The sequence below is a fragment of the Microbispora sp. NPDC049125 genome (genome assembly GCF_040802045.1).
Taxonomy (GTDB): domain Bacteria; phylum Actinomycetota; class Actinomycetes; order Streptosporangiales; family Streptosporangiaceae; genus Microbispora.
The window spans coordinates 1-57,206 of sequence record NZ_JBEZDW010000035.1; the positions used below are offsets into that span (position 1 = coordinate 1).

Annotated in this window: 52 protein-coding genes, 1 tRNA gene and 1 riboswitch (1 of these 54 running past the window's edge); of the genes, 21 read left to right on the plus strand and 32 right to left on the minus strand. The window is 72.0% G+C overall.

The features are described from left to right. The 18 genes from AB0B72_RS31000 to AB0B72_RS31085 form a co-directional block, all read right to left on the minus strand. Positions 1-217 (minus strand): ATP/GTP-binding protein (locus AB0B72_RS31000; RefSeq protein ID WP_367742893.1); only part of this gene is annotated, 217 nt, incomplete at its 3' end. A gap of 7 nt (positions 218-224) precedes the next feature. Next, positions 225-665 (minus strand): DUF742 domain-containing protein, encoded by a 441-nt coding sequence (locus AB0B72_RS31005; RefSeq protein ID WP_367742792.1) that lies wholly within the window; start codon positions 663-665, stop codon positions 225-227. A 102-nt stretch (positions 666-767) separates the two neighbouring features. Beyond that, positions 768-1,181: a roadblock/LC7 domain-containing protein gene (locus AB0B72_RS31010; protein WP_367742894.1), complete on the minus strand. Its 414-nt coding sequence runs from the start codon at positions 1,179-1,181 to the stop codon at positions 768-770. Positions 1,182-1,186: 5 nt separating this feature from the next. Next, the gene (locus AB0B72_RS31015; protein WP_367742794.1) at positions 1,187-4,504 is read right to left on the minus strand and encodes a nitrate- and nitrite sensing domain-containing protein; all 3,318 of its coding nucleotides are present in this window, start codon (positions 4,502-4,504) and stop codon (positions 1,187-1,189) included. A 299-nt stretch (positions 4,505-4,803) separates the two neighbouring features. Further along, complete coding sequence (locus AB0B72_RS31020; protein ID WP_367742895.1) at positions 4,804-5,361, minus strand: ATP/GTP-binding protein; 558 nt, start codon at positions 5,359-5,361, stop codon at positions 4,804-4,806. Positions 5,362-5,368: 7 nt separating this feature from the next. Further along, complete coding sequence (locus AB0B72_RS31025) at positions 5,369-5,728, minus strand: DUF742 domain-containing protein (protein ID WP_367742795.1); 360 nt, start codon at positions 5,726-5,728, stop codon at positions 5,369-5,371. 18 nt (positions 5,729-5,746) lie between these two features. Further along, on the minus strand, positions 5,747-6,157 hold the full coding sequence (locus AB0B72_RS31030) for a roadblock/LC7 domain-containing protein (RefSeq protein WP_367742896.1): 411 nt from the start codon (positions 6,155-6,157) through the stop codon (positions 5,747-5,749). Between the two features lie 5 nt (positions 6,158-6,162). Beyond that, positions 6,163-9,264, minus strand: coding sequence for a nitrate- and nitrite sensing domain-containing protein (locus AB0B72_RS31035; protein ID WP_367742796.1), 3,102 nt, complete (start codon positions 9,262-9,264; stop codon positions 6,163-6,165). 259 nt (positions 9,265-9,523) lie between these two features. Then, positions 9,524-11,836 carry a [protein-PII] uridylyltransferase gene (locus AB0B72_RS31040; protein ID WP_367742797.1) on the minus strand — a complete coding sequence of 771 codons (2,313 nt, stop codon included), beginning with the start codon at positions 11,834-11,836 and terminating at the stop codon, positions 9,524-9,526. A 4-nt stretch (positions 11,837-11,840) separates the two neighbouring features. Further along, positions 11,841-12,179: a P-II family nitrogen regulator gene (locus AB0B72_RS31045; protein WP_367742798.1), complete on the minus strand. Its 339-nt coding sequence runs from the start codon at positions 12,177-12,179 to the stop codon at positions 11,841-11,843. Continuing rightward, the gene (locus tag AB0B72_RS31050) at positions 12,176-13,519 is read right to left on the minus strand and encodes an ammonium transporter (protein ID WP_367742897.1); all 1,344 of its coding nucleotides are present in this window, start codon (positions 13,517-13,519) and stop codon (positions 12,176-12,178) included. Before AB0B72_RS31050 ends, AB0B72_RS31045 begins: the two co-directional genes overlap by 4 nt. Before the next feature lie 274 nt (positions 13,520-13,793). Next, positions 13,794-14,726: an RNA polymerase sigma factor RpoD/SigA gene (locus AB0B72_RS31055; protein ID WP_367742799.1), complete on the minus strand. Its 933-nt coding sequence runs from the start codon at positions 14,724-14,726 to the stop codon at positions 13,794-13,796. 209 nt (positions 14,727-14,935) lie between these two features. Continuing rightward, positions 14,936-16,099: an imidazolonepropionase gene (hutI, locus tag AB0B72_RS31060; RefSeq protein WP_367742800.1), complete on the minus strand. Its 1,164-nt coding sequence runs from the start codon at positions 16,097-16,099 to the stop codon at positions 14,936-14,938. A gap of 58 nt (positions 16,100-16,157) precedes the next feature. Further along, a complete protein-coding gene (locus AB0B72_RS31065; protein WP_367742801.1) occupies positions 16,158-17,501 on the minus strand; it encodes a formimidoylglutamate deiminase in 1,344 nt (447 codons plus the stop codon). Positions 17,502-17,583: 82 nt separating this feature from the next. Then, a complete protein-coding gene (locus AB0B72_RS31070; protein ID WP_367742802.1) occupies positions 17,584-18,300 on the minus strand; it encodes an SDR family oxidoreductase in 717 nt (238 codons plus the stop codon). A gap of 302 nt (positions 18,301-18,602) precedes the next feature. After that, positions 18,603-20,432, minus strand: coding sequence for an ABC transporter ATP-binding protein (locus AB0B72_RS31075; protein ID WP_367742804.1), 1,830 nt, complete (start codon positions 20,430-20,432; stop codon positions 18,603-18,605). A gap of 178 nt (positions 20,433-20,610) precedes the next feature. Beyond that, the gene (locus tag AB0B72_RS31080; protein WP_367742805.1) at positions 20,611-21,351 is read right to left on the minus strand and encodes a hypothetical protein; all 741 of its coding nucleotides are present in this window, start codon (positions 21,349-21,351) and stop codon (positions 20,611-20,613) included. After that, positions 21,348-21,542 (minus strand): hypothetical protein, encoded by a 195-nt coding sequence (locus AB0B72_RS31085; protein ID WP_367742806.1) that lies wholly within the window; start codon positions 21,540-21,542, stop codon positions 21,348-21,350. The genes AB0B72_RS31080 and AB0B72_RS31085 overlap by 4 nt, the downstream gene beginning before the upstream one ends. Before the next feature lie 247 nt (positions 21,543-21,789). On the opposite strand from AB0B72_RS31085, the gene AB0B72_RS31090 reads away from it, so the two are divergent. Further along, complete coding sequence (locus AB0B72_RS31090) at positions 21,790-22,659, plus strand: TIGR03619 family F420-dependent LLM class oxidoreductase (RefSeq protein WP_367742807.1); 870 nt, start codon at positions 21,790-21,792, stop codon at positions 22,657-22,659. Positions 22,660-22,738: 79 nt separating this feature from the next. On the opposite strand, the gene AB0B72_RS31095 is transcribed toward AB0B72_RS31090, so the two are convergent. Next, a complete protein-coding gene (locus tag AB0B72_RS31095; RefSeq protein WP_367742808.1) occupies positions 22,739-23,521 on the minus strand; it encodes a hypothetical protein in 783 nt (260 codons plus the stop codon). Between the two features lie 106 nt (positions 23,522-23,627). Continuing rightward, entirely contained in the window at positions 23,628-24,362 is a 735-nt protein-coding gene (locus AB0B72_RS31100; protein WP_367742809.1) for a FadR/GntR family transcriptional regulator, read from the minus strand. 62 nt (positions 24,363-24,424) lie between these two features. Between AB0B72_RS31100 and AB0B72_RS31105 the strand changes: the two genes are divergently transcribed. The 4 genes from AB0B72_RS31105 to AB0B72_RS31120 all read left to right on the plus strand — a co-directional run bounded on the left by AB0B72_RS31105 (position 24,425) and on the right by AB0B72_RS31120 (position 28,820). Further along, positions 24,425-25,816 (plus strand): glutamine synthetase family protein, encoded by a 1,392-nt coding sequence (locus AB0B72_RS31105; protein WP_367742810.1) that lies wholly within the window; start codon positions 24,425-24,427, stop codon positions 25,814-25,816. A gap of 44 nt (positions 25,817-25,860) precedes the next feature. Then, positions 25,861-27,210, plus strand: coding sequence for an aldehyde dehydrogenase (locus tag AB0B72_RS31110; RefSeq protein ID WP_367742898.1), 1,350 nt, complete (start codon positions 25,861-25,863; stop codon positions 27,208-27,210). Between the two features lie 15 nt (positions 27,211-27,225). Further along, the gene (locus tag AB0B72_RS31115) at positions 27,226-27,990 is read left to right on the plus strand and encodes a 3-oxoacyl-ACP reductase (RefSeq protein WP_367742811.1); all 765 of its coding nucleotides are present in this window, start codon (positions 27,226-27,228) and stop codon (positions 27,988-27,990) included. Positions 27,991-28,124: 134 nt separating this feature from the next. Continuing rightward, a complete protein-coding gene (locus AB0B72_RS31120) occupies positions 28,125-28,820 on the plus strand; it encodes a gamma-glutamyl-gamma-aminobutyrate hydrolase family protein (protein ID WP_367742812.1) in 696 nt (231 codons plus the stop codon). A 552-nt stretch (positions 28,821-29,372) separates the two neighbouring features. Here AB0B72_RS31120 and AB0B72_RS31125 read toward each other — a convergent pair. After that, positions 29,373-30,251 (minus strand): hypothetical protein, encoded by an 879-nt coding sequence (locus AB0B72_RS31125; protein ID WP_367742813.1) that lies wholly within the window; start codon positions 30,249-30,251, stop codon positions 29,373-29,375. Positions 30,252-30,424: 173 nt separating this feature from the next. Continuing rightward, positions 30,425-30,522, plus strand: a riboswitch (glycine riboswitch). A gap of 140 nt (positions 30,523-30,662) precedes the next feature. Between AB0B72_RS31125 and gcvT the strand changes: the two genes are divergently transcribed. Genes gcvT through AB0B72_RS31145 form a run of 4 tightly spaced genes read left to right on the plus strand, consistent with a single transcriptional unit; the run spans position 30,663 to position 35,022 of the window. Further along, complete coding sequence (gene gcvT / locus AB0B72_RS31130) at positions 30,663-31,772, plus strand: glycine cleavage system aminomethyltransferase GcvT (protein ID WP_367742814.1); 1,110 nt, start codon at positions 30,663-30,665, stop codon at positions 31,770-31,772. Beyond that, positions 31,769-32,158, plus strand: coding sequence for a glycine cleavage system protein GcvH (gene gcvH, locus AB0B72_RS31135; protein ID WP_367742815.1), 390 nt, complete (start codon positions 31,769-31,771; stop codon positions 32,156-32,158). Before gcvT ends, gcvH begins: the two co-directional genes overlap by 4 nt. Positions 32,159-32,180: 22 nt before the next feature. Next, the gene (locus AB0B72_RS31140; protein WP_367742816.1) at positions 32,181-33,551 is read left to right on the plus strand and encodes an L-serine ammonia-lyase; all 1,371 of its coding nucleotides are present in this window, start codon (positions 32,181-32,183) and stop codon (positions 33,549-33,551) included. Between the two features lie 46 nt (positions 33,552-33,597). Further along, entirely contained in the window at positions 33,598-35,022 is a 1,425-nt protein-coding gene (locus tag AB0B72_RS31145) for a hypothetical protein (protein ID WP_367742817.1), read from the plus strand. Here the strand turns inward: AB0B72_RS31145 and AB0B72_RS31150 are convergent. Together AB0B72_RS31150 and AB0B72_RS31155 are read right to left on the minus strand one after the other, a co-directional pair. Further along, complete coding sequence (locus AB0B72_RS31150) at positions 34,951-35,427, minus strand: hypothetical protein (RefSeq protein ID WP_367742819.1); 477 nt, start codon at positions 35,425-35,427, stop codon at positions 34,951-34,953. The genes AB0B72_RS31145 and AB0B72_RS31150 overlap by 72 nt on opposite strands. A 2-nt stretch (positions 35,428-35,429) precedes the next feature. Then, a complete protein-coding gene (locus AB0B72_RS31155) occupies positions 35,430-36,029 on the minus strand; it encodes a DUF6286 domain-containing protein (RefSeq protein ID WP_367742821.1) in 600 nt (199 codons plus the stop codon). Positions 36,030-36,226: 197 nt separating this feature from the next. Here AB0B72_RS31155 and AB0B72_RS31160 point away from each other — a divergent pair, with 197 nt between their 5' ends. Further along, the gene (locus AB0B72_RS31160; protein ID WP_367742822.1) at positions 36,227-37,402 is read left to right on the plus strand and encodes an amino acid deaminase/aldolase; all 1,176 of its coding nucleotides are present in this window, start codon (positions 36,227-36,229) and stop codon (positions 37,400-37,402) included. Between the two features lie 44 nt (positions 37,403-37,446). Here the strand turns inward: AB0B72_RS31160 and AB0B72_RS31165 are convergent, their stop codons facing one another. Next, a complete protein-coding gene (locus AB0B72_RS31165; protein ID WP_367742823.1) occupies positions 37,447-37,779 on the minus strand; it encodes a DUF3618 domain-containing protein in 333 nt (110 codons plus the stop codon). A 130-nt stretch (positions 37,780-37,909) separates the two neighbouring features. Between AB0B72_RS31165 and bcp the strand changes: the two genes are divergently transcribed. The 7 genes from bcp (at position 37,910) to AB0B72_RS31200 (ending at position 45,451) form a co-directional block, all read left to right on the plus strand. Beyond that, the gene (bcp, locus tag AB0B72_RS31170; RefSeq protein WP_367742824.1) at positions 37,910-38,377 is read left to right on the plus strand and encodes a thioredoxin-dependent thiol peroxidase; all 468 of its coding nucleotides are present in this window, start codon (positions 37,910-37,912) and stop codon (positions 38,375-38,377) included. Between the two features lie 537 nt (positions 38,378-38,914). After that, positions 38,915-38,988 (plus strand) — tRNA-Leu (locus AB0B72_RS31175). A 106-nt stretch (positions 38,989-39,094) separates the two neighbouring features. Next, positions 39,095-39,232, plus strand: coding sequence for a hypothetical protein (locus AB0B72_RS31180; RefSeq protein ID WP_367742825.1), 138 nt, complete (start codon positions 39,095-39,097; stop codon positions 39,230-39,232). A 983-nt stretch (positions 39,233-40,215) separates the two neighbouring features. Continuing rightward, entirely contained in the window at positions 40,216-41,397 is a 1,182-nt protein-coding gene (locus AB0B72_RS31185) for a sensor histidine kinase (protein ID WP_367742827.1), read from the plus strand. A gap of 49 nt (positions 41,398-41,446) precedes the next feature. Next, complete coding sequence (locus AB0B72_RS31190; protein WP_367742828.1) at positions 41,447-42,112, plus strand: response regulator; 666 nt, start codon at positions 41,447-41,449, stop codon at positions 42,110-42,112. 114 nt (positions 42,113-42,226) lie between these two features. Further along, positions 42,227-42,970: an ABC transporter ATP-binding protein gene (locus AB0B72_RS31195; protein ID WP_367742830.1), complete on the plus strand. Its 744-nt coding sequence runs from the start codon at positions 42,227-42,229 to the stop codon at positions 42,968-42,970. Positions 42,971-42,973: 3 nt separating this feature from the next. Continuing rightward, on the plus strand, positions 42,974-45,451 hold the full coding sequence (locus AB0B72_RS31200; RefSeq protein WP_367742831.1) for an ABC transporter permease: 2,478 nt from the start codon (positions 42,974-42,976) through the stop codon (positions 45,449-45,451). 169 nt (positions 45,452-45,620) lie between these two features. On the opposite strand, the gene AB0B72_RS31205 is transcribed toward AB0B72_RS31200, so the two are convergent. After that, the gene (locus AB0B72_RS31205; RefSeq protein WP_367742832.1) at positions 45,621-46,865 is read right to left on the minus strand and encodes a toxin glutamine deamidase domain-containing protein; all 1,245 of its coding nucleotides are present in this window, start codon (positions 46,863-46,865) and stop codon (positions 45,621-45,623) included. 135 nt (positions 46,866-47,000) lie between these two features. On the opposite strand from AB0B72_RS31205, the gene AB0B72_RS31210 reads away from it, so the two are divergent. After that, a complete protein-coding gene (locus AB0B72_RS31210; protein ID WP_367742833.1) occupies positions 47,001-47,450 on the plus strand; it encodes a hypothetical protein in 450 nt (149 codons plus the stop codon). 277 nt (positions 47,451-47,727) lie between these two features. Then, entirely contained in the window at positions 47,728-47,889 is a 162-nt protein-coding gene (locus AB0B72_RS31215; RefSeq protein ID WP_367742834.1) for a hypothetical protein, read from the plus strand. Positions 47,890-48,122: 233 nt separating this feature from the next. On the opposite strand, the gene AB0B72_RS31220 is transcribed toward AB0B72_RS31215, so the two are convergent. From AB0B72_RS31220 to murI, 5 genes are read right to left on the minus strand one after another with little or no spacing between them, the layout of a single operon-like run. After that, positions 48,123-49,874, minus strand: a complete 1,752-nt coding sequence (locus AB0B72_RS31220) for a molybdopterin-dependent oxidoreductase (RefSeq protein ID WP_367742835.1) — start codon at positions 49,872-49,874, stop codon at positions 48,123-48,125. Positions 49,875-49,921: 47 nt separating this feature from the next. Beyond that, positions 49,922-50,524, minus strand: coding sequence for an RdgB/HAM1 family non-canonical purine NTP pyrophosphatase (gene rdgB / locus AB0B72_RS31225; protein ID WP_367742836.1), 603 nt, complete (start codon positions 50,522-50,524; stop codon positions 49,922-49,924). A 14-nt stretch (positions 50,525-50,538) separates the two neighbouring features. Next, positions 50,539-51,255: a ribonuclease PH gene (rph, locus tag AB0B72_RS31230; RefSeq protein ID WP_367742837.1), complete on the minus strand. Its 717-nt coding sequence runs from the start codon at positions 51,253-51,255 to the stop codon at positions 50,539-50,541. Between the two features lie 5 nt (positions 51,256-51,260). Then, a complete protein-coding gene (locus tag AB0B72_RS31235; RefSeq protein WP_367742838.1) occupies positions 51,261-52,013 on the minus strand; it encodes an MBL fold metallo-hydrolase in 753 nt (250 codons plus the stop codon). Then, positions 52,010-52,909: a glutamate racemase gene (gene murI / locus AB0B72_RS31240; RefSeq protein ID WP_367742839.1), complete on the minus strand. Its 900-nt coding sequence runs from the start codon at positions 52,907-52,909 to the stop codon at positions 52,010-52,012. The genes AB0B72_RS31235 and murI overlap by 4 nt, the downstream gene beginning before the upstream one ends. Before the next feature lie 148 nt (positions 52,910-53,057). Here murI and AB0B72_RS31245 point away from each other — a divergent pair, with 148 nt between their 5' ends. Further along, positions 53,058-53,600 (plus strand): helix-turn-helix transcriptional regulator, encoded by a 543-nt coding sequence (locus AB0B72_RS31245; protein WP_367742841.1) that lies wholly within the window; start codon positions 53,058-53,060, stop codon positions 53,598-53,600. Here the strand turns inward: AB0B72_RS31245 and AB0B72_RS31250 are convergent. Then, positions 53,597-54,391: a thioesterase family protein gene (locus AB0B72_RS31250; protein WP_367742842.1), complete on the minus strand. Its 795-nt coding sequence runs from the start codon at positions 54,389-54,391 to the stop codon at positions 53,597-53,599. The genes AB0B72_RS31245 and AB0B72_RS31250 overlap by 4 nt on opposite strands. A 183-nt stretch (positions 54,392-54,574) precedes the next feature. Between AB0B72_RS31250 and AB0B72_RS31255 the strand changes: the two genes are divergently transcribed. Then, positions 54,575-56,260: a DUF3352 domain-containing protein gene (locus AB0B72_RS31255; RefSeq protein WP_367742843.1), complete on the plus strand. Its 1,686-nt coding sequence runs from the start codon at positions 54,575-54,577 to the stop codon at positions 56,258-56,260. A 228-nt stretch (positions 56,261-56,488) separates the two neighbouring features. Here AB0B72_RS31255 and AB0B72_RS31260 read toward each other — a convergent pair whose 3' ends face one another. Continuing rightward, positions 56,489-57,206, minus strand: partial view of a PLP-dependent cysteine synthase family protein gene (locus AB0B72_RS31260; RefSeq protein WP_367742844.1) — the 3' portion only. Its footprint extends 230 nt past the window's final position; the window shows 718 of its 948 coding nt (coding positions 231-948); its start codon lies beyond the right edge, outside the window — the gene reads right to left on this strand; its stop codon occupies positions 56,489-56,491.

Below are 57,206 nucleotides of genomic sequence, written 5' to 3' on the forward strand. Positions count from 1 at the left end.
GATACAAAATCAGATCCTGATCCAGCGACACCCGGCCGAAGTCCATCGCCACCGTCGTCGTCGTCTTGTTCGGCGTCAACCCCAGATCGTCGATCCCCGCCGAGGCGTCGGTCATCACCGCCTCCGTCGTCAACGGGACGATCTCCGACACCGCCCCCACGAAGGTGGTCTTCCCGACACCGAAACCCCCCGCGACCACGATCTTCGTCGAGGTCAGGCCACGACTAGAGCCTGCGAAGTCCACTGAGCACCCTTTCCAGCAAGTCCCGATCCGGCTTGCCCGCATCCAGCTGAGGCTGATGCACGTGCACCAGCCCCTCGGCCGCCATGTCGGAGATGACCACCCGCACCACACCCAGCGGGATCCGCAGCAGCGCCGACACCTCGGCCACCGACCGCACCTGACGGCACAGCGAGCAGATCGCCTGACGCTCCGGGGTGAGAAGGGACAGGTCCTGGTGGATCGAGGTGGCGGAGGAGACGAGCGCCTCCATGGCCAGATGCAGGCGCGCAGCCGTGCGCCCCCCGGTCACCGCGTAGGGCCGCACCAGGGAGCTTTGCTCAGGCGCCGCCGCGGCATGGGCGACCGGGCCCGTACCGCCGTGCTGCCGGTGGGCGTCGTCCACCGGCGGATAGGGCTCACCGTTCCAGCCGCCGCCTGCCACGACGTCCTCCTGACCTGCTCGTGCTCGCTCCGGATGTCAGCGGCCCGCCGGCCGCCTCGCCGTCTCCCCCGGTCTGTGGCCCGCCGGTCCGGCGGAGCCGTGTCACCGGGGGTTTGCCGCCTGCAGTTCGGCGCGGACCGCCGGGGTCAGCACCTGCCCGGCGCGCTCCACCAGCAACGTCATCTGGTAGGCCACCAAGCCCATGTCCGAGTCGGCCGAGGCCAGCACCGTGAGACACGAGCCGTCGCTGATCGACATGATCAGCAGCAGTCCCCGCTGCATCTCCACCACGGTCTGGGTCACCGGGCCGCCCTCGAACACCCGGGAGGCGCCCTGCGTCAAACTGATCAAACCGGCAGACACGGCCGCCAGCTGATCAGCCCGATCCTTGGGAAAACCGTCCGAATAGGCGAGCGGCAGACCGTCCGACGACACCACCACCGTGTGCGCCACGCCGGGCACGTTGTTCACGAAATCGGTGATCAACCAGTTGATGCCGCGCGCGGCCTGGCTCATTTCCCTCATGAGTTCTCCTTATCGGTGTCCTGGGCGTGAGGATCGCCCAGCGGCGCCGCCCCGGGGTATCCCTGGTCCTCGCCGGCCTCTCCACGGGCGACCGCCCGCCCCTGCCGGATGCCCTGCTGGAAACTGGAGAGCCTGCTGCGCACGCGCTCGGGTGAGAGCGTGGGCGGCGGAGTCGCCGGCGCCGCCGGGGCGGCGACCGAATCGGGGGAGGCCGGGGCGGCCGTCGCGGAGCCCGGCACCAGGTTGGCCTTGGGGACCCGCTTCGGCAGGCCGGAGGAGGTGACTCCGCCGAGCGCCGGCTCGCTGGCCGCCTTCGCCGCCTGCCACCCGGCGTCCGCGGGCGACGACCACGTCCGGGCCTGCGGCGCCTCCCCGTCGGAGTCGCCCTGCTCCCCCGGTCCGTCGACCTTCCTGAACCAGTCCGACTCGACCGCGGCGAAGATCGGCAAGAACTCCTCCTCCGCCTCCAGGGGCGAGGTCCGCACGACGGGAAGGGGGCCGGTGTTGTCGTCGCCGTCGAAGGGGCCGCGTCCCGGCGTTCCGGGCCAGCCGCCGCCGTCCTGGGACGGGCCCGGCCAGGAGCTGCTTCCCGGCGCGGGCAGGTGCCCGGGCCACGGCGTGTCGACCGGGGCCTCCCCGAGGCGCCCGCGGTCGAACGGGTTGGTGTCGAACGGGCTCACGTCGAAGGACGTGGTCTCGAACGGATCCCGCTCGGGCAGCGGCTTTTCGAACGGGTCCTGCTGGAAGGGCGGCCTGCCGAACGGCTTGGCCTCGGACGGGGCATCGAAGGAGCCGCGGTCGAATCCGCCGGAGTCGAACGGGTTACGCGCGAACGGATCCGGCTGCGCGGGCGGCGGCGTACCGAAGCCCTGATCGAAACCACCCGAATCGAACGCGTTGCGCGCGAACGGATCCGGCTGCGCGGGCGGCGGCGTACCGAAGCCCTGATCGAAACCACCCGAATCGAACGCGTTGCGCGCGAACGGATCCGGCTGCGCGGGCGGCGGCGTACCGAAGCCCTGATCGAAACCACCCGAATCGAACGCGTTGCGCGCGAACGGATCGGGCTGCAGACCCGTGTTCTCTCTCGGGAACGTCTCGAACGGGCCGCGCTCGAAGGGGTCGGCGTTGGGGGTGCCCACACCCGGGGCGTCGGCGCCGAACACCGGCTTGCGCGGCGCGGTCGCGAACGGCGTCGGGCTGGCCAGCGCCGGCGTGCCGAACGCCGGGGCGCCGAACTGCGGCCCGGCGCCCACGGCGGGCATGGGCCCGGTCAGCTCGGGCTGCGGCATGCCGGGCACGCTCGGGAAGGCCGTGCCGCCCGCGGCCAGCAGGCCCTCGGGCAGCAGCACCATGGCCGTCAGGCCGCCGGTGTCCTGCTGGCGCAACTGCACGCGGATGCCGTGGCGCAGGGCCAGGCGGCCGACCACGAACAGGCCCATCCGGCGGGACACCGAGACGTCCACGACCGGGGGGTTGGCGAGGCGGTAGTTGGCCTGGGCCAGCTCCTCGGCGGTCATCCCGATGCCCTGGTCGCTCACCGAGATGATCAGGCCGCCGCCGTCGATGCGGTTGCTCGACACGATGACCTTGGTCTCCCGCGGGGAGAACGAGATGGCGTTCTCCACCAGCTCGGCCACCAGGTGGACGACGTCGTTGACCGACTGGCCGGCGACCGCCACCCCCGGCTGCACCTGGAGCTGGACGCGCTCGTAGCTCTCGACCTCCGACAGCGAGGCGCGGACCACGTCGACGATCGGTACCGGCTGGCCCCAGCGGCGCGCGGCCTCCTGGCCGGCGAGGACCAGCAGGTTCTCACTGTTGCGGCGCATGCGGGTGGCCAGGTGGTCGAGCTTGAACAGGTTGCCGAGCCGCTGCTCGTCCTGCTCGCCCTGCTCCAGGCCGTCGATGAGCGACAGCTGCCGCTCCACCAGCGTCTGGGTCCGGCGCGACAGGTTCACGAACATGGCGTTGACGTTGCTGCGCAGCCGCGCCTCGTCGCCCGCCAGCCGTACGGCCTCGCGGTGGACCTCGTCGAAGGCCCGTGCCACTTCCCCGATCTCGTCCCGCGCGACCACGCCGATCGGGGCGATCACGGGCGTCTCTCCGGTGTCGCCGGCCTCACGCAGCCGCTGGACCGTGTCGGGCAGCCGGTGCCCGGCGATCTCCAGCGCCTCGCTGCGCAGGCGGCGCAGCGGCCGCACCAGCGACCGGGCCACGCCTGTGGTGATGAGGAGGACGGCGATCAGCAGGATGGCGACGGCCGCCGCGACGATGACGGCGCGGCGCTGCTCGTCGTCCTTGAGCGTCTGGCTGCGGCTCACGATGGCGGTGGTGAGCTTCGCCTCGACCGAGCGCATCCGGTTGATGGGCTGCGTCATCGTGTCGAACCACTGGCGGGTGTCGTCCCGGACCGTCTGGTCGAGGCCCTTCAGGCTGAAGCCGGCGTTGGCCCGGTCGAGCACGAGTGTGCGGAGGAACTCGGCCTGGTCCACCTTGCCGCCGGAGACGGTGGTGTCGTAGTCGGCCCGCTCGTCCCTGGTCGCGTTCTTGCGGAAGGCGCGCAGCTCGCGGTCCTCGGCCGAGACGGCGCCGAGGAAGTCCTGCAGCTGGGCCTGCTCGAAGCGGCCCACCGGCAGCACCGTGGTGAGCAGCCCGCGCTGGACCGAGGCCGCCTCCTTCGACTTGGCGAGGGCGGACAGCGTCACCGCCATGCCGGCGAGCTGGTCGTCCTGGGTGCCCTTGGCCAGTTCGTCCTGGAGCGCGAGGAGGTCCTCGATGACGAGGGAGTACTGCTCCAGCACCGCGCTCGGCAGGAGCTCGCCCCGCACGGCCTGCGCGCGCAGCGGCTCAAGGCTGTCGAGCTTGCCCTTGATGTGATCGACCTCGTCGCCGGCCTTGGTGCCGATCTTGGACCGCAGGTCGGTGGCGAGGTCCTTGACCTGGGCGGCGGCCTTGTCCACCAGCCCGATCTGGGTGGTCACTGTGGCGGTGGCCTTCGCCGGCCTGCCGATGGTGGCGTTCCACGCCGCGCGGTCGCGCTCGGCCTGTAACTCCTGGGTGAGCCCCGCCACGCGGTCGACCAGACGGGCGAGGTCGTTGATCTGCTGATAGCCGGCGGCGGTGCTGATCGAGGTGGACACCCTCAGCCCGCCGAGCAGCAGGGCCGCCACCGTGGGTATGAGGATCAGCGCCACGAGCCGGGAGCGCACGCGCCAGTTGCGCAGGAGGAAGCGGCTTCCCTCGTCGGGTTCCTGCTCAGCCGGAACCCCGGTCCCGGGGCTCGCTTCAGTCCGGGGGTCTTGTGTCCTCACAGGCTTCGCAACCTCTCGCCGTATGTGCGCACAGGTGGAGTGTCTCATCACAGCTGTGGCGGGCGTGACAGTAGAGACTTCCTGCAGGCGAGGGTATTGCAGCACACCCACACCAGGGAGGCCAACCGAACACCGCAGGACAAACGAGACATATAGGCACAGCGATGGCGGTAATTGCGTAAATATCGGGTCGCCATCATTACCAAATTGTGCCTGCCTGGCAAGGGCGGGGCCGAGGCGCTCCCACGACGAAGCGAGGACGACACCTGACGGTGCCGCCCTCGCGGGGGGTTGGTGTCCTAGAAGCTACGGCCGTAGGCGGCGCGCACGGTCAGGACGTACTCCACCAAACTGATGAGCGTCGTCTTCACGGCGTCCCTGGACCGGGCGCCGGTACGGACGACCGGCACCTGCGGCGCCAGGGAGAGCGCCTCCCTGACCTCCTCCTCCGAGTGGAGGAACTGCCCGTCCCAGCCGTTCATCGCGACCAGGAAGGGCAGCTGGGCCTCTTCGAAGTAGTCGATGGCCGGGAAGCAGTCCGCCAGCCGGCGGCTGTCCACGAGCACCACGGCGCCGATGGCGCCGCGGACGAGGTCGTCCCACATGAACCAGAACCGATGCTGACCCGGCGTACCGAACAGGTACAGGATCAGGTCCTGGTCCAGCGAGAGCCTGCCGAAGTCCATGGCGACCGTGGTGGTCGTCTTGTTCGGCGTGAGCCCGAGGTCGTCGATGCCGGCGCTGGCGTCGGTCATCACCGCCTCCGTCGTCAGCGGGAGGATCTCGGAGACGGCCCCGACGAAGGTCGTCTTGCCGACGCCGAACCCGCCCGCCACGACGATCTTCGTCGAGGTCAGCCCACGACTAGAGCCTGCGTAGTCCACTGAGCACCCTTTCGAGCAGGTTGAGGTCTGGCTGTCCCTGGTTCAGCTGCGGCATGTGCAGGCGGACCAGACCCTCGTCGGCCATGTCGGCGACTAGCACACGGGCCACGCCGAGCGGGACCCGCAGCAGCGCCGAGATCTCCGCGACCGATCGTACTGAACGACATAGCATCATGATCGATTCCTGCTCTGGTGTGAGCAGAGAATAATCATCGCTCTTCAAGGTCACCGATGATACGAGGGTTTCCATCGCCATGTGGTAACGCGGCTCGGATCGCCCTCCGGTGACGGCGTACGGACGGAACAGAGGCTCGTCCTCTGTCCCGTCACGCCCGCGCATGCCCCTCTCCCGCGGCTGTCATCGGCGTGACGTCTGGAGCTCGGCGCGCAGCGCCGGGGTGAGCACCTGACCGGCCCGCTCGACCAGCAAGGTCATCTGGTAGGCCACCAGGCCCATGTCGCAGTCGGAGGCGGCCAGCACGGCCAGGCAGGACCCGTCGCTGATCGCCATGACCAGCAGCAGCCCCCGCTGCATCTCGACGACCGTCTGGGTCACCGAGCCACCCTCGAACACCCGGGAGGCGCCGACGGTGAGACTGAGCAGGCCGGCGGAGACGGCCGCGAGCTGGTCCGCGCGGTCCGGCGGGAAGCCGTCCGATTGGGCCAGCCGCAGGCCGTCCGACGACACGACCACCGCGTGCGCGACACCAGGCGTGCTGCCGACGAACTCGGTGATCAGCCAGTCGAACCTGCGTGCTTCCACGCTCAGCTCACTCACGAGCCCTCCTCCTCATTGCCCGACCCTTCGGTGAAGCCCTCGGCCGCCTGGGCCCGGCCCCGCCTCACACCCTGCTGGAAGCTGGAAAGACGGCTCCGCACCGCGTCGGCCGACACGGGGGGCCGCGGCGCCGCCACCGGACCCTGCGCCCCCACAGACCCGGGCACCAGGTTGGCCTTAGGCGTCCGCTTCGGCAAGCCGGCCGCGGTCACACCGCCGAGCGAGGGGTCTTTCGCACTGGCCGCGGCCTGCCAGCCGCTGTCGGCGCTGGACCGCCACTCGTTGTCCGCAGCCGGTCCACCGCCTGATGCGCCGCCTGGTCCGCCGCCTGGTCCGCCGCCTGGTCCGCCGGCCGGTCCCGCCGGCCCGCCCGGTGAGGACGGGCCCGGCGATGCGGCGGCCGGCACAGGCGCGGGGCCGGGCCCGGCCGGAGGCGCGGCACGCCCCGGCGGCCGTCCCCCGTCGCCCGCCGGCGCGGCGGGAACCGCCTGCGTGGGCCGGCGGAACCAGGCGGACTCGACCGAGGCGAAGATCGGCAGATACTCGTCACCCCGCTCCAGCGGCGAGTCGTCCACGACGGGCAACGGCCCGGTGACCGACGCGTCGGCGGCCGGGAACGCCCCGGAGTCGCCGCCGAACCCGGGGTTCCCCGCGAGCGGCGGGCTCCCCGTGAACGCGTCCGAGGCGGGGCCGGTGACCGGCGCCGGGTAGCCGTCACGCCGTGGAAGCTGCCGGAAGCCCCGCGGGTCGGTGGAGGGCTCCTGCGACGCCGTACGGCCCGTGAAGGCCGGGGGCACCGCGGGAGGGTCCAGCGGGCCGGACAGGGGCCCAGGGGGGCCGCCCACCGGATGCGGGCCCGAATGCTCGGTGAACGCGGGGAAGCCGGTGGAGGTGTCCGCATCGGCCGACGCGGCGGGCGCGGGGGGCGCGGGGGGCGCGGCGGGCGCGGCCAGCGGGGTCTCCAGGGGCTGCGAGGCGTGCCGCGGCGGCGGCGCGCCGAACGCGGAGAAGGGCTCGCTCATGTCCGGCTGCCCTGCAACGTTCCCACCAGAGGGCCGGCGTCCCGGAAGCGCGTTGGGGGCGGCGTCGCGTGCGGCGCCCCAGGGCTCGAAGCCGCCGGTGGCGGCGACGACAGCGGGGGCGGGAACCGGGTCGCCGAAAGCCTGCCGGACCGGCAGGCCCCCACCCAGCTGCGGGGCCTGCTGGAGGGTGGACGCCGCCGGGCGGGCCGCCACGGGCTGGTCGGCGCTGCTGACGAGCTGCGCGGGGAACAGCACCATGGCGATGACGCCCGCGCCGTCGCCCCGGCGGAGCTGGACCCTGATGCCGTGGCGCAGCGCGAGGCGGCCGACCACGAACAGGCCCATCCGGCGGGAGACGGAGACGTCGATCGTCGGCGGTTCGGCGAGACGCCGGTTGATGTCGGCGAGCTCGTCCGGCGACAGGCCTATTCCGGCGTCCGAGACGCCGAGCATCACGGCGCCCCCCTCGACCGGGCTGCTGGACACCACGACCTTGGTGCTGCGAGGCGAGAACGCGATGGCGTTCTCGACCAGCTCGGCCAGCAGGTGGACCACGTCGTTGGCGGCGTGCCCGGCGATCGCGACGCCGCGGTGCACGCGCACCACGACGCGGTCGTAGTCCTCGACCTCCGACAGGGAGGCGCGGACCACGTCGACCAGCCGGGCGGGCTGGCTGCGCTTGCGCGGCGGCTCGTGGCCCGCGAGGACCAGGAGGTTCTCACTGTTGCGCCGCATGCGGGTGGCGAGGTGGTCCAGCTTGAACAGGTCCGACAGGCGGGAGCCGTCCTCCTCGCCGCGTTCCAGGCCGTCGATCAGCGCGATCTGCCGCTCGACCAGCGTCTGGGTGCGCCGGGAGAGGTTCACGAACATCGCGTTGACGTTGGAACGCAGGCGGGACTCCTCCGCCGCCAGGCGTACGGCCTGGGAGTGGACCTCGTCGAAGGCCTGGGCGACCTCCCCGATCTCGTCGTAACTGCCCACCGCGATGGGCTCCACCTGAGACTCCCGGTCGGGGTCGTCCGACTCGCGCAGCCGCCGAACGATGTCCGGCAGCCTGCGCCCGGCGATGTCGAGGGCCTCGGCCCGCAGGCGGCGCAGCGGCCTGACCATGGACCGCGCGATGAGCACGGTGGTCGCGAGGACCAGCAGGAGCAGGGCGAGGATCAGCGCGCCGGCGATGAGGGCGTTGCGCTGCTCGGCGGACTGGAGCTGCCGGGCACGGTCCAGGACGAAGCCCGACACGCGCCCCTCGACGACCGCCATCTGCTCGATCGCCTTGGTGCTGTCCTGGAACCACCCCTGGGCCGTCTTGTCCCTGGCGCGGTAGCTGCTGAGGGACTTGTTGCGCAGGCCCAGGTTGAGCGCCCAGGCCTTGGTGAGCTCGCTGGCGACCACGTTCTTGTCGGCGAACAGGGTCACCAGGCGGCTGGCCTCCGCCGGCGGGGCCTCGGTGTAGAACGTCGCCAGGTAGCCCTGCTGACGCGACTGGGAGGCCAGGAAGTCCTGGAGCTCGTTGGTGGTAAAGACCTGGTTGCGCTCGAGGAGCTCCCGGGTCAGCATCGACCGCTGGAGGGCGGCCTCCTCCTTCGCGTGAGCGACGGCGTCCAACGCCCGGACGTTTCCGACGATCTCGGGGTCGTCGTCACTGCTGCCGAGCTCGTCGTGCAGCCGCAGGATGTTCGCGATGATCGCGCTGTAGTCCTCCGGCGCGCCGTTGGCCCGGATGCCGCGCAGGCTCGCGATCCGGCGGGAGGCCTGCTCGGCCTGCTCGACGGCACGGGCTCCGTACGCGGTGTCGATGCTCTTGATGTCGGCCTTCACCTGCTCGACCAGCGGGTCGACCACCGCTCGCTGCTGGGTCCGGGTCAGCTCCGTCTGCCCGTCGACGTTGAATTTCCGCTGACCGCTGGCGCCCCACACCATGAGGTCGCGTTCCAGCGCGAGTTGTTCCGCCAGGTCCCTCAAGTGGACCGAGTACTCCGCCGCCGACCTGGTCCGCTGGTAGCCGTTGAGGCTGTCGACCGAGCCCACGACACGAACGGCCGCGAGGAGCACGGCGACGAGCGTGGGGGCCACGATCAGTGCGGTCAGCCGGGTAGGGACTCGCCACGTACGCGGCGAGAGACGACTCGGCCGCCTGCGGTTATCGGTTCTCGACTGCTCCATGCTCACCGGCCCCGCCATCTTTCGGCTTGCCTTCACGCGTCTGGACAGCATGAAGTGACACAGCTATATAAGCGGGGACAATTCGACCACAAGGTCATCAAGTACAGCGGCCCGACCCATACCGCAGCACCTCAATTGTTACCAAGAGGTAAGGCGACTGTCGCCTACATCACCTCAGGGCGGTGAGGACGTGCTCCCGTACCTGGAGCCGCTGCTGCTCATCCGTAATGGGGCGGCCCGTACGATCCACCACATAGAAGACATCCACCGCTTCTGCGCCCAGAGTCTCCACGCGGGCCGCTCTCACGTCAAGGCCGCACTCCCCGAACGCCCGTCCGATGCGCCACAGGAGTCCCGGCCGATCGTGGGCGCGCACCTCCACGACGGTCGCGGTGTTGGACGCGTCGTCCACCAGCGTGACCCGGGGCGGCGCCACGGGCACCCGCGGCGGGCGCATCGAACGCGTCCGGCGGGCGAGCCGCTGCTCGATGTCGAGCCGCCCGGCGAGGACCAGGCGCAGGTCGGCCTCGAGCGTCGCAGGATCCGGGGGCGAGCCGTACTCGGGCACGACGACGAAGTCGATGACGGCGGTCGAGCCGGCGGACGCGGCCGAGGCCGCCCGGACCACCATCCGGTGGGCGGCGAGCACCCCGGCGGCCCGCCACAGCAGGCCCGGCCGGTCCGGCGCGACCACGGTGACCGCGCTGCGGTTGATCCGCACGGCGCCGCCGCCGTGCCGGGCGAGCGCCGCCTGCTCGGCCGACAGGACCGGCGCGGGCGCGGGCGAGCTGCCGGACAGCACCGACCTGACCCGGCGGACCAGGTCGGACACGAGCGACGCCTTCCAGGCGTTCCAGGCGGCGGGCCCGGTGGCGTTGCCGTCGGCCACGGCGAGCGCGGCCAGCAGCTCCAGGACCTCGCGCGACCCGACGGCCTTGGCGACCGTGGAGATGGTCACGGGGTCGTCCAGGTCGCGGCGGGTGGCCGTCTCCGGCAGCAGCAGGTGGTGCCGCACGACGGTGGCGAGGATCTCCACGTCCGGCGGCGGCAGGCCGATGCGGGCGCCGATGTCCCTCGCGACGACCTCGCCCGTCGTCGAGTGGTCGCCGGGCCATCCCTTGCCGATGTCGTGCAGGAGCGCCGAGATCAGCAGCAGGTCGGGCCGCGAGACCTCACGGGTGAAGGCGGCCGCACCGGCGGCGGTCTCGATCAGGTGACGGTCGACCGTGAAGCGGTGGACCGGGTTGCGCTGGGGGCGGTGCCGTACGCGCTCCCAGTCGGGGATCAGCCGCACGAGGACGCCGGCCTGGTCGAGCTCCTCCCACACCGGCACGGCGGCGCGCCCGGCGCCGAGCAGGGCGACGAGCGTGCCCCGGGCCTCCTCCGGCCAGGGCACGGGCATCGGCGGCGACTGGGCCGCCAGCGCGGAGACGGTGGCCGGGGCCAGGGGAAGCCCCGCCTCGGCGGCGGCCGCGGCCGCGCGCAGCACCAGGGCCGGGTCGTTGCGGGGATTGACGCCGCGGGCCAGCACGACCTCGCCCCCGTGCTCGACGACGCCGTCGGCCAGCGGTCGCCTGCCCCTGGGGGCTGGGCCCGTCAGCAGCCGGTCGACCGTGCGCCAGGTGGCGTCGAAGGCGTGGGAGATCGTGCGGCCGGCCTCCGCCAGGCGCCGCATCAGCGCCTCGGCGTCGAGCATCCCGAGCGTGCCCGCCACGGCGTCCTGCTCCTGCAGGACGAGGCGGTCGGCGCCGCGCGCCGTGACCAGTTGAAGGCCGTGCCGGATGTCCAGCAGCAGCTCGTAGGCCTCCCGCACGCGGGGGCCGGGGGCCGAGGCGACCCAGGCGGCGGCCACTGCCTGCATGGCCTGCACGTCGCGGAGCCCGCCCCGGGCGTCCTTGAGGTCGGGTTCGAGGAGGAAGGCCAGCTCCCCGTTGGACTCGGCCCGCTTGTCGGCGGCCGTGCGCAGCTCGGCGAGCCTGCGCCGGGAGTCGGCGCGCCACTCGGCGAGCACGGCCTCACGGGCGGCCCTGGTCAGCTCGGGGTCGCCGACCACGTGCCGGGCCTGGATCAGGCCGAGCACGGCCTTGAGGTCCTCCCGGGCGACCTTGACCGCCTCGTCCACCGTGCGGACCGAGTGGTCGAGGCCGATCCCGGAGTCCCAGATGGGATACCAGATGCGGTCGGCGATCTGGCCGACGTCGTCCCTGCCGTTGTGCAGCAGGACCAGGTCCAGGTCGCTGCCCGGGGCGAGCTCCGCCCGCCCCAGGCTGCCGACGGCGACGAGGGCGACACCGCTGATCCCGTTGGGACCCGCGGCGCCGCGCTCATCCGGGAAGGCTCCCTTCGTCCCCGGTCCGCCCCGGCCCTCGCGGGCGTATGGCCCCGCGGACGCGGTGCGGAACAGGTCGGTGAGCCACCTGTCGATGTCCGCGGCCCTGTCCTTGCGAGCCGCGGCGAACGAGCGAGCCTCCCCTCTCATCATCCGGTTACAGCGCCTCTGGGCCGCGCTCCCCGGTGCGGACCCTGACCACGGTGTCCACGGGGATGGACCAGACCTTGCCGTCGCCGATCTTGCCTGTCTGGGCCGCCTTGACGATGACGTCGATGACGTCCTCGGCGTCGTCCTCCTCGGCCAGCACCTCGACGCGGACCTTGGGGACCAGATCGACCTGGTACTCGGCGCCGCGGTAGACCTCGGTGTGACCGCGCTGGCGGCCGTACCCGCTGGCCTCGGAGACCGTCATGCCCTTGATGCCGAACTGCTCCAGGGCGGCCTTCACGTCGTCGAGCTTGAATGGCTTGATGATTGCCGTGATGAGTTTCATGCGTCGACCTTCTTCGCCTCAGCCGGGACCGGCCCGTTGACGGAGGTCACTCCCGAGGAGTGGATGGTGCCGAGGTCGTAGCCGGTCTCGGCGTGGGTGGTGATGTCGATGCCGGTGACCTCGTTCTCCGGAGCGAGCCGGAAGCCCATCGTCTTGTCGATGATCTTACCGATGATGTACGTGACGATGAACGAGTAGCCGCCGACGGCGACCGGGCCGAGGAGCTGGAGACCGAGCTGCTTGAGGTCTCCGCCGTAGAACAGGCCCTTGCTCTGCTGGGGAAGGAAGGGGTAGGCGGCGATGAAGCCGAGGGAGACGGCGCCGATGACGCCGCCGACCAGGTGCACGCCGACCACGTCGAGGGAGTCGTCGAAGCCGAGCTTGTACTTCAGGCCCACCGCGTACGCGCAGATGGCGCCGGCGACCGCGCCGAGGATGACGGCGACCCAGGGGTCCACGAACCCGGCCGCCGGGGTGACCGCGACGAGACCGGCGACGGCGCCGGAGGCGACACCGAGGGAGGTGGAGTGGCTGTCGCGGAATTTCTCGACGAGGATCCAGGCGCCGGCGGCGGCGGCCGTCGCGACCTGGGTGTTCATGAACGCCAGACCCGTGGTCTGGTCGACGGCGAGCTCGGATCCGGCGTTGAAGCCGAACCAGCCGAACCACAGCAGGCCGGCGCCGAGGAGGACGAGGGTCAGGTTGTGCGGACGCATCGGGTCCTTGCGCCAGCCGGTCCGCTTGCCCAGGACAAGGGCGAGGGCGAGGCCCGCCGCTCCCGCGTTGATGTGCACGACCGTTCCACCGGCGAAGTCCTCGATGCCGAGGCTGAACAGCCAGCCGCCGCCCCAGACCCAGTGGGCCACGGGGAAGTAGACCACGGTCGCCCAGACGATGGAGAAGACCACCCAGGCGCCGAACTTGGCGCGGTCGGCGATGGCGCCGCTGATCAATGCCACCGTGATGATCGCGAACGTCAGCTCGAAGGCTGAGAAGACAAGGTTGGGGAAGTTGTCGGCGATCGTGGAGGCGTCGCCGGCCTTGTCGACGATGAGACCTGTGTAGGCGGTGTTGAACAGGCCCTTCAGGCCGATGTTGTCGAGTCCGCCGACGAATTTGTTGACCGTGTCGTTGCCCGCGACCCCGAAAGCGAGCGAGTGTCCGTAGAGGACCCAGGCGATGGTCACAGTGATGATGCTGACGAACGACATCATCATCATGTTCAGGACGCTCTTCGCCCTGGTCATGCCCCCGTAGAAGAACGCGAGGCCCGGGGTCATCAACAGCACCAGCGCGGTGGCTGTGATCATCCAGGCGGTGGTGCCGGTATCGATCACGATACGGCCCTCCTTCTTACAATCGGCGTGTGGCCCGTTATCACTGCGCAGTGGCTTCGTCCGGGGCCTCGCCCCATCTGCGGGAGGTGGCCGGTCTGGCGCACTGACGTTGGCGACAGCGTGTTCTTCCGCCGTTTCAGGACACGACGCTGCGTGTTTCACAGGTGTGAAACTCCCGCCGCGCATGTTTCCGCCGAGTTTCGGATGGCTCGCACCCAGATAAAACGCGCACCCCGAAGAGGTGCGCGTTGTGACAAATGTTACGGCCGATACGCCGTCAGGCGGCGCTGGCCATCTTCCGCAGGCGCAGCAGGGCGTCGCGCTCGATGCGGCGGGCGCGGTCGCGGCCGATGCCGTAGCGCTCCCCCACCTCGGTGAGCGTGTGCTCCCGTCCGTCCACCAGGCCGTAACGCCAGCGCAGCATGTCCCGGATCTGGCCCTCCAGCCGGGTCAGCCACTTCTCCAGGCGCTCCTTCTCCAGCGTGGCCAGCGCCTGCTGCTCCGGGTCCGCCCACGTCTCGTCGGCGATCATGTCACCCAGCTCGGTCTCGTCCTCGTCGCCGACACCGAGCTGGAGCGAGACCGGGTCGGAGGCCCACCGGCGCAGCTCCTGCACCCGCTCGATCGGCAGGTCCAGCACCTCGGCCAGGTCGGCGTCGGTCGGCTCGGTGTCGAACTCGGCCAGCATGTCCCTGCGGACCCGCATGAGCCGGGTCATCTGCTCCCCCGCGTGCGTGGGCAGCCGTACCGGGCGCGCCTGCTCGTGGATCGAACGCCCCACCGACTGCCGGATCCACCAGGTGGCGTACGTCGAGAACTTGTAGCCCCGCCGGTAGTCGAACTTCTCGACCGCCCGGACAAGGCCGAGGTTTCCCTCCTGCACGAGGTCGATCAGCGGCATCCCCCGCCCGGAGTACTTCCTCGCCACGGCCACCACCAGGCGCAGGTTGGCCTGGATGAACTCGTCCTTGGCGCGCCGCCCGGAGACCGCCAGGCGCTCGAGCTCCTCGTCGGTGGCGTCGCCCACCTTCGGCTCGGGCAGCCCGCCGTCCAGCAGGGTCTCGGCGAACAGGCCGGCCTCGATCCGCTTGGCGAGCTCGACCTCCTGCTCCGCGGTCAGGAGCGGGACTCGTCCGATCTCAGCCAGGTATGTGCCCAGCAGGTCCCGGTCAGAGACGTGCTGGTCCTGCGTCCGATTCCCCGTCGCCATCCGAATGGCACCTCGTTCCCGCCGCCCGCGATATGCATATGTTTGATCGGCTTCCCCGTGCCCGTACGCCGTGCTGGGCACGGCTTCCGGCTCGCCGGTCCTGACTCGATCAACGGTCCGTCCAGGGCAAAGATTCCCTCAACTAATACGACCGGAGAATGGTTTTGGTTTCCTCCCCAAGGAGGATGCGGGCCATTTCGAAAAGGCGGTCAGACGACCCGGAGGCCCTCCCGCCACACCTGCGCCACCAGTGGTACGCCCGGGCGGTAGGCGAGGTGGACGTAGGACGGCGCGTCCAGGACGACCAGGTCCGCCGAGTTCCCCGGGCGGAGCACGCCGACGTCGGAGCGGCGCAGCGCACGCGCGCCGCCGAGCGTCGCCGCCCGGAGGGCCTCGGCCGGGGTCATCCGCATCTCCCGTACGGCGAGGGCGACGCAGAAGGCCATCGACGTGGTGAACGACGTGCCCGGGTTGCAGTCGGTGGCCAGCGCGACGGTGACTCCTGCGTCCAGCAGCCGCCGCGCGTCGGGATACGGCGAGCGGGTGGAGAACTCGGCCCCGGGAAGCAGGGTGGCGACCACGCCGGCGCAGGCGAGCGCGTCCACGTCGGCGTCGCTGAGGTGCGTGCAGTGGTCGGCCGACGCCGCCCGCATCTCGCAGGCGAGCCGCACGCCGGGCCCCTCGCCGAGCTGGTTGGCGTGAACCCTGGCCCGCAGCCCCGCCTTGACGCCCGCCATGAGCACCTCGCGGCTCTGGTCCTCGTCGAACGCGCCGCGCTCGCAGAACACGTCCACCCACTTGGCGTAGGGGGCGCAGGCGTCGAGCATGGGCCCGGTGACCATGCTCACGTAGTCGTCGGCCGTCATCTCCGGCGGCACCACGTGAGCGCCCAGATAGGTGGTCTCCGGGGTGAACTGGCAGGCGATCTCCAGGCTGCGCCGCTCGTCCTCCACCGTGAGGCCGTAGCCGCTCTTGATCTCGAACGTCGTGGTGCCCTGCACGGCCATCTCCGACACCAGGGCGGCCGTGTTGGAGACCAGCTCGGGGATGGTGGCCCGCCGGGTGGCGGCGACCGTCGTGCGGATGCCCCCCGCGGAGTAGGCCTCCCCCGCCATGCGGGCGGCGAACTCGGCCGTGCGGTCCCCCGCGAACACCAGGTGGGCATGGCTGTCGACGAAGCCGGGGACGACGGCCCGCCCCTCCACGTCGACCCGCTCGTCGGCCGGCGGCGCGTCGGCCGAGCGCCCGATCCAGCGGACGACCCCGTCCTCGGCGAGCAGGGCCGCGTCCTCGATCTCCTCTCGCTGTGGATCTGCCGTGAAAAGCAGCCCGATCCCGACGAAAACCGTTGATGTCCTGCCGCTCGGCCTCACGCTTCCTCATCCTCGCCCGTGCGCATGCCGCGCAAACCACCGATCATCTGCCGGGCGGTCACCCTCGGACGCGGGCGATCGCGTCACGCAGCAGGGCGCCGACGTCCCCGAGCGCGTGCCGCCCGTCGGCCACGACGCGGCGGCCGCCCGAGACCACGGAGTGGACGTCGGCCGCCGTCCCCGCGAAGATCACCGACTCGACCGCCGAGTCCTTCGTCGCGCCGGCCGTGCGCACCGAGTCGAGGCGCACGGAGACGAGGTCGGCCCACGCGCCCGGCACGAGGCACCCGCCGTCGGGGTGGCCGAGCGACGCGTGCCCGGCGGCCGTGGCCGCGTGGAGCAGCTCGGCCGCCCGCCAGTGCCCGCGCTCACCTGTGGCCAGCCGCTCGTCGAGCTCCACCGCGCGGGCCTCCTCCAGCAGGTCGCCCACGGCGTGGCTGTCGGAGCCGAGGGTGATCGCCGAGCCGGCGTCCAGGAGCCTGCGGGCGGGGCCGATGCCGTCCGCGAGATCCCGCTCGGTGGTCGGGCACATGCACACGTGTGTCGTCGACCCGCCGAGCAGGGCGATGTCGACGTCGGACAGGTGGGTGGCGTGGACGGCGGTGGAGCGCGGGCCGAGGGCGCCCCGCTCGTGCAGCAGCTGGACGGGCGTTGCGGCGTAGGCCTCCACGCAGGCCTCGTTCTCGGCGCGCTGTTCTGAGACGTGCGCGTGCAGGGGGGCGGCATGCCGGTGGGCGAACTCGACGACGGCGTGCATCTGCTCCGGCGGCACCGCCCGCACCGAGTGGATGGCGGCGCCGATCTCCACGTCCTCGTCCTTCTGGTACGCCCGGGCCAGCTCGTCCGCCCGCGCCGCCCACCGGTCGGCGTCCCCGTCCCCGAAGCGCAGCTGGGTGCCCACGAGGGCGTCGCCGACGCCGCCCGTCAGGTAGCAGGTGTCGAGCAGGGCGATGCGCACCCCGGCCCGCCTGGCCGCCTCGATCAGCGCGTGGCCCATGGCGTTCGGGTCGGCGTACGGCACGCCGCCCGGGGCGTGGTGCAGGTAGTGGAACTCCCCGACGCAGGTCACCCCGGCCAGCGCCATCTCCGCGTACGCGGCGGTGGCCAGTGCGAGGTAGCCGTCGGGGTCGAGCCCGGCGGCCACGCCGTACATCTGCTCGCGCCAGGTCCAGAAGCTGCCGCGCCCGGTCTGGGTGTGCCCGCGCAGGGCCCGGTGGAAGGCGTGCGAGTGGCCGTCGGCCATCCCGGGCAGCGTCAGCCCGGCCAACCGCACCGCTCCGGCGGGGGCGGGGACGCCGGGGCGGATCTCCCCGATCCGCCGGCCCTCGACCTGGATGGCGACGCTCTCCACCACCTCGCCGGGCGGCAGCCAGACCATCTCGCACCAGTAGGTCACGTCCACGGGTCCTCCACGTGCGGTGCGGCGGTGACCGCCACTTTAGGCGTCCGCCTGCGTCTTCGCCTTCTCAGCGGGTCTCGCCTTCTCAGCGGGAGGGGCCGGCCGCGGGGCGCACGGTGATCTCGGTGACGTGCGCGTCCGGCGTCGCCATGACGGCGGCCGCCACCGCCGCGGCCACCGAGTCCGCCTCCAGGTACCTGTCCGCCTCGTACGGCCCGCCCTCCTGCGCCCGGACGTACCGCTGCATGTCGGTGCCCACGCGCCCGGGGTAGACAGAGGTGACCCGCACCCCGTGCGGGTGCTCCTCCTCCCTGAGGACGTCGGCGAACGCGCGCAGGGCGAACTTGCTGGCCGCGTAGCAGCCCCAGTCGGGATTCGCCCGCTGCCCGGCGCCGGAGTTGATCAGCACGACGTGCCCGTGCGCCGCACGCAGAGCGGGCAGCAGCAGGCGGGTGAGCTCCGCCACCGCCACCACGTTCACCTCCAGCGTCCGCCGCCACACGTCCGCGGGAGTGTCGGCGAGAGGGCCGAGGCGGGCGATCCCGGCGCTGTGGACGAGAAGGTGGAGCCGGTCGATCCCCTCGACGTCGGCCGCGGTGACCCCGGTCAGCTCCACGGTCCACGGCCGGGCTCCCGGCAGCTCGGCGCACAGGGCGTCGAGGGCGGCGCCGTCCCTCCCGCCGAGCAGCAGGTCGTGGGTGGGGGCGAGGGCCCTGGCGATCGCCGCCCCGATCCCGCGTGACGCGCCCGTCACGAGCGCCGCCGGTCGTTCGGACGCCGGTTCAGACCAGGTAGCCGCCATGGTCATCAGCCTACGGCTCCGCGCGGAGCCGCTGCGGGCCGGGGCGTTGTCATGACGGGGTCCATGGGAGGGCTTATGACGGCTCATGATGGTTCATGACGGTTCATGACGGTTCATGACAGGGCGCCCCGGCGGAGACCGCCGGGGCGCCCCGCCTTCTGCCCGGCCCCCGGACGCGCCCGCACGCGCGATCGACCCGGGCACCGGGCGGTGGTGAAGGAGAGGTTACGCATATCGGGGGTTCCCGATTTCGGGTCGGGAGAAGCTGTGGGCCCGTATATGGGCTGCTCACGGGTTGGCCATCAGGACGCGACGAGGAACTGGGTGGCCGCGAGCTCCCGGTACAGGTCGTCGCCGGCGATCAGCTCCTCGTGGGTGCCGGAGGCCCGCACCCGGCCCGCCTCCATCACGATGATCCGGCTCGCGCCGGTCACCGTGGACAGCCGGTGCGCGATGACCAGCACCGTGGTCTCCCGCGCCACCTCGGCGATCACCTCGCGCAGCCGCAGCTCGTTCACGGCGTCGAGCTGGGAGGTCGCCTCGTCCAGCAGCAGGAGCCTGGGACGGCGCAGCAGCGCGCGGGCGATGGCGACGCGCTGGCGCTCGCCTCCCGACAGCAGCACCCCGCGGTGCCCGACCGGCGTTTCCAGCCCCTCCGGAAGCCGCGCGACCAGGTCGTCGAGGCGGGTGCGGGCCAGCGCGTCGGCGATCTCCTCGTCGGTCGCCCACGGCGCGGCGAAGACGAGGTTCTCCCGGAACGTCCCGGCGAGGATCGGGGCGTCCTGCTCCACGTAGCCGAGCATGGCGCGCAGCTCACCGAGCGGCCAGTCGCGGATGTCCCGCCCGCCGATCTCGATCACGCCTCCCTGCGGCTCGTAGAACCGCTCGATCAGGCCGAAGACGGTCGACTTGCCCGCCCCCGACGGGCCGACGAGAGCGGTCATGCCGCCCGCCGGCGCCTCGAAGGTGACGTCGTGGTGGACCACCGGACGGTCCTCGCCGTACCGGAAGACCACCCCGGTGAAGGTGACTCCGGCGGGGTCGTGGCCCGGCGATCGGCCCTCTACCCGGCCTTCCGCCGCCGGGCCCGCGGCGAGCGCGGGCTCGGACGCGGGCGGCTCGGTGGGCAGCGCTCCGATCTCCTGGATGCGGGTGACCGCCGCCAGGCCGTTCTGGATCTGCGTGAGGCTCTGGATGAGCTGGCCGATCGGGGAGACGAGGTAGAACAGGTACAGCAGGAAGGCGATCAGGGACGAGATCTCCATCGCCCCCGACGACACCCGGGCGCCTCCGACGCCGAGCACGGCGAGGAACGCGAGCTGGACCGACATCCAGGCGCCGATCCCGGCGACCGACGTCCACGCGGCCGCGGTCACTCCCCGGTCACGCGCCCTGGTGGCGGCGGCGCCGACCTCCGCCGTCTCACGCGCCTCGGCGCCGCTCGCCTTGATCGTGCGGAACGCCTGCAGGGCGCGGTCGAGGACCGAGCTCATCTCGCCCAGCGCCACCTGCGCCTCCAGGGAGGCACGGCGGATACGCGGGGCGATCGACACGCCCATCAGGGCGACGAGGGCCACCACGGACAGCGTGACCAGCAGCAGCAGGCCGTCCATGATCGCCATCATCACGACGGCGCCCAGGAACGTGAAGACCGAGCCGACCAGGGTGGCCAGCGCGTCGGTGCACACGGCGCGCAGCAGCGTGGTGTCCGAGCTCACCCGGGACAGCAGGTCACCGGGCTTCAGCCGGTCGACGTCGGGAACCCGCAGCCGCAGGATGCGGTCCACGAGGTTCATGCGGGACGCCAGCACGATGGTCTCGCCCATCCGCTCCAGCAGGAACCGGCCGGTCGCGGAGATCAGCGCGCCCACCAGGACCGCGACCGACAGCCCCAGCACCGGGCCGATCAGGCCCGCACCCGAGCCGAACGCGTCGATCACGCTCTTGGCGAAGATCGGCATCGCCAGCCCGGCGAAGCTGCCGATCAGACTGAGCGCTCCGCCGAGCAGCAGCACCCGCTTGTGCGGGCGCACCTGGTCGAGCAGCAGCCGCCAGGCGGCGCGCTCCCCCAGGCCGCCCTTCAACCGCGGCGCGGGTCCGCGATTCCCGGGGCCGTCGCCCTGCGCAGCCAATGCAACCCCCCGTACGCGAGCCCGGCGTGCGATCTTCCGGAGACCCTAATCGACCGAAAGTGCCGCCGCGCGGGGACGGAGTTCGCCGCCCGCGAACGGGAACGCGTCCCAGAGGACGGGGGGTGCGCCCGCCCTCGGTCAGTCAGCCGGCAGGAGGCGCCTGTTCACGTCGTCGCCGTCAGTCCACGTCGGGGACGTCGAGGTCGAACTCGGCGTCGCCGTCGTCGACCCGGCGGAGCTTGATGTCCTCCACCCACGCGTACGCGAACCGCCGCACCCCGGCGATGCGTTCCTCGTCGAGCCCGTACCTCGCGAACGCCTCGTCGGCGAGGAGGTCGACGGTCTCCAGCCGCTGCACCAGGTCCTCGGCGCGCCACTCGTCCTCGTGCTGGGCGCCGAGCTGCTCCAGCAGACGGAACGGGTACAGCCCCGCGACGGCGGCCACGTCGGCGAAGTCGCGCGGGAGACCCCGGTTGTGCAGGGCGCGGACCTTGAGGCCCACCACGTCGTCAAGGCCGGCGACGGCGCAGGGGCCGATCTCGGCGGGACGGTCGCGCAGGGCCTCGCGGAGCAGGTTGACCTCGCACGACTGCCCGGTGATCTCGTCGGTCACGACGACGCGGGCGATCCGCGGCCCGGCCTCGCAGACCTCGGCGGCCAGGCTCCTCGCCCGGAACGCGTCCGCCACCGCCGCGGCGACCTCGGGCAGCGGGGTCTCGCCCGCGGTCGCGAACGTCAGGTCCTCCACCGGCCGGTCGGCGCAACCATGCGCCCTCATCGCGTAGCCCCCCGCGAGCAGCAGGCCGTACCGGCCGAGGACGGCGCGGGCGTCCTCGATGAGGCGCAGGTGGAACGGCGACGGCTCCATGGCGTGGTGTCCCCGCCCGGTCTCGGGAGCGGGCTCGGCGAGCTCTGTCATCCCAGCACACGGTAGAGCAGGCGGAGCTCACCGGTGGCGTCGACGATGTCGTACCAGGTGAGGCAGAGCCGGGCCTCGGCCTCCTCGGTGCGCGCCTCGGCCGCCATCAGCCGGTCGCCGGTCAGCCGGGCCGCCTCCTGTTTGAGCTGGGCCGCCATCTTCTGGAACACGAACCGCTCACGCGACTCCATGCCGCCGCCTCCCCACCCAACGAGTACGCACAGGTAAATACCCACAGAACGCCCCGAAATGCGGCGATAACCCACCGCACCCGATCGCTCGTGCTGCGACTGGGCCGGCCAGTCGAGCTCGTGTTTGCCCTGACGCCGGCGTCAGGGTCCTAGCCTGACGGACGCGGTGAGCCGATCAGCGCGCTTGGGGCGGAGACCGCCGGCAGCACCCGCACGCCGTGGATTCACCGCTGGAGAAGGAGGGATCATGAAGTTCGGCATCAGCTACGGCACGCCGTACCACGGAGTCGACCCGGAGAAGATCGTGGCGTTCGCCCAGCTTGCGGAGGAGTGCGGGTTCGAGTCGCTGTACGTGCCGGAGCACATCGTGCTGTATCCCGGCGCCGCGGTCGGGCCGTACGAGATGCCGCCGACGCTGCCGTACGTCGATCCACTCGACTGCCTGAGTTTCGTCGCCGCGGTCACCGAGCGGCTGCTGCTCGGCACCGGGGTCCTGCTCCTGCCGTACCACCACCCGGTGATCCTGGCCAAGCGGCTCGCGACCATCGACGTGCTGTCCAGAGGGCGGATGCGGCTGCTGACCGTGGGGCTCGGCAGCCTGCCGGGCGAGGCCCGGGCGGTGGGGGTCGACTTCGCCACCCGTGGCCGCCGCGCCGATGAGGCGATCGACGTGCTGCGGCTGCTCTGGGCCGGCGGCGAGGACGGCGTCAGCTTCGCCGGTGAGTTCTTCTCGTTCGACGGCGTCACCAGCTTCCCCAAGCCTTACGAGGCCACGCGGCTGCCGATCCATGTCGGGGGGTCCAGCCGGGCCGCGGCGCGCCGGGCCGGCAGACGTGGCGACGGCTACTTCCCCGGCGGTGCGCTCGGTCCAGGTGAGCGGGCCATTCAGTGGGAGGTCGTCCGCTCCGGCGCCGCCGAGGCCGGACGTGACCCGGACGCGCTGGAGTACACCCGCTTCGGGTCGATCGACATGTCTGTGGAACGGGTCCGGCAATTCGCCGCAGAAGGGGTGACCCGCATCGTGGTGAACACCGCCGCCACGGAACCGGACGAGCAACGCGAGGAACTGACGACCTTCGCCCGGCGTTTCGGCCTCCTCCAGCGCTCCCCTCGCTAGTGTCGTACGCCCGATTCATCGGATAAGCGCTTGGCAGCGGGGGCGTCGGAGCCGGCGGGCCGAGCGAAGATCGTGGACGCTAACGGTGCGGGATACGCTGCGGCGCCGGCGGCAGGTCATGGCGTCCGCAGACGAACTCCTGGACGGCGATCTTCATCCGGATCACCGGGCGCCGCCAGCGCTCCTCCCGGCGGACGGCCTTCGCCATCCGCTTCGGCTTGGGCCTTCTCGCCATGTCGGAGTAGAACCAGCGGGCCCACGGCGAGCCCGGGCGGGCCAGCCGCACAGCGCCGACGTAGCCGAACGGCGGCACGAACAGTCCGAGAAGGCCGCTCCAGATCTTGCCCTTGAGCAGCGTGACCACGGCGAAGGCGAGGTTGATCACAAGGAACCACGCCGCCGTCCAGCGGCCGCCCGAGGCGTCCTCCTCGCTGCCCCACCCCAGCGGCCGCAGGCCGAGCAGGAGCAGCCCGGAGGCCGCGAGCGCCACGAAGACGGCGTCGACCGACGTGCGGCCCTCCTCCTGCCAGTAGACGTCCCGCAGGTGCAGCAGGAGCGCGAACTCGTCGAGCACCAGGGCGGCGCCGACCCCGAAGACCGTCGCCGTGAAGGCGTACCACCCCGTCGAGACGCCGGAGACGATCAGACCGGCCACGCCGCCGAGCAGCATGAGGACCACGCCGAACACGACGTGGTGGATGTGCGTGTCGCCCACGTTGACGTTGCCGAACCACCGGCTCCGCGCTCTGATCAGCCGGACGTTCACGCGGGTGCAGATGAAGGCCGTGATCAGCCCCATGAAGAAGCAGAACAGCGGCAGGCGATGCGCGTCGACGATGCGTTCGTGAAACCACTCAGCCATATGAGGCCCCCGGTTCCCGATGCTACGACCCCCGCGTGGATGCGACGGTCCAGCGGCCCTGAGCTGATCAGGGTTGATCGGGGCTGATCAGGGGGCTGATCAGGGCTCAGGCGAGGAAGCCGCGCAGCAGCGCCGCCGTGCCCTCCAGGTGCTCCGCGACGGCGCGGCCCGCGGCCTCCGGGTCGCCGGCCACGATCGCCTCGGCGATGGCGGCGTGCTGCGCCGCCGCGTGCTCGATGTTGGGCCGCAGCACGGGGATGGCGTTGAGCAGGTCGGTGACCCGGAGGCGGGCGTCCGCGCAGGCGGCCGTCAGCAGCGGCGATCCGGTCAGCTCGGCGATGGCCAGGTGGAACGCGATGTCCATCCGCCGGTAGCCGGCCGGGGCGGCCCCGTTGACCTCGGCGAGGCGCGCCTCGAGCGTCTCCCGCTGGCCTGGCGTGAGCTCGGTGGACGCGAGCACCTGGGCCGCGCCGCACTCGACGGCCAGCCGGAAGGTCAGCGCGTCCTCAAGGCCGCCCTCTCCCATGCGGTTCACCGCCTTGCGCAGGTCGCCCCTGCGCGGGTTCGGCGGCCGGTAGACGACGAAGGCGCCGCCGTAGCGGCCCCGCCGTACGTCGAGGTAGCCGGCGTCCTGGAGCGCGCGGATCGCCTCGCGGAGCGTGACGCGGCTGATCCCGAGCTGCGCGGCCAGCTCGCGCTCGGGCGGCAGCTTCTCCCCGTGGGCGACCATCCCCAGCTTGATCGCCTGTAGCAGCCTCTCGACGGTCTCCTCGAACGCGTTGCCGGCTCTGACCGGGCGCAGCAGCGGCACGTGGGAGGCCCCCGCCGGGGTGCTGTCCATGCCGTACCGTCCCTCCACCCGAGCCGGGGCGTTGTTGACTAACCGACGGAGCTGATGCTTGCATGCCCATCAATGGTCTGGTTCCAGACTTTTGGAAAGGAGGCGCCGTGCTGACCGTGGAGCAGCTTCGCCGCGACGTCGAGGGCGGCCGGGTGGACACCGTCCTGCTTGGCGTCACCGACATGCAGGGCCGGCTGCAGGGCAAGCGGCTGTCGGCGCGCTACTTCCTCGAGGAGGTGCTGAGCCACGCCGCCGAGGGCTGCGACTACCTGCTCGCCGTCGACGTCGACATGAACACGGTGGACGGCTACGCCATGTCGTCGTGGGAGCGGGGGTACGGGGACTTCGTCATGAAGCCCGACCTGTCCACGTTGCGCCCGTTGCCCTGGCACGAGGGGACCGTGCTGCTGCTGGCCGACCTGGTGTGGGAGGACGGCTCGGACGTCGTCGCCTCCCCCCGGCAGATCCTCCGCCGGCAGCTCGCGCGCCTCGCCGAGCGGGGCTGGACGGCCTACGTCGGCACCGAGCTGGAGTTCTGCGTCTACCAGGACAGCTACGAGGACGCCTGGCGGCGGTCGTACCGGGACCTGAACCCGGCCAACCTCTACAACGTCGACTACTCGCTGCTCGGGACGTCCAGGATCGAACCGCTGCTGCGCAAGATCAGGCTGGGCATGGAAGGCGCCGGGCTGTACGTCGAGTCCGCGAAGGGCGAGTGCAACCTCGGCCAGCACGAGATCGCCTTCCGCTACACCGACGCGCTCGCCACCTGCGACAACCATGTGATCTACAAGACCGGCGCCAAGGAGATCGCCGCCCAGGAGGGCAGGTCGATCACGTTCATGGCCAAGCCGAACCAGCGCGAGGGCAACTCCTGCCACATCCACATCTCGCTGCGCGGCGACGACGGGGCGCCGGTCATGGCGGGTGACGGGCCGGACGGCATGTCGGAGGTCGGGCGGCGGTTCATCGCCGGGCAGCTCGCCGCGCTGCGGGAGCTGACGTTGATGTACGCGCCGAACATCAACTCCTACAAACGATACGTGCCGGGCAGCTTCGCCCCCACCGCTGTGAAGTGGGGCGTCGACAACCGCACCTGTTCCATGCGCCTGGTCGGCCACGGCCCGTCGCTGCGGGTGGAGAACCGGGTGCCGGGTGGCGACGTCAACCCCTACCTGGCGGTCGCCGCCATGATCGCGGCGGGCCTGCGGGGGATCGACGAGGAGCTGCCGCTGGAGGACCCCCTCACCGGCAACGCGTACACCGCCGGGGCCGAGACGGTGCCCGCGACCATGCGGGACGCGCTGGCGCTGTGGGAGACCTCCCGGCTCGCCGAGGACGCCTTCGGCAAGGATGTGGTCGAGCACTACGCGAACTACGCGAAGGTCGAGCTGGCCGCCTTCGACGCGGCGGTCACCGACTGGGAGCTCTATCGGGGGTTCGAACGGCTGTGAAGATCGTCAATCCGGCGACCGAGGAAGTGATCGCCGAGGTCGAGATGGCGGACGCCGCCGAGGTCGACCGCGCTGTGGAGCGGGCCCGGCGGGCCTTTCCCGCCTGGCGGGCCGTCGCCCCGGGGGACCGGGCCCGGCTGCTGCGGCGTTTCGCCCGGCTCGTCGAGGACCACGCCTCGGAGCTGGCCCGGCTGGAGATCGCCAACGCCGGGCACACCGTGGGAAACGCGGAGTGGGAGGCGGGCAACGTCCGCGACGTCCTGCACTTCTACGCGGGCGCCCCCGAGCGGGAGCACGGCAGGCAGATCCCTGTGGCGGGCGGCGTGGACATGACGTTCGCCGAGCCGCTGGGCGTGGTCGGCGTGATCGTGCCGTGGAACTTCCCCATGGTGATCATGACCTGGGCGGTAGCCCCGGCGCTGGCCGCGGGCAACACGGTGATCGTGAAGCCCGCCGAGTGGACGCCGCTGACCGCCTTGCGGCTGGCCGAGCTGGCGCTGGAGGCGGGGCTGCCCGAGGGCGTGCTGCAGGTCGTCCCGGGTGAGGGCGAGGTGGCCGGGGCCCGGCTGGTCGAGCACCCGGACGTCCGGAAGATCGTGTTCACCGGCTCGACCGAGGTCGGCAAGCTCATCGCGTCCCAGGCGGCGACCCAGGTGAAGCGGGTGACGCTGGAGCTCGGCGGCAAGAGCGCCAACATCGTCTTCGCCGACGCCGACCTGTCCAGGGCGGCCGCCTCCGCGCCGATGGCGGTGTTCGACAACTCCGGCCAGGACTGCTGCGCCCGCTCGCGCGTCCTGGTGGAGCGCTCCGTCTACGACGACTTCCTGTCGCGGCTCGCGGACGCCGTCCGGGAGGTCCGGGTGGGCGACCCGCTCGACCCGGCCACCCAGATGGGCCCGCTGATCAGCGCTGAACACCGCAACCGGGTGGCGTCGTTCGTCGCGTCGTCCGGCGGGTCCGGCGGCGTGGAGCCGTACGCGACCGGGTCGTGCCCGGACGGGCCGGGTTTCTGGTTCCCGCCGTCCGTGCTGGCGGCCCCTGCCGCGTTCGACCCGCTGGCCCCCGGATCGGGGGCGTTCCACCGCGCCTTCACCGAGGAGATCTTCGGACCAGTCGTCTCCGTCGTCCCGTTCGACGACGAGGATCACGCGGTGCGGATCGCCAACAACACGGCGTACGGCCTGTCGGGGTCGATCTGGACACGGGACGTCGGCCGGGCGCTGCGGACCGCCCGCGCGGTCGAGGCCGGCAACCTGTCGGTCAACTCCCACTCAAGCGTCCGCTACTGGACCCCGTTCGGCGGCTTCAAGCAGTCGGGCCTCGGCCGGGAGCTCGGCGCCGACGCGCTCGCGGCCTTCACCGAAGTCAAGAACGTCTTCATCTCCACGGAATAGGCACAGGGTAGTCATATGCAGCGTTTGCAGGACCGCGTCGCCGTCATCACGGGGGCCGGCAGCGGAATCGGGCTGGCCACGGCCCACCGGTTCGCCCAGGAAGGCGCCCGCGTGGTCGCGGTCGACCTGGACGAGACCGCCGGGGCCAAGGTCGCCGAGGAGGTCGGCGGCCTGTTCGTGCGGGCCGACGTGGCGAACGAGGACGACGTCTCGCGGATGTACGCGACCGCCTTCGAGGCGTACGGCAGCGTGGACATCGCGTTCAACAACGCGGGCATCTCGCCGCCGGAGGACGACTCGATCCTCGACACCGGCATCGAGGCGTGGCGCCGGGTGCAGGAGGTCAACCTCACCAGCGTCTACCTGTGCTGCAAGGCCGTCATCCCGTACATGCAACGGCAGGGCAAGGGGTCGATCATCAACACGGCGTCGTTCGTCGCCGTCATGGGGTCGGCCACGTCGCAGATCTCGTACACCGCCTCGAAGGGCGGGGTGCTGGCGATGAGCCGGGAGCTGGGCGTCCAGTTCGCCCGGGAGGGCATCCGGGTCAACGCCCTGTGCCCTGGGCCGGTGGACACCCCGCTGCTGCGCGAGCTGTTCGCCAAGGACGCCGAGCGGGCGCAGCGGCGCCTGGTCCACGTGCCGATGGGCCGGTTCGCCAAGGCCGAGGAGATCGCGGCGGCCGTCGCGTTCCTGGCGTCCGACGACGCCGGTTTCATCACCGCCTCGCAGTTCCTCGTGGACGGCGGCATCTCCGGCGCGTACGTCACCCCGCTCTAAGCCGGGAAACAGCGGGGCGCCGGGTGGCGCCCCGCTTGAGCCGGAGCCCGGCCGGGCGACGATCGAAGCGCCCGCCTCGACTGCACGTCCGTGCGGGCTCGCATCGTTCGGGGCTCATATCTGGAAGGCAGGTCATGTCCCGTCCCGTCATCGGGGTCACGTGTTACGTCGAGCCCGCCCGGTTCACTGTGTGGGACATGCCGGTGGCGCTGCTGCCGTACATGTACGTCGAGCACATCACCCGCGCGGGCGGGCAGCCGGTCATCCTTCCCCCGGCCGGGGAGCCGTCGTCGCTCGTCGAGCGGCTCGATGGGCTGATCATCGCCGGGGGTGGGGACGTGGATCCCGCCCGGTACGGCGTGGATCCGGCTCCCAAGACCGGATACATCCGGAAGTTTCGGGATGAGGCGGAATTGGCGCTGGTGGATGCGGTTTTGCGGGTCGGCCTGCCGTTCCTGGGGATCTGCCGGGGGATGCAGGTCCTCAACGTGGCGCTCGGCGGCACGCTGCACCAGCACGTGCCCGACGTGGTGGGGCATGGTCAGCACTCCCCCGCCCCCGGCGTCTTCGGCCGTGTCCCCGTACGGCTCTCGCCGGGGTTGGCCAAGATCTACGGCGACTCCGACCTGACCCCGGCGCACTACCACCACCAGGCGATCGACCGTCTGGCCGACGGCTTGGAGGTCACCGCCCGGTCCGACGACGGCCTGATCGAGGCGGTCGATCTCACCGGCGCTTCCTTCGCGCTGGCCGTCCAGTGGCATCCCGAGGCCGACGAGGACGGCCCCCTCTTCGACGCCCTGGTCGAAGCCGCCGCCCACCCCGGCTGACCGGCCCGGTGAGGGGTCACCTCCTCGCCGTTGCCCGCTGACGCCATCACCGAAGGGCTTCTCATGGGTGCGACATGTCAGGAGCCAGCCTAAGTAAGCGATCCCAAGTGCGCTTACCGGAATCAGGTACACCGGCAGCCCGCGGCGAATATCCCACCAGCAGCGCCGATCCCCCTATAAGCAGATCCACCGCTGCGATCAATACAGCCCACGTGCCCGTGGAGCTGATGTCGGCCTTGTACTCGTACCGCACGCCAGTGGCGCCGGGCGCGGCCCGGGAGGTCAGCGTGACCGCGGCCTGCGTCCGGTCCTCCGCCAGCGGCGAGGTGACCTCGCCGGCGCCCACCATGGGGACACAGCGAAGAACTCTCCGCGTGGGCGAAGCGCCTCAACGAGGACCGCCGGTCAGCGACCGGGGATCTCTTCGACGTACGGCCGGCGCCCTTCCCGCCCCTAGCGGCCGTGCACCACTTGGCCGATGTGCCTGGCGTGTATCAGATACATGAGGGGCCGGGATCCAGGACCTCCGGCCATCGCCTGATCTCCGTGGGTTCAGGCGAACATCTCGTCAGCTGAGGCGACGGTGGCGGCCCTCCGGACCCAGCTCTTCAGCAGGGCCAGATCCTCGCATCGCTTGACCCGGTCGCGCGTGTCAGGCGAGATCTCGATGCCGCGAGCCTCCAGCACCTCCAGGATCGCCTCGGCTTCGCCCTCGGCGCGGCCCTGCGCGCGCCCCTTGTCCACCCAGTGGGACAGATACTGGCCGGCGAGGCTTTCGTAGTCCCGGCTCGTGGCGGTCACGATCTCCTCCAGGTGCTTGCGTGCCACACTCGGTAGCACGGTGAACACGTAGCTCAAATATAGCGTCGCCTGGTCCCGGTCCAAGGTCTCCAGCCCGGCCAGCATGGCTTCAAGAACAGGCCCGGTCTCGGTCTCGTCGCCGTGCGCGATGGCCGAAAGTACGGCCAGCTCGGGACAGGCGCGCGCCTGCTCCCGATCGGTGATGAGCGGGATGCGGCCAGGAGGGACGGCGATCGGGGTGAGGGCGCCGCCAGGCCCCAGCGTGATCGTGTGCTCGCTCCAGTCGGCCACCGACCGGTCCGGGCAGATGACGATCAGCGCGGTCGGGCACTTCAGCCGGGCACGCAGCACCGTGACGTACACCGGCCAGCTGAACCGCTTGTGCGCGTCCCGGCGTTGCTGCACTTCGACGATCAGCGCCATGAGGGGCGTGTCCGCCGCGTCGCGCAGCACCACCACCGAGTCCGCGCGGTACTCGACCGGGGCCAGCTGCGTGCAGTCCACCGCCTCGACCCGCGCCGAGGCGAAAGCCGGCGGCTCGATGCCGGCGGCGTGGCGCAACAGCTCGACGGCGGTGATCGGCCGATTGTGAATCAGGTCGATGGGCATCTCGTGATCAATGCCGGGCATGGCGATCACATTACCGAAAGCTACTATCCGATTACCCAGAGTTCGAGAATCCGGACGGTCGGGCGGCCGGTGCCACGCGTACGCCGCAGGGATGGGACGTCTGACTCCTATGGAGCCCACCATCCCCGGAGTTCCGAGATCGGCGGCGACCCACTACGCTGGCAGGACACCAGTGATCCCGTGCGGGAGAGCGTCCTGGCAGCCGGTCAGGGCCCCTGAAGGAGCAAGCCCTCCCCGCGAACCTCTCAAGGCAAAGGACCGTGCGGGCCAGGTGACCTCTGGAAAGAAGGCCGCGAGGCCTCGCCGAAGGTGAAAGTCCGGCAAATACCGGGCGAAACTCTCAGGCGCCGATGACAGAGGGGGAGGATGCCCAATGTCCGACGCAGCATCCGTCCTTCCCGAGGTGCGATCATGTCCCGATCCACCCCGCTGCGCGGGGTCCACGAAAGCCTTGGCGCGACCCTGACCGACTTCGCCGGGTGGCTGATGCCCCTGCGGTACGGCAGCGAGTCCGCCGAGCACACCGCCGTACGCACGGCCGCCGGGCTGTTCGACCTGTCCCACATGGGAGAGATCTTCGTCTCCGGGCCGCAGGCGAGCACGGCGCTGGACTACGCGCTGGTCGGCCATCTGAGCGCGCTGGAGCCGCTCCGCGCCCGCTACACGATGATCGTGAACGAAGAGGGCGGCATCCTCGACGACCTCATCGTCTACCGCCTCGGCGACGAGGAGTTCATGGTCGTCGCCAACGCCTCCAACTACGCCATGGTCGCGCGTGAGCTCGCCGAACGCGCCGCGCCGTACGACGCCCGGGTGGAGGACAGGTCCGAGGAGTACGCGCTGGTCGCGGTGCAGGGGCCCAGAAGCGCCGAGATCCTGCGCGGCCTGACCGACGCCGAGCTCGACGGCCTCAAGTACTACGCGATCCTGCCCGGCGGAGTGGCCGGGGTGGAGACGCTGATCGCCCGGACCGGCTACACGGGCGAGGACGGGTTCGAGCTGTTCGCCCGCGCGCAGGACGCCGTCACGCTGTGGAACGCCCTGGCGGAGGCGGGCGCGGCGGCCGGGCTGATCCCCGCCGGCCTCTCGGCCCGCGACACGCTGCGCCTGGAGGCGGGCATGCCGCTCTACGGCAACGAACTCAGTGTGGAGACGACGCCGTTCGACGCGGGGCTCGGCCGGGTGGTGCGGTTCGACAAGCCTGGCGACTTCGTCGGCAGGGCCGCGCTCGCCAAAATCGCCGATGCCGTGGAGACCGAATCGGCGGGCTCCGGCCGCAGGCTCGCCGGACTGGTCGCCCGTGGGCGCCGGGTGCCCCGCCACGGGTATCAGGTGACTCTCGACGGCGCCGTCGTCGGCGAGGTGACCAGCGGCGCGCCGTCCCAGTCGCTCGGGCGGCCCATCGCGATGGCGTACGTGTCCGGGGCCGCCCTGGAGCGCGGAGGCCTGGCGGTGGACATCCGTGGTAGTCACGAACCCGTCGACGTCGTCGACCTGCCGTTCTACAGGAGGACCAAGTGAGCAGCATCCCCGACGAGCTGAGCTACACCAAGGAGCACGAGTGGGTGGCCGGGCTGGATGACGGCCTCACCGTGACGGTCGGCGTCACGGCCTACGCCGCCGAGCAGCTCGGCGACGTGGTGTACGTGCAGGTGCCCGAGGTGGGAGCGACCGTGGCGACCGGCGACGCGGTCGGCGAGGTCGAGTCGACCAAGTCCGTCAGCGACATCTTCGCCCCGGTGGGCGGCGAGGTCGTCGAGGTCAACCCCTCCGTGGTGGACGACCCCTCGCTGGTCAACTCCGACCCGTACGGCGAGGGCTGGCTGTTCCGCGTCCGCATGGAGGAGGAGCCGGACGACCTGCTGTCGGCCGCCGAGTACACCGCCCTCACCTCCGGCGAGTCCTGAACTCCGGAGGAGGCGACGGTCAATGGCGATCAGCGTCTTCGATCTGTTCAAGGTGGGGATCGGGCCGTCCAGCTCGCACACGGGCGGCCCGATGGCGGCGGCGCACCGGTTCGCGCGCGGCCTGCACGACGACGGCCTGCTGGAGAAGGTCACCCGCGTCGACGTCATGCTGTACGGCTCGCTCGGCCTGACCGGCAAGGGCCACGGCAGCGACAAGGCCGTCCTGCTCGGCCTGTCCGGCGACAAGCCCGAGCTGGTCGACGTCGACACGGTCGACGCGAGGCTCGCCGCCATGCGGGAGAGCGGGACCGTCCGCCTGTACGGCTCCCGCGAGATCCCCTTCGTCATCGGCGAGCACCTGGTCTTCGAGCGGAAGATCTCGCTCCCCCACCATCCGAACGGCATGCGCTTCACCGCGTACGCCGAGGACACGCCACTGCGGGAGAAGGTCTACTACTCGGTCGGCGGCGGCTTCGTGGTCGACGAGAACGCCACCGGCGCCGACCGGATCAAGCCCGACGACACGGTCGTGCCGTACCCGTTCACGACCGCGGCCGGGCTGCTCGCCCACTGCGCCGAGACGGGCCTGTCGATCTCCGGCCTGATGCTGGAGAACGAGACGGCCTTCGGCCGTACGCCCGCGGAGATCCGCGCGGAGCTGCTGTACCTGTGGTCGGTGATGGCCGAGTGCGTGCGGCGGGGAAGCGAGCGCGAGGGCGTCCTGCCGGGCGGTCTCAAGGTGCGGCGGCGGGCCCACCAGCTCCTGCGCAAGCTGCGGAGCGAGGGCGACGGCGACCCGCTCCAGGCGATGGACTGGGTGACGATGTTCGCCCTGGCCGTCAACGAGGAGAACGCCGCCGGAGGCAGGGTGGTCACCGCGCCCACCAACGGCGCGGCAGGCATCATCCCGGCCGTCCTGTCCTACTACATGCGGTTCATGCCTGGAGCGAGCGACGAGGGCGTCGTCCGCTTCCTGCTGACGGCCGGGGCGATCGGCGTGCTGTTCAAGGAGAACGCCTCGATCTCCGGCGCCGAGGTCGGCTGCCAGGGCGAGGTCGGGTCGGCCTGCTCGATGGCGGCGGCCGGGCTGACCGAGGCGCTGGGCGGCACCCCCGAGCAGGTCGAGAACGCCGCCGAGATCGGCATCGAGCACAACCTCGGCCTCACCTGCGACCCCATCGGCGGCCTGGTCCAGATCCCGTGCATCGAGCGGAACGCGGTCGCGTCGATCAAGGCGATCGCCGCCGCCCGCATCGCCCTGCGGGGTGACGGCCGCCACTTCGTGTCGCTCGACAAGGCCATCAAGACGATGCGCGACACCGGCAGGGACATGCTCGACAAGTACAAGGAGACCTCGCGGGGCGGCCTGGCCGTCAACGTCATCGAGTGCTGACCTCCCGGGCTATGGTGGGTGCTTTCGCGGCAGCCGGGGAGGTTCTGTGACGTTGCGCTCGCATCGCGCGTTCCTGGTCGTGCTGGCCCTGGGCGTGGCGCTGCGCGCGCTCGCCGTGCTGGGATACCGCCCGGCGCTGTGGTTCTGGGCGGACTCGTTCGCCTACCTCAGCTCGGCTCTCGACCTGCGGCCCCTGGCGTCGCGGCCGTCCGGCTACGCGCTGTTCCTGCGCGCGCTGGAGCCCCTGCACAGCCTGACGGCCGTCGTGGTGGCCCAGCACCTGCTCGGCCTCGCCGTCGCGACGTGCGTGTACGCGGTGCTGCGGCGGCGTACGAGCCTGCCGGGATGGGGGGCGGCGCTGGCGGCCGCGCCGGTGCTCCTCGACGTCCACCAGATCCAGCTCGAACACCTCGTCATGGCCGACCTGCTCTTCACCGCCCTGGTCGTCTTCGCGGTGACGGCCCTGCTGTGGCACCCACGGCCCGCCGCGTGGACGGTCGTCGCGGCGCTGCTCCTGCTCGCCCTGGCCACGATCACCCGGACCATCGGACTGCCGCTGATCCCTCTCGCCGCGCTTCTCGTCGCCCGTTCCGGATGGCGTGCGGCCGTCGCGGGCCTGGTCGCCGCGGCCGCCGTGCTCGGCGGCTACGCCGTGTGGTTTCACAGCGCGAACGGCTCGTACGGCATGGGCGGCAGCAACGTGTGGCTGTGGTCGCGGACGATGACGTTCGCCGACTGCGCGAAGATGCACCCACCGAGGGATCTCGCCGTCCTGTGCCCGTCGGAGCCCCGGCTCGCCGCCCCCGCCTACATCTGGGACGCCCGCTCGCCCATCCAGCGGGCCGGGGCCGACCGGGAACGGCTGGCCGGCGAGTTCGCCTCGCTGGCGATCCGCAGCCAGCCCGCCGACTTCCTCATGACGGGGCTGCACGACGCCCTCTGGGCGTTCGAGTGGGACCGGCGCCCCTACCCCTCCCCCGGGCCGCAGAGCGCGTACGTCTTCCCCGCCTCCGTCAAGCCGTTCAACGATAAGGTCGCCTCCGCCGGGCGCACGGCGACCCAGCTCACCGCGGCCTATCAAGGGGCCTACCAAGGGGCCTACCAGGGGACGTCCGGGGCGACGCGCGTCGCCGGGCCGTACGCGGGCTGGCTGCGCGCCTACCAGGACCAGGGGTTCCTGCGGGGCCCGCTGCTGGCCGTCATCCTGCTCACCGGGCTCGGGGGGCTGCTCGCGCGCCGGTGGGCGGCGCTGCTCCCCTGGGCCGCCGCCATGACGCTGCTCCTGCTGCCGCCGCTCATCGCGGCGTTCGACCACCGGTACGTGGTGCCGGTCGTGCCGCTCGCCTGCCTCGCCGCCGGGCTCGCCCTCGGCTCCCGGCGATCACCGCCTCCCTGGCGGTCAGCGGCGGCGGACGTGCAGCCGGACGAGCGTCGGCAGACCGGGCCGCTCCACCGCGCGGCGAACGCGTGAGATCGCCGAGCCGTCCAGCCGCTTGATCACCTCGTGCAGGTCGGCGCCGGGCCGCAGTGACAGCGCCACCCGGATCCTGCGGTCGCCGACCACCCGTACGGAGATCTTGCCGATGCCCTCGACGCCCTTGAGCGCGACGCCGAGCATGGCGATCCCGGCCCCCGTACGGCTCCCGAACCGCCCCCAGCCGAGCGCGCCCACGAACCAGCGGGTCGCCGTCAGGGCCAGCAGAATCGCCACTCCCGCGGCCAGCGGCGGCGCCCAGGCGTTCCGGCCGAAGAACGCCAGATCCACCATGAGAGCATTCGGGCGGTCATGGGCGGCGGATAGGGCGAAGGCCCCGCCCGCGACGAGGGCCAGGCCGACCAGGCCGATCCCCACGCGGTTCCCAAGATGCGGGCGCATCGTCAGATCCTCCTCCGGCGCAGCCGTACGACGACCTCGTGGCGGCACAGCGCGCCGAGGCCGGACAGCCGGTCGCCCACGGCGGCGCCGACCTCGCGGAGCAGCTCACCCGCGTGGGACGCGTCGGTGACCACCGTGACCTCGATCCGCCTGCGCATGATGCGGACGTAGGCCCGCTGGACGCCGTCCACCTCGCGGGCCGCCGCGCCGACCGTACGGCGCAGGCCCTCACGGGTCAGCCCGAGCACGAGCAGCGGGTCGTCGCACTCCAGCGGCACCAGCCGGGGACGGCCGGGCAGCACGGCCAGCGCCACGAGCACCGCCCCGGACACGATCATCGCGGCAGCCGCGGCGGGCACGGCGGGGTGGCCGAAGGTCAGCGACAGCAGGCGGCGCAGCTGCGGCCACATCAGGGGCGAGCCGAGCATGGCGGCGATGATCTCGACGGTGACGGCCCAGGCGAGCACCCCCAGCGCGGCGGCGACGGCGATCCCCGCCGGCGTGCGGCCGGGTCTGAGCACGGCGGTCCGCCGGACGGCCCTGCCCCCCGTCTCCGCCTCTTTGGCCGAGGAACCCGCCAGGATGTCCTGCACGACGCTCATCAGCCGCTCACCTCTTTCGCGCACCGCGCCGGGTCCGGTCGGTAGTCACCTGCCCATGGGTACACCGGGAAGGTGCCACGGCCGCCGGTCACCCGCCCGCTTGGCCGATCTTGGGCCGCCCGCGCCGGAGTCTTTGCCCGGCCGCCGGGCAACATGACTTCAGCTCATGTCCGGGGAGCCGGTACTAGGCTGCGGCCATGGACGACCGACAGCGCCTGGACAAGGCCACGGCCGGGCTGGAGCCACCCTTCGCCGTTCTGGACATGGACGCGCTCCGGGCCAACGCGGCCGACATGGCACGCAGGGCCCGCGGCAAGCCGATCCGCGTGGCCAGCAAGTCGATCCGGTGCCGGCCGATCCTGGAGCGGGTCCTCGCCATGGACGGCTTCGCGGGTGTCATGGCGTTCACGCTGCCCGAGGCGCTGTGGCTGGTGTCCACCGGGCTGCGCGACGTCCTCGTCGCGTACCCCACCGCGGACCGCGAGGCGCTGCGAGCTCTCGGATCCGACTCCGCCGCCGCCCGGGAGATCACGGTGATGGTCGACTCGGCCGAGCATCTGGACCTCATCGACGGCCTCGGCCTTCCCCACCCGATCCGGGTCTGCCTCGACATCGACGCCGGGTTCACGGCGTTCGCGGGGAGGCTCCGCGCCGGCGCGCTGCGGTCGCCGATCCGCCGGCCCGACCAGGCCGCCAAGCTCGCCGCGGCCGTCGTCGCGCGCCCGGGCCTGCGCCTTGCCGGGCTCATGTCGTACGAGGCCCAGATCGCGGGGGTGGGCGACAGCCTCCCCGGCGCGTACGGGCGCCTGGTGAGGTGGATGCAGGGCCGGTCACGCAGGGAGCTGGCCGTGCGCCGGGGCCGGATCACCCGGGCCGTACGGCAGATCGCCGACCTGGAGTTCGTCAACGGCGGCGGCACCGGGAGCATCGAGAAGACGGCGAGCGAGCGGGCCGTCACCGAGGTCGCGGCGGGGTCGGGGCTCTTCCATCCCCGGCTGTTCGACTTCTACCGGAGCTTCACGGGCCGCCCGGCCGCGATGTTCGCACTGCCCGTGGTCCGCAAGCCGTCGCCCGGCGTGGCGACCGTGCTCGGCGGCGGCTACCACGCCTCAGGCGCGCCCGGCCCCACGCGCCTGCCGCAGCCGTACCTGCCTCCGGGGCTCCGGTACGACTCCGACGAGGGGGCGGGCGAGGTGCAGACGCCGCTCCTCGGCGAGGCGGCCGGGGACCTGCGGGTCGGCGACCGCGTCTGGTTCCGGCACGCCAAGGCCGGCGAGCTGTGCGAGCGCTTCGCCACCCTGCACCTCATCGAGGGCGACCAGGTCGTGGAGGAGGTCCCCACCTATCGCGGCGAAGGCCGCACCTTCCTCTGACCGGCCTCTGACCGGCCTCTGACCGGCCGCCTCGGGACTTGCCGTCAGCGGTGGTTGCGGCGGCGCACGAGCACGATCGCGGCTCCCAGCACCACGACGGCGCCGATGCCGATGAGCACCGGCGCGACGCTCTCCGCCGGGCCCTCTTCCGCCGGGCCCTCGCCGTTCTCAGCGAACGCGACGGAGCGCGGTGCCGCCCCCACGAGCTCCCCCAGTGACGACACGAGCCGTACGGCGTTGGTCTTGAACCTGACCACACCCCGCTCAGCGACCCGTTTGGGGCTCACCCGGTCCGCGATGGCGTCGACCGTGCGAGCCAGCTCCGCCCGCGTGCGCTCGATCTCTCGCTCCAGCGCATCGGGATCGGTGTCCGCCATGCGATCCCCTCCTGTGGTATCCGTGTGTGATCAGTCTGCCAGGTCCCGCAGACCTCCCGCACAACAGCCGAGCCGGTAGTTTGGTTGACGCCGCCCGCCACCGCCGCGGGTCACCTTCTGGGAGGACACGATGACCAAGCTCCAGCCCGGCGACGCCGCGCCGGACTTCACCCTCACCGACGCCGACGGCGAGGAGGTGTCGCTCAAGTCGTTGCGCGGCAAGCGGGTCATCCTCTACTTCTACCCCGCCGCCATGACCCCTGGCTGCACCAAGCAGGCGTGCGACTTCCGCGACAACCTGGGGTCCCTGACCGCGCAGGGCTTCGTCGTGCTGGGAGTCTCCAAGGACAAGCCGGCCAAGCTGCAGCAGTTCCGCGAGCGCGACGGGCTGACCTTCCCGCTGCTGTCGGACCCCGCGCTGGAGGTCCACAAGGCCTACGAGGTGTACGGGGAGAAGCAGAACTACGGGAAGACCATCATGAGTGTCATCCGTTCGACCTTCGTGATCGACGCGGACGGGAAGATCGAGAAGGCTCTCTACAACGTGAAGGCCACCGGTCATGTCGCCCGGCTGGTGAAAGAGCTGGGCATTTCCTGATCCGTCTCATTTACGGCCCATTGCGGGCGGCCGGAAAATGTCGGTGGCGGAAGTTAACGTCGGGGTGTGCGGAAATACAAGTACACCCCGGAGCTGCTCGCGGAAGCCGCCGCGAGCTCGAAGAGCATCGCCGACGTTCTGCGCTATCTGGGCATTCCCTGGTCGGGCGGGACGCACGCCCACATCAGCCGTCGCCTCAAGCACTTCGGCATCGACACATCGCACTTCCGGAGGGGCTCGCCCAACAAGGGCAGGCCCTCGACTCGGCGGCACTTCCCGGCCCAGGTCCTGATCATTACAGCTCCTGGTTCACCGCGTCAGAAGCCCGCCCTCCTGCGGCGCGTGCTCCGAGAAACCGGTGTGCCGTATGCGTGCTCCGCCTGTAGGATGGACGATGTCTGGCAGGGCCGGCCGCTGACATTGCATGTGGACCACATCAATGGAGATTGGCTGGACAACAGACAGGAAAACCTTCGATTTCTTTGCCCGAATCGCCATTCACAGACGGACAATTTCGCGGGCAAAGGAAGAGGAAGAGGGGTCGTAGCCCACCAGGTAGAGGCAACGGTTTTAGGTACCGTCCAGAGCGAGTTCGAATCTCGTCGACCCCACCCGGAAACAAACGAAGAGCCGGCGGATCATCCTCCTCCACGGGCGGAAATCACCAAGGTAAATCTCACTCTTGCAGCGGAGGACGCCGCCTTTCTGGAGCGGTACGTGGCCGCTGAGGGCGCCCGGTCACGGTCCGCGGCCATCCGCAAGGCCATCGCCCTCCTGCGGGCGCAGCAGAATCGCCGCGAGCACCCCGGCGCGCCGGACGCCGGCCGATTGGACGGCCGGCACGGCGCGTCATGACGACGGGCTCGATGGCACGGGGCTCGGTGGCGCTGGGCTCGGCGGTGAGCTGGGGGGCAGGCTTGACGGCGCGGGTGACGGCTGCGCGGGAGTCCTGGGCCATCCCGGCGGCAGGGGCGCCCCGCCGGCTCCGGGGCCCGGCCGCTCGCAGCGGAAGCCGTTGTCGGTCCGCTCGCACGACGGCGGCATCCGGTTGGACCGCGGCCCCTGACCGGGCGCGCCGAACCGATGCCCGAACGGGCCGTCGCCTCGTTGCCGCATGTCACCGGGGGCACGTCTCTCGTCGCTCACACGGTAGTAGTGCCCGTCGTGGTTCCGCAGGGAGTCCCCGATGGCCACGGCTCCGCCGCCCACGAGGGCTCCGATGAGTGCCCCGGCGAGGCCGACGGCGACGAGTTGCCCGCGGTGCCCGCGTAACGGGCCGCCGAAGCGAGGCCCTGTGGCCTGTGCCCCGCCCGCCCACGGCGGCGGGCCCCACCCTGGGGCGTTCCATCCCGGCCCGCCCGAACCGTACGCGTATCCGGGCCCGCCGGCGGGCGACTCGGCCCGGTACGACGGTCCCGCGCCGGGCCGCCCCGGCGCAGGCGCGGCGGACGGCGGAGGGCCTTGCCGCGCCTCCTGCGAGTGAGCCGCGTGCTGCGGCGACGCCGGCTCTGGCCGCGGCTCCTGTGGGAGGGCCTGGTCCGAGCGAGCTTGTTGCGGGGGCGCCTCGTCTGGACCGGCCTGGTCCGGGGGAAGCGGGGCGGTGTGATCCCCGGCCCCCGGGCCGCGCGGCTCGTCCTCGGCGCCGCGCGGCCCTGCGTCTTGATCCGCCATCACAGATCTCCCCTTGCCCGCTTCAGAGAAGCGCTCCCGGGATCAAGAATGCGCCGCGATCCGTAAGGACGGCGTAAACGGCGCGGCCGCCCTGCGACCTGAGTCGTACTCGGGGATCCCCCGTAAGACTGACCTGGCCTGAACAGCGAATACGTATGGTTGAAGGCGTGTTCGGCAAGATGCGCGCCTGGGGAAGGCGTCACAGCACGCTGGTGGACGCGCTGACGGTGTCGCCGCTGGCGCTGCTCTGCATTCTGACCGCGCGCTCGTTCGGCGCTCCCCCGATCGGCGGCGTGGTCCGCATCGGAACCCCTGGTGTGCTGCTGCTGTCCGCCGTCCTGGTGATTCCGCTGCTGTGGCGGCGAGGGCATCCCCGCGAGGTGTTCGCCGTCATCGCCCTCGCCTGCTTCGTCCAGTGGCTGGCGGGCGTCACGCTGATCGCGGCGAACCTGGCCGTCCTCGTCGCGATGTACGGCGTCGCCGCGAGGTGCACGGCCCGGTGGGCGGTCGCGGCGGGGCTGGTCGCCGAGCTCGGGCTGCTGCTCGCCATGCTCCGCTGGTCGCCGGACGTCAAGTCGGCGTTCCCGTCGTCGTCGGTTTTCGTGATAGCGATCTGGATCACCGGGATCTACGCCAACACCCGGCGGCGATATGTGGAGAGCCTGCTGGAGCGGGCCGTACGGGCCGAGCAGGACCGGGACCAGCAGTCGCGCATCGCGGCCGCCGCCGAGCGGGCACGCATCGCGCGGGAGCTGCATGACGTCGTGGCGCACAACGTCAGCGTGATGGTCGTCCAGGCCGACGGAGCGGCGTACGCGATCGGCAGTGACCCGGAGCAGGCCCGGCGCGCGGTGAAGGCGATCTCGGCGACCGGGCGGCAGGCGCTGACCGAGATGCGGCGCCTGGTCGGCGTGCTGCGGCAGGACGCGGGGAGCCCGGCCGAGGAGTACGCTCCACAGCCGGGCGTCGCACAGCTCGGCGAGCTCGTCGAGCAGGTGGGGCAGTCGGGGCTGCCGATCGAGTTCACGGTGTCGGGCACGCCGCGGGACCTGCCGGAGGGCGAGCAGCTGGCGGTCTACCGCATCGTCCAGGAGGCGCTGACCAACACGTTGAAGCACGGCGGGCCGGACGTCCACGCGCGCGTCGAGGTCCGGTACGCCTCGTCGCAGATCGAGCTGAAGATCTGCGACGACGGCAGGGGCGCGGCGGCCCCCCGGGTGGACGGCGGCCACGGTCTCATCGGCATGCGGGAGAGGGTGGCCATGTACGGCGGCGCGGTGGAGGCCGCGCCGCGCGCCGGAGGCGGCTTCCAGGTCGTGGCGCGTATCCCCATCGGCGTAGCCGTGTGAAGCCGGCCCGCGGCGGTTTCTGGACATCGGAGAGTGGAGCGGAGCGGCAGTGATACGGGTGATGCTGGTCGACGACCAGGAGCTGGTGCGGACCGGCTTCCGGATGGTCCTGGGGGCGCAGCCCGACATCGACATCGTGGCTGAGGCGTCCGACGGCCAGGCCGCCGTGGACATCGTCCGTACGGTCGAGATCGATGTGGTGCTGATGGACGTGCGCATGCCGCGCATGGACGGGGTCGAGGCGGCCCGGCTGATCCAGCTCATGCCCGGCGCCCCCAAGGTGCTGATCCTGACGACGTTCGACCTGGACGAGTACGCGTTCGCGGCGATCAAGTCGGGCGCCTCGGGATTCCTCCTGAAGGATGTGCCGCCGGACGAGCTGATCAACGCGATCCGGTCGGTTCACTCGGGGGACGCGGTGGTGGCCCCCAGCACGACCCGCCGGCTGCTCGACCGCTTCGCCTTCCTGCTGCCCGAACGGGAGGGCCCCCGGCGGGACGAGAGCGCCCTGACCACGCGCGAGCGGGAGGTGCTCGTCCAGGTGGCGCGGGGGCTGTCGAACTCGGAGATCGCCGCGCGGCTGCATCTGGCCGAGGCGACGGTGAAGACCCATCTGGGCCGCATCCTCGCCAAGCTGGGCCTGCGGGACCGCGCCCAGGCGGTCGTGTACGCGTACGAGAAGGGGATCGTGTCCCCCGATCGTCCGAACGGCTGAGCGCGGATTACCTCGAAAGTCGCACATCGGCTCAGCGGAGCCCCGGAAGGACCAGTGCGAACCCGTCCGGCAGGCTGAGGCCATGTCAAGATCACGAACGTAGCGTTGTGGGTCATGACCACAACTACCGATGTCCGCACCGCCGTTGTCGCGAGAGGACTCACCAAGGTGTACGGCGAGGGGGACGCGGCGGTGCACGCGCTGCGCGGGATCGACGTCGGCTTCGCCACCGAGGCGTTCACCGCCATCATGGGGCCGTCCGGGTCCGGCAAGTCCACCCTCATGCACTGCCTGGCCGGGCTCGACTCGGTGACCCAGGGGAATGTCAGCATCGGCGACGTCGAGATCACCCGGTTGAACGACAAGGAGCTGACCCTGCTGCGGCGTGACCGTGTGGGCTTCATCTTCCAGGCGTTCAACCTGCTGCCGACGCTGACGGCCGAGCAGAACATCCGGCTTCCCCTGGAGATCGCGGGACGGCAGGCCGATCAGGTGCTGTTCGACCGGGTGATCGAGACGGTGGGCCTGCGTGACCGGCTGAAGCACCGGCCGAACCAGCTGTCGGGCGGCCAGCAGCAGCGGGTGGCCGTGGCGCGGGCGCTGATCAGCAAGCCTCAGGTGATCTTCGCGGACGAGCCGACGGGCAACCTCGACTCGCGCAGCGGCGCCGAGGTGCTGGCCTTCCTGCGCAGGTCGGTGCGTGAGCTCAGCCAGACGATCGTGATGGTGACCCACGACCCCGTCGCCGCGTCGTACGCCGACCGGGTGGTGTTCCTGCGTGACGGGCTGCTGGTGAGCGAGCTGCGGCAGCCGACGCCGCAGACCGTGCTCGACACGCTCGTGGCGCTGGAGGCCTGAGCCGTGTTCCGCACCACGATCGCGGGGCTCCTGGCGCACCGGCTTCGCCTGCTGCTCACCTCGCTGGCGATCATCTTGGGAGTCGGGTTCATCGCCGGCACGTTCGTGCTCACCGACACCATCAAGGCGGGCTACAACCAGGCCTTCGCCGCCGACGCCGACAAGGCCGACGTCGTCGTCCTCCCCAAGGACGCGAACCTTCCCGACAGCGTGCTCACGAAGGTCAAGGCCGTCCCCGGCGTCGCAGGCGCGGAGGGTGTCGTGCGGGGCGACGCCCCCGTCATCGGCAGGGACGGCAAGGTCGTCGGCGACATCCCGACCGCCGGCATCTCCATGCCGGCCGCCCGGCTGCACCTCACGGCCGGCGCGGCCCCCGCGGCGGACGACCAGGCCGTCCTGGACGAGAACACGGCGAAGGCCCAGGGGTTCGCTCCGGGCGCCACCATCACGGTGCTGGACAAGAAGAACGCCAAGCACGAGTTCCGGCTCGTCGGGCTCTTCGACGTGGGGGTCGACTCCGACCTCGCCGCGCGCGGGGCGGTCGTCCTCACCCCCGGGACCGCGCAGCGGATGACGGGCGAGAAGGGCTTCCGGGAGATCGACGTCACGAGCGCCGGCCCGGCGCCCGAGGGCCTCCGTACGGCCGTCGCCGGAGCCGTGGGCGCCGGCGCCGAGGTGAAGACGGGGCAGGAGCGGGCCAGGCAGCTCGCGGACCGCAACGGGGTGAGCACCCAGTTCCTCACGATCGGCCTGCTGCTGTTCGGGGCGGTCGCGCTGCTCGTGGCGGCGCTGGTCATCTACAACACGTTCAACATCCTGGTCGCGCAGCGGATGCGTGAGATGGCGCTGCTGCGCTGCATCGGGGCGACCAGGCGCCAGGTGTTCGGCTCGGTCGTGCTGGAGTCGGCCATCGTCGCGCTGGTGTCGTCGGTGCTCGGCCTGCTGGCGGGCCTCGGGCTCGGGGCGGGGGCGACGGCGGTCATCCGGAACGCCGGCGGCGACATCCCCGCCGGCACGGTCACGCTGACGCCGCAGACGATCGCGATCGGGCTGGCCACCGGCATGTTGGTGACCGTGGGCGCGGCGCTGCTGCCGGCCCGCCAGGCCACCAAGGCGGCGCCGGTCGCGGCGCTGCGCGCGCAGGTCGAGGAGCATACGTTCCGCACCGGAGTGGTCCGGGTGGCCATCGCCGTCCTGTTCGCCCTGGGGGGCGCGGGCCTGACGGCGGCGGGGGTGCTGACGGCCCCGGGCGAGTCCGCGCTGCTGGTCGTCATGGCGGGGGGCGTGCTCGTCTTCTTCGCGGTGCTCGTGCTCGGCCCGGTGATCGTCAAGCCGCTGATCGGGCTCGTGGGATGGCTGCCGGGGAAGCTCTTCGGCGTTCCCGGACGCCTGGCCGTGGACAACTCGCGGCGCAACCCGAGGCGGGCGGCGACCACCACGATCGCGCTCACGATCGGCGTCACGCTGATGACCTTCATGTCGGTGCTCACCGCGACGGTCAGGACCACCGTCGGCGAGCAGATCGACAAGCAGTTCCCCGCCGACTATCTCCTCCAGTCCCAGACGGGCAAGGTGCCTCAGGCGGTGGCCGGCGCTCTGCGTGCCCGTTCCGAGGTCGCGGCGGTGACCGAGCTGCGCGAGGAGGACGCGAAGGTGAACGGCCAGGACCATCCGGTCGGCACCGTCACGCAGTCGTCCCTCGGGGCGTCCGTCAAGCCGGCGACGACGTCGGGCTCGCTCGACGGGTTCGGGCCGGGCATGGTGGCCGTCGGCGCGGCGGCGGCCAAGAGCTTCGGCGTCAAGGTCGGCGACGAGGTCACGGTCGCGGCGCCCAAGGGCAGCGCGCGGCTGCGGGTCGTGGCGCTGCTGGAGTCGGACGTGTCCCTGCTGCCGGAAGTGACCGTGGCGGAGAAGACCTTCGAGCGGTACTTCGGGGCGGCGGACGACGACCTCGTCCTCGTCGACGCCGCCGACGGAGTCACCGCCTCCGCGTCTCGGGCGGTCCTCGACGACGTGACGAGGCCGTACCCCGCCGTGAAGATCGGCAGCATGACGGAGATCAGGAGCCAGTTCGACGACGCGTTCGGCACGATGCTTCTGGTCGTCACCGGCCTGCTCGGCTTGGCGATCGTCATCTCGCTGCTCGGCATCGCGAACACGCTGTCGTTGTCGGTGCACGAGCGGACCCGCGAGTCGGCGCTGCTGCGCGCCCTCGGGCTGACCCGGCCGCAGCTGCGCGGCATGTTGTCGGTGGAGGCGCTGGTCCTCGGCCTGGTGGGGGCGGTGATCGGCGTCGCGCTGGGCATCGCGTACGGCTGGGCGGCGACGACCACGATCACCGAGGACGTCGCCTTCCAGCTGCCGGTGGGGCAGATCCTGCTGTTCGTCGCCACCTCGGGCCTGGCGGGCGTGCTCGCGGCCGTGGTGCCCGCCAGGCGCGCCGCCAAGGCGTCGATCGTCGGCTCCCTGGCGAGCGCCTGACCGGGCGCGTCCAAGGCCCCGGTGCCTTGCGAGTGCCTGACCGGCTCCCGGGCCCTCGTCCCGCCACGTTCCGTGGCCTGAGGCGAGGGCCCGGGCGATACGGCCCGTGTGACGCGACCCGGCGACACTGCCCGGGCGGGGCCGTCCGGCGTCCGTCCCGGGCCGGAGGTCAGAGCCGCTGCCCCTGCCGGTCGATGACCACGGCGAACACCCCCGTGACGTCCTCGTACGGCGGCTCGACGGCCATGTGGCCCCGCTGGGCGTCGATCCAGAGGACCTCACCCCGGCAGTTCACCGCGTTCCAGGCATGGCTGCCGCCACCCGGCCAGCGGGTGATCAGGACGGTCGCCGCCCCGTGACCTCCGAAGATCAGCCGCTGTGCGATCGCCACGTAGGCGCGGCGGCCGTGCCCCACGTACTCGAACCGGTGCCCCAGCCACTCCTCCGCCCGGGCCACCCCTCCGGTCTCCCCCGTGAGCAGCGGCCGCCCGGCAAGGTCGTATTCGGGCTGCCTGCGGGCGGCCGCGACCGGCTCACCGTGCCAGGTGGACATCACCGCCAGCGCGCAGTCCACCGCGTTGTTCGACCTGAACGGATCCTCCGTCGGGCCCTCCCCGTTGATCAGCCGGATCCACGTGCCACGCGGATCAGGGAAGCGCCCGCCGACCGCCTGGAGGAGACTCCCCCGCGTCTCGGCGTCGGCCTCGGCCAGCCCGCCGGGCCTGCCGTACGGGCGGGTGTCCTCCAGCCGCGGCGGGCGGCCCGGCCCGTCCAGCCAGTCCCGGTCGACCTCGTCGTCGACGAACGCCCACAGCCCGACGCTCTTGTCGGCCTCCAGGACCTCCAGGCTCCCCGTCCCCTCGGCGACGACCGGACGGATGTCGTGCCCCGGCGGGACTCGCCCGCCCTCCGGCCCGGGATGGCCCTCAAGTCCCTGAGGGAAGCGCGCTCCCAGGAGCGGAGCGCCCTGCCGTCCCTGCGGGAACCGCGGCCCCAGCAGGGAAGGCTCGGGCCGCCCGTCCTCGTCGGCCGGCCGAGTCTCCGGCACCGGCGACACCGGAGATGCGGATGCCACATCGTGGACCGGTGCCCGAACCTCATCCTGAACAGCTGACACGTCGGCCACCTTCGGCACGTCCTGAGCCGCCGCTGCGGGCGCCGCCTCCAGGACAGACGAGACCGGCTGGGCCGATCCCACCACCGCCGACGCCGTCTCCTGGGCCACCTCCGGCGCCAACGCCGCCTCCTGGACGGGCCATACCCCTGACCCGCCGGACGAGGCTCCCCGGACCTGCGCCGCAGCGAGCACATGTGGCACCGCCGCCGACGCCGTCTCCTCGGCCGCCTCCGACGCCGACGCCGTCTCCTGGACAGGGGACAGCCCGGTCTCGTGGACGGTCCCCGCTTCTTGCACCGGCCCTGTACGGGAGGTCGCGAGGCCTGTCTCGACGGTCAATGGGCCCTGGCCGGTCTCGTCGCCCTCCGGGCTACCAGCGTTCCTGGAGGCATCGCCTGGGTGATCCTCCTGGTCCGGGGTGACCGTCCACCCATGCTCGGCAGGCTTGGCGACACGGAGGCTTCCGCCCGCATCGCCCAGCTCCGCATCGCCCAGTCCGGCATCGCTCAGTCCCGCGTCAACCAGCCCCGCACCGTCCAACCCCGCATCGTCACCCGCCTCGGCATGGCGGAGCTCCTCAAAGGGCCGGACGAGCGTGACCGTGTCCGCCGTGTCCGCCGCATTCGCCGTGTCCGCCGTCTTCCCACCGGCCGCGGGCTCAGCCACATCAACAGGCTCGGCCGTACCAGACGGGCTCACCGGCCCCCCGGGGTGGCACTCCTGGGGTGGGGCCGCCCGCTGAAGCCGGACGACGGGGCGCTGAACGACGGGGCGCTGAACGACGGGGCGCTGAACGACGGGGCGCTGAACGACGGGGCGCTGAACGTCGAGGCGCTGAACGTCGAGGCGCTGACCGGGACCGCCGGGCCGTTCCGCCCCTGAGAGATCCGCGTCCCCGCTGGAGAAGTCCGCAGCCCCGTCGCTCCCCTCGGTGCTGGCCTCGTCGCCGCCGACGGCTTCCGAGGCGTCACCGACCTCGGGCTCCGTCTCGTCCTCTGCCTCTGCCCCTGCCCCTGCGGCCTGGCCCGCCTCGTCGTCAGGCGGATCCGCGACGGGCCCGCCCTCCCGGGCGTCCCCCGGCCGGCTCCCGGCCGCCGTCATCCTCTGCGGCCCCTTGGCGAGACCGCCCATACCGATGACACCGCCGATGACACCGCCGATGACACTGTCGGCACCGGCGGCACCGGCGATGGCGCCGTTCGCCGCCCCGTCGCGGGCGGCCGGGACCATCGCGTCCACCCCGTTGGGCAGGGACGGCGACCGGACCTCCATCCGGCGGCCGTCCAGCGACGGAGCAGGCGCCTCGGCGGCCTGCTCGTAGTCACGCCATCGACGGCCGTCCGCCGTCACGACCGGGTTGTACACGCCCGCCGGCAACCGCCATCTTGCATGCCGGCGGGACCTCTCCTGGTTCACGCGCTACGGCCCCCAATCCCTCGCGCATTTCAAGGGTGCCGATGCTAGGGGCGGCCTGCTCGGGGCACGGGGGGTTTTCCCAACTCCAGACCTGTGGCCGGTCGCTTTCGCCCCCCTTGAGGGCTGGTTGCCGTTACGTCACCCCACCTGGACGGTGATCGTGTCGTAGCCGGTGGCGCCGTCCGGGGCGGGCGGAGCCTCATCGGGCGTCTGCGTCTGCCCCGTCGCGTCGGTCGCGCGTACCGAGATCGTGTGCTTTCCGGCGGGAAGGTCCCAGTCGATCGACCACTGCCGCCAGGTGTCGGGCCCTGGCACGTCCGCCAGCTTCGCCTGACGCCAGCCGCCTCCGTCCACCTGGACCTCGACCGCGTCGATCCCCCGGTGCTGCGCCCAGGCGACTCCCGCGATCGTCGTACGGCCCGCCGCGACGTCGTCGCCGCCGCGCGGCACGTCGATCCGCGACTGCGTCTTGATCGGCCCCTTGGGCGCCCATCCCCGGGGCGTCCAGTAGCCCTCGTCCCGGTCGAACCGGGTGACCTTGATCTCGGTGACCCACTTGGTGGCGGAGACGTAGCCGTACAGGCCGGGGACGACCTGCCGCACGGGGAAGCCGTGGGAGGTGGGCAGCACCTCGCCGTTCATCGCGACGGCGAGCAGCGCGTCCCGGCCGTCCATCACGACGTCGACGGGGGTGCCGCAGGTCCAGCCGTCCTGGGAGACGCTGAGCAGCATGTCGGCGTCCCGCTTGATACCGGCCTCGCGGAGCACGTCGGCCAGCCGGGCGCCCAGCCAGCGGGCGTTGCCGATGTACGGCCCGCCGACCTCGTTCGACACGCAGGTGAGCGTGACGTCCGCCTCGACGAGAGGCCGCCGGAGCAGGTCGTCGAAGGTCAGCTCGACCGGCCGGTCCACCAGCCCGTGGATCTTCAGGGTCCAGCTCTTCGGGTCTACTGTGGGCACGACGAGGGCGGTGTCCACGCGGTAGAAGTCCGAGTTCGGCGTGACGAACGGCGACAGCCCGCGAACGCGCAGGTCCGCGCCCGCCGGGATCGGTCTGGCCGGCACCGCCGGGCGTGGCAGCGTCTTGGCGACGGCGCTGCGCGCGATGTCGCCGTCCTTGGTGCCGGCCAGCAGGTTCCCGCCGAGCCCGGCGACTCCGGCGGCTCCCACCCCCCACGCGACTCCGGTGAGCAGCCTGCGCCGGTCGAAGGCGTACAGCCCCTCACCCGCGCGCATCACGGGCGGCGTCACGACCTCAACCGGCCGCACCGTCCCGTCTCCCTCGGGCTCCCCGCCGCCGGGCGTGTCCGCCGGCGTGCGCCAAGCCGTGCCCGCGAGCGCCGGTCCGGCCGTTCCGGCCGGCGTGCCGCCGGGGGCGTCTTCGGTGAGCCGCCGTCCGGACGTCCGGGGGTCGCGCTCCCACTCGGGGATCGGGGTGCCGGCGCGGCGCAGCAGTCTGGACAGCGCCCAGGCCCCCACGCCCGCCCCGAGCACGGACGGCAGGACGTCGAGCGGGCCGGAGTCGGGGCGGGTGAGGGCGGCGACCGCGCCGACGAGCCCGAACAGGGCCAGGCCCCCCGTGCCGAACCGGGCGCCGCGCCGGGCGAGCAGCCCGAACCCGGCGGCGATCACGGCGAGGACCACGACGATGCCGGTGATCAGGACGGGCTTGTCGTTGGAGCCGAACGTCCGGATGGCCCATTCCTTGAGGGCGGCCGGCGTGCGGTCGACCACCGCGCCGCCGACCGCGACGACCGGTGAGGCCGCCGGGTTCACGATCCCGGCCACGAGCTGAGCCACGCCGAGTGCCACGGCGCCCGCGACGACGCCGATCAGGGCCGCCGCCCACCCGGGCAGGCGGACGGCATCCCGAAAGCCTTCTTTTTCCACAGTCCGAACGCTACGCCCCGCCGGCGGGGCCGGGTCTTACGGCGGTATTACGAGAGCACCTCGGCGATGACCTGGGCCAGCGCGCGGAAGGCCACGCCCCGGTGGCTGATCGCGTCCTTCTCGTCCGGGGACATCTGCGCGGTGGTACGGCTCTCGCCGTCCGGCACGAAGATCGGGTCGTAGCCGAAGCCGCCCGTCCCCCGGCGCTCCCGGATGACGACGCCCCGCATGGTCCCCTCCACGACGCGCTCCTCGCCCGAGGGCAGGGCGAGGACGGCCGCGCAGGCGAAGTGGGCCTGACGCCGCCCGTCCGGCACGTCGGAGATCTGGGCGAGCAGCAGGTCGAGGTTGGCCTCGTCGTCGCCGTGGGAGCCGGACCACCGGGCGGAGAAGATGCCCGGCATGCCGCCCAGGGCGTCGACGCACAGCCCGGAGTCGTCGGCGACCGCGGGCAGGCCGCTCTGGGCGGCCACGGCGTGCGCCTTGAGCAGCGCGTTCTCCGCGAACGTGAGGCCGGTCTCGGCCACGTCCGGGATGTGGGGGAACGCGTCGAGCCCCAGCAGCTCGACGGGCACGCCGGCCTCTGCCAGGATGCGGCGCAGCTCGACGATCTTCCCGGCGTTCCGTGTGGCCAGGACGACCTTGTTCATCGTTCTCCCTCCGGTCAGGCGAGGATCTCGGCCTGCACGCGCGTCAGCTCCGCGCAGCCGGCCGCGGCCAGGTCGAGCAGGCCGTTCAGCGCCGCCCGGTCGAACGGCGCGCCCTCGGCGGTGCCCTGGACCTCGACGAAGTCCCCACGGCCGGTCATCACGACGTTCATGTCGGTCTCGGCCTTGACGTCCTCGCTGTAGTCGAGGTCGAGCAGGGGCTCGGCGCCGACGACGCCGACGGAGACCGCGGCGACGGAGTTGACCAGCGGGTCGCCCGGGCACATGCGGCGCTTGCGCATCCAGGCCACGGCGTCGGCGAGCGCGACGTACGCACCGGTGATCGCCGCCGTACGGGTGCCGCCGTCGGCCTGGAGCACGTCGCAGTCGAGCACGACGGAGTTCTCCCCCAGGGCCTTGTAGTCGACGCAGGCCCGCAGGGACCGGCCGATCAGCCGGGAGATCTCGTGCGTGCGGCCGCCGATCTTCCCGCGGACCGATTCGCGGTCGTTGCGCGTGTTGGTCGAGCGGGGCAGCATGGCGTACTCCGCCGTCACCCAGCCGAGCCCGCTGCCCTTGCGCCAGCGGGGCACGCCGCTCTCCACCGTGGCGGCGCACAGCACCTTGGTGCCGCCGAACTCCACGAGCACGGATCCCTCGGCGTGGGCCAGCCAGTTCCTGGTGATGGTCACGGGGCGGAGCTGGTCGGGACGACGACCATCGATGCGAGCCATAGACGTCACCCTAGGTCATACACGGCCCCGCTCCGAGCCAGCTCCATCGTCCCGCCGAAGCCGCCGAGCGACGCCTCCTCAAGCACTCGGCCCCGATCGTTCCACGGGACGAGGTGGGTGAGGACCAGGGTGCCCGCGCCGGCCCGCGCCGCGTGCTCGGCCGCCTGCCGCCCGGTGAGGTGCAGGCCGGGAGTCAGGGCGGGGCCGTCGAGGAAGGACGCCTCGCACAGCAGCAGGTCGGCCTCGTGGGCCAGCTTGACCAGCTCCGCCGACTGCCCCGTGTCGGCGGAGTAGGCCAGTGAACGCCCCTGGTGGGCCACGCGGACGCCGTACGTCTCGACGGGGTGGTTCATCGGCGCGGCCGTCACCTCGAACGGCCCGATGTGCCGGACGCCCGGCGACAGCCGGGCGAAGTCGAAGGATCTCTCCAGGACCGGCTCGTCGGGCATGCCGTACGCCGCGTTGAGCCGCCGCGCGGCCCCGGCGGGGGCGTGGACCGGCACCCGCGGCAGGGGGCCGCCGGGCGCGTACGTGCGCACGACGTGGTAGGCGCACAGGTCGAGGCAGTGGTCGGCGTGCAGGTGGGACAGGACGATCGCGTCGACGTCGTAGAGCCCGGCGTGCCGCTGGAGCACGCCGAGGGACCCGTTGCCGAAGTCGAGGAGCAGCCGGAAGCCCTCGGCCTCCAGGAGGTAGCAGGAGGACGGGCTGTCCGGGCCGGGAAAGCTGCCCGAGCATCCGATGATGGTCAACTTCATAGCGCGCTCCCAACGCCGGATTCGTCACGCCCGTGACCCGAACCCCGTTCACGCCCCTGTTCCCGTTCCCCCAGAAGGCCCTCATTCACCGGCAGCCGCATCCCGGCCCGCTCGACCGCCTGGATCTCCGGCCCGAGGAACCGCCGCCCGAGCTGCTCGAACAGGGCCGTGTCGCCGGTCGCGCGGAACCGGTGCAGCGGCGCGGCCGCGCCGTCGCAGGCCAGCCCCCGGTCGTGCAGGATCCGGTAGACGTCCTTGGCCGTCTCCTCCGCGCTCGACACGAGCGTGACGCCGTCCCCGGCGACGTACGACAGCGCGCCCGTGAGCAGGGGATAGTGGGTGCAGCCGAGGATCAGGGTGTCGCAGCCCGCGTCCTGGACCGGTTCGAGGTAGCCGCGGATGACCTCGATCAGCTCCTCGCTCATCGTCTCGCCCCGCTCGACGAACTCCACCAGCAGAGGGGCGGCCACCGCGACCAGCTCGACGTCGGGGGCGGCGGCGAACGCGTCGTGGTAGGCCATCGACTGGATCGTGGCCCGCGTCCCGAGCACGCCGACCCTGCCGTTCCTGGTCGCCCGTACGGCACGGCGCGTGGCCGGCAGGACGACCTCGACGACCGGGATGTCGTACCGCTCCCTGGCGTCCCTCAGCACGGCCGCGCTGGCGCTGTTGCAGGCGATGACGAGCATCTTGACGTCATGCTCGACCAGGTGGTCCATGACCTCCAGGGCGTACGCGCGGAGCTGGGCGATGCTCTTCGGCCCGTACGGCTGGTTGGCCGTGTCCGCCACGTAGAAGATCGATTCGTGGGGCAGCTGGTCGATGATCGACCGGGCGACGGTCAGGCCGCCCACTCCGCTGTCGAAGATTCCGATGGCCCTGCTGTTGTCCGGCACGCTTCCCAAGGTTAGGGGACCGATCACGGCCGATCACGGTAAGAATCCTCACACGCGGGTCCGCGCCGATTCACGCCGCGCCCCTGCGAGGGGCCCGCCCGAAGATCTTGCCGAATGGTGGCGCCAGGGACGCCGGTCCATCCCGTCGATGCGCAGCCGCCCTGCGCATCGGCGAGCCGTCGACCTCCTCGGCGGCGAACTCGACCACCCCCGCCTCGGCGCCGACACCATCGTGCCCGCCCTGCTCGACATGCTGCTGCTCTACATCCTGCGCGCCTGGTTCGACGAACAGACCGAACACGGCACGACCACCGGCTGGGCCGCGGCACTGGGCGACCCGGCGATCAGCGCCGCGCTGCACGCTCTGCACCGTGACCCCGCACTCCCCTGGACGGTTGAGACACTCGGCAGCCAGGCGGGACTGTCCAGGGCGGCCTTCTCCCGGCGCTTCACCACTCTGATCGGCCAGCCGCCCCTCACCTATCTGACCTGGTGGCGCATGACCGCCGCGGCCCGGCTTCTCCGCGAGACCGACGCCCCGCTCGCCGAGGTGGCCACCCGGATCGGCTACACCTCGGAGTTCGCCTTCGCCACCGCCTTCAAGCGGGAGTACGGCATCGCGCCCGGCAAATACCGACGACAGAGCGAGCCGAACGCCGGCTCAGGACGGACCGGCAGGGACACGGCCTAGCCTCGGCCGACCCGGGCGATCTGGCGCGACTGGGCGACCAGCCGGCCGGCGGAGTCCCACACCTCGACGTCCTCGTCGAACCACCCGTCGCTGATCAGCCGGCCGCTGCCCAGCAACGTCAGCCAGCCCGGCGCGGGCAGGGCGCGCAGGTGCCAGGTGAGCTCCACCGTGGGCGCCCATCCCCGGGCGCCGGCCGAGAAGACCACGGGCGGCAGCGCGTCGACGGCCAGCGCCAGCACGTACGGATCGGGGTCCTGCGGCTCGGCCATCCGGAAGTAGGCGCGGGCCTCCGGCCGCCCGGTCGGCTCACCGGAGAGCCAGCCGATCGTCGGCGGGTCGAACAGCATCTCCATCTGGGCGCTCAAGGTCATGTTCGACTCGGGCTTGGGCATGGGCAGCCGCACGCACGCGTCCCGGCCGGGCATCGTCACCGGCGGGCCGCCGGACCAGTCGGGCACGGCCGCCGCGTCGAGAGTGGCCGTGGTGACGAGCGCCTCGATGAACGGCTGCCCGTCCTGGACCAGGCTCGCGCGGGCCGTCGTCACCGTGCGGCCCGACTTGAGCCGCTCCACGATCACCCGGGCGGGCCCCGGCCGGGGCGCCCGCAGGAACTGGGCGCTCGTCGAGACGGGATGCGCGTGGGGCGAGGCGTCCACCACGGCCCGCAGGACGGTGGCCACGAGGTAGCCGCCGTTGAGCGGGCCCCCGATGGAGTACCCGTCGTCGAGGCACACGTCATAGGTGGTGTCGTCGACGCGGATGGCCTGCGTCGCCTCGTCGAACTTCGTCACGGCGCCCCTCGGGATCGGCAGTCTCCGGAATCATGTTCTGGTCATTACTGTAGCGTGGCCCGCCCGCCCCCGGCGGGCGCGCCGAGGGTGGTCAAGTGCGCACGGTCAAGCCCGTTGCAAGTGCCTCGCTACCGGCCCGGCATAGCCTCCAGGCGTCCCCGACGACCACCTTGTGAGTGAGACATGCCCGCCGACACGCACTCCGGGTACCCCTTCCCGGAAGACCAGGATCTGGACCGGACCATCTCCTACCGCACCCCCCGCGGCCTCCCGCAGGCCGGGGACCAGCACACCCGGAGACTCCCCAACTGGCCGGAGCCCGAGGAGATCGGGGTCGGCACCGTACCCGCCGCTCTGCCCGCCGCTCTGTCCGCCGCCGGGCCCGCCGCTCCCCTTGCGGCGCCCCCCGCCGGCGCCGAGTCCGCGCCGCCGCGCCGGCGGGGACGCGGCTGGATCGCCGCCCTCGTCGCCGCCGTGCTCGTCGCCGTCGTCTGCGGCGGCGGCGTGTGGGCCGCCGCCAAGCTGAGCGGCGGAGGCACCCAGCCGCAGGACGTGCTGCCGGGCGGCGCCATCGCCTATGCCCGGCTCGACCTCGACCCATCCGCCGGGCAGAAGCTCGCGCTGTTCTCGATCGCGCGCAAGTTCTCCTCCACCCGCGGGTCGTTCACGGGGGACGACCCCCGCCAGGCGCTGTTCACCGCCCTGCGGCAGGACGTCAAGGACGTGGCGCACGTCGACTACGCCAAGGACGTCGAGCCGTGGCTCGGCGACCGGATCGGCGTGGCCGTGCTCCCGCCGGCGGCGAAGGGTGAGGAGCCCGGCGTCGCGGTGGCCGTACAGGTCAAGGACGAGGCCGCCGCCCGCACCGGTCTGCGCAAGCTGGGTCTCGAAGACGGCGCGGCCGGGCTCGCCTTCCGCGACGGCTACGCGCTGCTCGCCCAGACGCAGAAGCAGGCCGACGCGTACGCTCAGCGGGCACCGCTGGCCCGCGACCCCCAGTTCGCCGACGATCTCGCGGCCCTGGGCGAGCCCGGAGTGCTGTCGGCGTGGGCCGACCTGGGCAAGATCGTGGACGCCTCCGGAGCCGCCGAGGAAGCGGCGGTCACCGCTCTCGCGCCGCTGCGCGGCACCCGGTTCGCCGGCGCCCTGCGGTTCGACGGCTCCTACGCCGAGCTGACCGGCATCACCCGGGGCGGCGCCGGCGCGGGCGGCGCGAAGGCCGAGCCCGTCGCCGTCGGCAGCCTGCCGGACTCCACCGTCGCCGCGGCGTCGGTCTCCGGCCTGGGAGAAGCGCTCGGCGAGCAGTGGCCGCGCATCCAGGAGGCCGCCAAGGCCAGCCCCGGCGCCGAGGGCTTCACCACGTTCCTCGACCAGGCCAGGGACACCTACGGCCTGGCGCTTCCGGACGACCTGGTGACGCTGCTCGGCAAGAGCATCACCGTCGCGCTCGACGAGCGGGGCCTGGACGGCGACCAGCCCGGCGTGGGCGCGGTGCTGACCGGGGACCCGGCGAAGGCGCAGCAGGTGCTCGGCACGCTGGAGAAGATGCTCGCCGACTCGGGGGCGCCCGTGCAGCTCGCCACGGCCTCAGGCGACGGCCGGCTGGTGGTGGCGAGCACCCAGGAGTACGCGGGCAGGCTGGCCCAGAGCGGCACCCTGGGCGAGGACGAGACGTTCCGGCTCGCCGTGCCCGAGGCACAGGACGCCACCTACGCCTTCTACGCCAACCTCGACAAGATCGAGAAGTTGTACCTCGGCAGCCTGCAGGGGGAGGAGCGGGCGGACGCCGCGGCGCTCCGGGCCGTCGGCCTGAGCGGCAAGGCCACCGGCGGCGAGGCGACGTTCACCCTCCGCGTCGTCTTCAACTGACCGGAGCCTATTGGTGATCTTGCGAAACCCCGCAGGCGGCCCGGCCCCGGCGAACGTCACCGCCGACCGTGCACTCGCGCGCCGAACCACGGCCACGACGGGCGCGGACCCAGGCCAGACGCCCTGAAGCGGGGTTTCCGCAAGATCACCCGTAATGCTAAGGCACCACGCCGGTCCCCGCGCGGGATCGGCGACAACGGCCCCGGCCTCCCGGGAAGGAGCTCCCGGTCAGGCCCAGAGCTGGCCCTCCAGGCGGCTCTCCGCCTCGTCCAGCGTGCCCTCGTAGGCGCCGGTGGACAGGTACTTCCAGCCGCCGTCGGCGACGACGAAGACGATGTCGGCCCGCTCCCCCGCCTCCACGGCCTTGCGGGCCATGCCGAGGGCGGCGTGCAGGGCGCAGCCGGTCGACACGCCGGCGAAGATGCCCTCGGCGGCCAGGAGCTCGCGGGTGCGCCGCAGGGCGTCCGCCGAGGTCACCGAGTAGCGCGTGGTCAGGACCGACTCGTCGTACAGCTCGGGGACGAACCCCTCGTCCACGTTGCGCAGGCCGTAGACGAGCTCGCCGTACCGCGGCTCGGCGGCGACGATCTTGATGTCCGGCACGTGCTCGCGCAGGAAGCGCCCGACGCCCATGAGCGTCCCGGTGGTGCCGAGCCCGGCGACGAAGTGCGTCACGGACGGCAGGTCCTCAAGGATCTCCGGCCCGGTGGACTCGTAGTGGGAGCGCCAGTTGGCCGGGTTGCCGTACTGGTAGAGCATCACCCAGTCGGGATGCTCGGCCGCCAGGCCCTTGGCCACCCGGACCGCCTCGTTCGACCCGCCCGCGGCGGGCGAGGAGATGATCTGCGCGCCCCACATGCGCAGGAGCTGCCGGCGCTCCTCGGAGGTGTTCTCGGGCATGACGCAGATCAGCTTGTAGCCCTTGAGCCGGGCCGACATGGCCAGC

Coding starts and splice junctions, on each gene's coding strand:
- AB0B72_RS31010 (WP_367742894.1), bottom strand. CDS start 1,181: ATGAGCCAGGCCGCGCGCGGCATCAACTGGTTGATCACCGATTTCGTG.
- AB0B72_RS31025 (WP_367742795.1), bottom strand. CDS start 5,728: ATGCGCGGGCGTGACGGGACAGAGGACGAGCCTCTGTTCCGTCCGTAC.
- AB0B72_RS31040 (WP_367742797.1), bottom strand. CDS start 11,836: ATGATGAGAGGGGAGGCTCGCTCGTTCGCCGCGGCTCGCAAGGACAGG.
- AB0B72_RS31045 (WP_367742798.1), bottom strand. CDS start 12,179: ATGAAACTCATCACGGCAATCATCAAGCCATTCAAGCTCGACGACGTG.
- AB0B72_RS31055 (WP_367742799.1), bottom strand. CDS start 14,726: ATGGCGACGGGGAATCGGACGCAGGACCAGCACGTCTCTGACCGGGAC.
- AB0B72_RS31070 (WP_367742802.1), bottom strand. CDS start 18,300: ATGGCGGCTACCTGGTCTGAACCGGCGTCCGAACGACCGGCGGCGCTC.
- AB0B72_RS31080 (WP_367742805.1), bottom strand. CDS start 21,351: ATGACAGAGCTCGCCGAGCCCGCTCCCGAGACCGGGCGGGGACACCAC.
- AB0B72_RS31085 (WP_367742806.1), bottom strand. CDS start 21,542: ATGGAGTCGCGTGAGCGGTTCGTGTTCCAGAAGATGGCGGCCCAGCTC.
- AB0B72_RS31090 (WP_367742807.1), top strand. CDS start 21,790: ATGAAGTTCGGCATCAGCTACGGCACGCCGTACCACGGAGTCGACCCG.
- AB0B72_RS31095 (WP_367742808.1), bottom strand. CDS start 23,521: ATGGCTGAGTGGTTTCACGAACGCATCGTCGACGCGCATCGCCTGCCG.
- AB0B72_RS31100 (WP_367742809.1), bottom strand. CDS start 24,362: ATGGACAGCACCCCGGCGGGGGCCTCCCACGTGCCGCTGCTGCGCCCG.
- AB0B72_RS31105 (WP_367742810.1), top strand. CDS start 24,425: ATGCCCATCAATGGTCTGGTTCCAGACTTTTGGAAAGGAGGCGCCGTG.
- AB0B72_RS31110 (WP_367742898.1), top strand. CDS start 25,861: ATGGCGGACGCCGCCGAGGTCGACCGCGCTGTGGAGCGGGCCCGGCGG.
- AB0B72_RS31115 (WP_367742811.1), top strand. CDS start 27,226: ATGCAGCGTTTGCAGGACCGCGTCGCCGTCATCACGGGGGCCGGCAGC.
- AB0B72_RS31120 (WP_367742812.1), top strand. CDS start 28,125: ATGTCCCGTCCCGTCATCGGGGTCACGTGTTACGTCGAGCCCGCCCGG.
- AB0B72_RS31125 (WP_367742813.1), bottom strand. CDS start 30,251: ATGCCCGGCATTGATCACGAGATGCCCATCGACCTGATTCACAATCGG.
- gcvT (WP_367742814.1), top strand. CDS start 30,663: ATGTCCCGATCCACCCCGCTGCGCGGGGTCCACGAAAGCCTTGGCGCG.
- AB0B72_RS31140 (WP_367742816.1), top strand. CDS start 32,181: ATGGCGATCAGCGTCTTCGATCTGTTCAAGGTGGGGATCGGGCCGTCC.
- AB0B72_RS31150 (WP_367742819.1), bottom strand. CDS start 35,427: ATGCGCCCGCATCTTGGGAACCGCGTGGGGATCGGCCTGGTCGGCCTG.
- AB0B72_RS31155 (WP_367742821.1), bottom strand. CDS start 36,029: ATGAGCGTCGTGCAGGACATCCTGGCGGGTTCCTCGGCCAAAGAGGCG.
- AB0B72_RS31160 (WP_367742822.1), top strand. CDS start 36,227: ATGGACGACCGACAGCGCCTGGACAAGGCCACGGCCGGGCTGGAGCCA.
- AB0B72_RS31165 (WP_367742823.1), bottom strand. CDS start 37,779: ATGGCGGACACCGATCCCGATGCGCTGGAGCGAGAGATCGAGCGCACG.
- bcp (WP_367742824.1), top strand. CDS start 37,910: ATGACCAAGCTCCAGCCCGGCGACGCCGCGCCGGACTTCACCCTCACC.
- AB0B72_RS31195 (WP_367742830.1), top strand. CDS start 42,227: ATGACCACAACTACCGATGTCCGCACCGCCGTTGTCGCGAGAGGACTC.
- AB0B72_RS31210 (WP_367742833.1), top strand. CDS start 47,001: ATGCTCGGCAGGCTTGGCGACACGGAGGCTTCCGCCCGCATCGCCCAG.
- AB0B72_RS31215 (WP_367742834.1), top strand. CDS start 47,728: ATGACACTGTCGGCACCGGCGGCACCGGCGATGGCGCCGTTCGCCGCC.
- rdgB (WP_367742836.1), bottom strand. CDS start 50,524: ATGAACAAGGTCGTCCTGGCCACACGGAACGCCGGGAAGATCGTCGAG.
- rph (WP_367742837.1), bottom strand. CDS start 51,255: ATGGCTCGCATCGATGGTCGTCGTCCCGACCAGCTCCGCCCCGTGACC.
- AB0B72_RS31235 (WP_367742838.1), bottom strand. CDS start 52,013: ATGAAGTTGACCATCATCGGATGCTCGGGCAGCTTTCCCGGCCCGGAC.
- AB0B72_RS31245 (WP_367742841.1), top strand. CDS start 53,058: ATGCGCAGCCGCCCTGCGCATCGGCGAGCCGTCGACCTCCTCGGCGGC.
- AB0B72_RS31255 (WP_367742843.1), top strand. CDS start 54,575: ATGCCCGCCGACACGCACTCCGGGTACCCCTTCCCGGAAGACCAGGAT.